At 58.4% G+C, this 56348-nt stretch carries 59 protein-coding genes (1 of these 59 running past the window's edge); 27 read left to right on the plus strand and 32 right to left on the minus strand.

Annotated features, from left to right (window positions below; all coding sequences use genetic code 11):
• Window positions 1-53: 53 nt before the first annotated feature.
• Window positions 54-1004 (minus strand): DUF3991 and TOPRIM domain-containing protein, encoded by a 951-nt coding sequence (locus CDI09_RS09700; protein ID WP_236944615.1) that lies wholly within the window; start codon window positions 1002-1004, stop codon window positions 54-56.
• A 579-nt stretch (window positions 1005-1583) separates the two neighbouring features.
• Window positions 1584-2054: a single-stranded DNA-binding protein gene (ssb, locus tag CDI09_RS09705; RefSeq protein WP_014106778.1), complete on the minus strand. Its 471-nt coding sequence runs from the start codon at window positions 2052-2054 to the stop codon at window positions 1584-1586.
• 364 nt (window positions 2055-2418) lie between these two features.
• Here ssb and CDI09_RS09710 point away from each other — a divergent pair, with 364 nt between their 5' ends.
• On the plus strand, window positions 2419-2931 hold the full coding sequence (locus tag CDI09_RS09710) for a hypothetical protein (protein ID WP_078524647.1): 513 nt from the start codon (window positions 2419-2421) through the stop codon (window positions 2929-2931).
• Here CDI09_RS09710 and CDI09_RS09715 read toward each other — a convergent pair.
• The 16 genes from CDI09_RS09715 to CDI09_RS09790 all read right to left on the minus strand — a co-directional run bounded on the left by CDI09_RS09715 (window position 2928) and on the right by CDI09_RS09790 (window position 21681).
• Window positions 2928-3452 (minus strand): hypothetical protein, encoded by a 525-nt coding sequence (locus CDI09_RS09715; protein ID WP_249034013.1) that lies wholly within the window; start codon window positions 3450-3452, stop codon window positions 2928-2930. The two genes, CDI09_RS09710 and CDI09_RS09715, sit on opposite strands and share 4 nt — an antisense overlap.
• On the minus strand, window positions 3431-3820 hold the full coding sequence (locus CDI09_RS09720; protein ID WP_078524649.1) for a hypothetical protein: 390 nt from the start codon (window positions 3818-3820) through the stop codon (window positions 3431-3433). The genes CDI09_RS09715 and CDI09_RS09720 overlap by 22 nt, the downstream gene beginning before the upstream one ends.
• On the minus strand, window positions 3817-4200 hold the full coding sequence (locus tag CDI09_RS09725; RefSeq protein WP_235450677.1) for a hypothetical protein: 384 nt from the start codon (window positions 4198-4200) through the stop codon (window positions 3817-3819). The genes CDI09_RS09720 and CDI09_RS09725 overlap by 4 nt, the downstream gene beginning before the upstream one ends.
• Window positions 4201-4257: 57 nt before the next feature.
• Window positions 4258-5157: an ArdC family protein gene (locus tag CDI09_RS09730; RefSeq protein WP_078524650.1), complete on the minus strand. Its 900-nt coding sequence runs from the start codon at window positions 5155-5157 to the stop codon at window positions 4258-4260.
• A gap of 72 nt (window positions 5158-5229) precedes the next feature.
• Complete coding sequence (locus tag CDI09_RS18160; RefSeq protein ID WP_167370174.1) at window positions 5230-5385, minus strand: hypothetical protein; 156 nt, start codon at window positions 5383-5385, stop codon at window positions 5230-5232.
• A gap of 218 nt (window positions 5386-5603) precedes the next feature.
• Window positions 5604-6119: a DUF3085 domain-containing protein gene (locus CDI09_RS09735; RefSeq protein WP_010515655.1), complete on the minus strand. Its 516-nt coding sequence runs from the start codon at window positions 6117-6119 to the stop codon at window positions 5604-5606.
• A 122-nt stretch (window positions 6120-6241) separates the two neighbouring features.
• Window positions 6242-6550, minus strand: a complete 309-nt coding sequence (locus CDI09_RS09740; protein ID WP_010515656.1) for a DUF5983 family protein — start codon at window positions 6548-6550, stop codon at window positions 6242-6244.
• 31 nt (window positions 6551-6581) lie between these two features.
• The gene (locus tag CDI09_RS09745; protein WP_078524651.1) at window positions 6582-7613 is read right to left on the minus strand and encodes a phosphoadenosine phosphosulfate reductase domain-containing protein; all 1032 of its coding nucleotides are present in this window, start codon (window positions 7611-7613) and stop codon (window positions 6582-6584) included.
• A 157-nt stretch (window positions 7614-7770) separates the two neighbouring features.
• Window positions 7771-8184, minus strand: coding sequence for a hypothetical protein (locus CDI09_RS09750; RefSeq protein WP_078524652.1), 414 nt, complete (start codon window positions 8182-8184; stop codon window positions 7771-7773).
• Window positions 8177-8515, minus strand: a complete 339-nt coding sequence (locus CDI09_RS09755; RefSeq protein WP_078524653.1) for a hypothetical protein — start codon at window positions 8513-8515, stop codon at window positions 8177-8179. Before CDI09_RS09755 ends, CDI09_RS09750 begins: the two co-directional genes overlap by 8 nt.
• Window positions 8516-8698: 183 nt before the next feature.
• Entirely contained in the window at window positions 8699-10624 is a 1926-nt protein-coding gene (locus CDI09_RS09760) for a ParB/RepB/Spo0J family partition protein (RefSeq protein ID WP_078524654.1), read from the minus strand.
• A 177-nt stretch (window positions 10625-10801) separates the two neighbouring features.
• On the minus strand, window positions 10802-15901 hold the full coding sequence (locus tag CDI09_RS09765) for a lactate dehydrogenase (protein WP_078524655.1): 5100 nt from the start codon (window positions 15899-15901) through the stop codon (window positions 10802-10804).
• 1141 nt (window positions 15902-17042) lie between these two features.
• Window positions 17043-17861 (minus strand): replication initiator protein A, encoded by an 819-nt coding sequence (locus CDI09_RS09775; RefSeq protein ID WP_010511482.1) that lies wholly within the window; start codon window positions 17859-17861, stop codon window positions 17043-17045.
• A gap of 90 nt (window positions 17862-17951) precedes the next feature.
• Window positions 17952-18833 carry a ParB/RepB/Spo0J family partition protein gene (locus CDI09_RS09780; protein WP_110571281.1) on the minus strand — a complete coding sequence of 294 codons (882 nt, stop codon included), beginning with the start codon at window positions 18831-18833 and terminating at the stop codon, window positions 17952-17954.
• On the minus strand, window positions 18833-19855 hold the full coding sequence (locus tag CDI09_RS09785) for a ParA family protein (RefSeq protein ID WP_014106763.1): 1023 nt from the start codon (window positions 19853-19855) through the stop codon (window positions 18833-18835). Before CDI09_RS09785 ends, CDI09_RS09780 begins: the two co-directional genes overlap by 1 nt.
• A gap of 860 nt (window positions 19856-20715) precedes the next feature.
• Entirely contained in the window at window positions 20716-21681 is a 966-nt protein-coding gene (locus tag CDI09_RS09790) for a helix-turn-helix domain-containing protein (RefSeq protein WP_110571282.1), read from the minus strand.
• 153 nt (window positions 21682-21834) lie between these two features.
• On the opposite strand from CDI09_RS09790, the gene CDI09_RS09795 reads away from it, so the two are divergent.
• A complete protein-coding gene (locus CDI09_RS09795) occupies window positions 21835-22581 on the plus strand; it encodes an SDR family oxidoreductase (RefSeq protein ID WP_170120492.1) in 747 nt (248 codons plus the stop codon).
• 49 nt (window positions 22582-22630) lie between these two features.
• Here CDI09_RS09795 and CDI09_RS09800 read toward each other — a convergent pair whose 3' ends face one another.
• Both CDI09_RS09800 and CDI09_RS09805 read right to left on the minus strand, forming a co-directional pair.
• Complete coding sequence (locus tag CDI09_RS09800) at window positions 22631-23095, minus strand: nuclear transport factor 2 family protein (RefSeq protein ID WP_110571284.1); 465 nt, start codon at window positions 23093-23095, stop codon at window positions 22631-22633.
• Between the two features lie 268 nt (window positions 23096-23363).
• Complete coding sequence (locus CDI09_RS09805; RefSeq protein WP_110571285.1) at window positions 23364-24572, minus strand: MFS transporter; 1209 nt, start codon at window positions 24570-24572, stop codon at window positions 23364-23366.
• A gap of 105 nt (window positions 24573-24677) precedes the next feature.
• On the opposite strand from CDI09_RS09805, the gene CDI09_RS09810 reads away from it, so the two are divergent.
• From CDI09_RS09810 to CDI09_RS09835, 6 genes are all read left to right on the plus strand, one after another.
• On the plus strand, window positions 24678-25316 hold the full coding sequence (locus tag CDI09_RS09810; RefSeq protein ID WP_110571286.1) for a TetR/AcrR family transcriptional regulator: 639 nt from the start codon (window positions 24678-24680) through the stop codon (window positions 25314-25316).
• Window positions 25317-25473: 157 nt separating this feature from the next.
• Complete coding sequence (locus tag CDI09_RS09815; protein WP_110571287.1) at window positions 25474-26235, plus strand: SDR family NAD(P)-dependent oxidoreductase; 762 nt, start codon at window positions 25474-25476, stop codon at window positions 26233-26235.
• A gap of 31 nt (window positions 26236-26266) precedes the next feature.
• Complete coding sequence (locus CDI09_RS09820) at window positions 26267-26719, plus strand: SRPBCC family protein (protein WP_039733290.1); 453 nt, start codon at window positions 26267-26269, stop codon at window positions 26717-26719.
• Window positions 26716-27429 (plus strand): SDR family oxidoreductase, encoded by a 714-nt coding sequence (gene bdcA / locus CDI09_RS09825; RefSeq protein WP_110571288.1) that lies wholly within the window; start codon window positions 26716-26718, stop codon window positions 27427-27429. Before CDI09_RS09820 ends, bdcA begins: the two co-directional genes overlap by 4 nt.
• A gap of 48 nt (window positions 27430-27477) precedes the next feature.
• Window positions 27478-28368, plus strand: a complete 891-nt coding sequence (locus CDI09_RS09830; RefSeq protein ID WP_110571289.1) for an aldo/keto reductase — start codon at window positions 27478-27480, stop codon at window positions 28366-28368.
• 102 nt (window positions 28369-28470) lie between these two features.
• A complete protein-coding gene (locus CDI09_RS09835; RefSeq protein ID WP_110571290.1) occupies window positions 28471-29118 on the plus strand; it encodes a glutathione S-transferase in 648 nt (215 codons plus the stop codon).
• A gap of 101 nt (window positions 29119-29219) precedes the next feature.
• On the opposite strand, the gene CDI09_RS09840 is transcribed toward CDI09_RS09835, so the two are convergent.
• Window positions 29220-30392 carry an MFS transporter gene (locus CDI09_RS09840; RefSeq protein ID WP_110571291.1) on the minus strand — a complete coding sequence of 391 codons (1173 nt, stop codon included), beginning with the start codon at window positions 30390-30392 and terminating at the stop codon, window positions 29220-29222.
• Window positions 30393-30557: 165 nt separating this feature from the next.
• Here CDI09_RS09840 and CDI09_RS09845 point away from each other — a divergent pair, with 165 nt between their 5' ends.
• A complete protein-coding gene (locus CDI09_RS09845; protein ID WP_110571292.1) occupies window positions 30558-31286 on the plus strand; it encodes an AraC family transcriptional regulator in 729 nt (242 codons plus the stop codon).
• A gap of 153 nt (window positions 31287-31439) precedes the next feature.
• Here CDI09_RS09845 and CDI09_RS09850 read toward each other — a convergent pair whose 3' ends face one another.
• Complete coding sequence (locus tag CDI09_RS09850) at window positions 31440-31871, minus strand: GFA family protein (RefSeq protein WP_110571309.1); 432 nt, start codon at window positions 31869-31871, stop codon at window positions 31440-31442.
• Window positions 31872-32004: 133 nt separating this feature from the next.
• Entirely contained in the window at window positions 32005-32130 is a 126-nt protein-coding gene (locus CDI09_RS18835) for a hypothetical protein (RefSeq protein ID WP_265001120.1), read from the minus strand.
• A gap of 180 nt (window positions 32131-32310) precedes the next feature.
• Between CDI09_RS18835 and CDI09_RS09860 the strand changes: the two genes are divergently transcribed.
• The 11 genes from CDI09_RS09860 to CDI09_RS09915 all read left to right on the plus strand — a co-directional run bounded on the left by CDI09_RS09860 (window position 32311) and on the right by CDI09_RS09915 (window position 44178).
• Window positions 32311-33201 (plus strand): alpha/beta fold hydrolase, encoded by an 891-nt coding sequence (locus CDI09_RS09860; protein ID WP_110571293.1) that lies wholly within the window; start codon window positions 32311-32313, stop codon window positions 33199-33201.
• A 612-nt stretch (window positions 33202-33813) separates the two neighbouring features.
• Window positions 33814-35217 carry an aminotransferase-like domain-containing protein gene (locus CDI09_RS09870; protein WP_110571294.1) on the plus strand — a complete coding sequence of 468 codons (1404 nt, stop codon included), beginning with the start codon at window positions 33814-33816 and terminating at the stop codon, window positions 35215-35217.
• A gap of 340 nt (window positions 35218-35557) precedes the next feature.
• Window positions 35558-36040: an MSMEG_0572/Sll0783 family nitrogen starvation response protein gene (locus CDI09_RS09875; protein ID WP_110571295.1), complete on the plus strand. Its 483-nt coding sequence runs from the start codon at window positions 35558-35560 to the stop codon at window positions 36038-36040.
• 24 nt (window positions 36041-36064) lie between these two features.
• A complete protein-coding gene (locus CDI09_RS09880; RefSeq protein ID WP_110571296.1) occupies window positions 36065-37039 on the plus strand; it encodes a Nit6803 family nitrilase in 975 nt (324 codons plus the stop codon).
• Complete coding sequence (locus tag CDI09_RS09885; protein WP_110571297.1) at window positions 37036-38145, plus strand: MSMEG_0568 family radical SAM protein; 1110 nt, start codon at window positions 37036-37038, stop codon at window positions 38143-38145. Before CDI09_RS09880 ends, CDI09_RS09885 begins: the two co-directional genes overlap by 4 nt.
• Window positions 38142-38705 carry an MSMEG_0567/Sll0786 family nitrogen starvation N-acetyltransferase gene (locus CDI09_RS09890; protein ID WP_110571298.1) on the plus strand — a complete coding sequence of 188 codons (564 nt, stop codon included), beginning with the start codon at window positions 38142-38144 and terminating at the stop codon, window positions 38703-38705. The genes CDI09_RS09885 and CDI09_RS09890 overlap by 4 nt, the downstream gene beginning before the upstream one ends.
• Complete coding sequence (locus CDI09_RS09895) at window positions 38702-39676, plus strand: sll0787 family AIR synthase-like protein (protein ID WP_211308938.1); 975 nt, start codon at window positions 38702-38704, stop codon at window positions 39674-39676. The genes CDI09_RS09890 and CDI09_RS09895 overlap by 4 nt, the downstream gene beginning before the upstream one ends.
• A complete protein-coding gene (locus CDI09_RS09900; protein WP_110571300.1) occupies window positions 39673-40851 on the plus strand; it encodes an MSMEG_0565 family glycosyltransferase in 1179 nt (392 codons plus the stop codon). The genes CDI09_RS09895 and CDI09_RS09900 overlap by 4 nt, the downstream gene beginning before the upstream one ends.
• A complete protein-coding gene (locus CDI09_RS09905) occupies window positions 40839-41126 on the plus strand; it encodes an MSMEG_0570 family nitrogen starvation response protein (RefSeq protein WP_110571311.1) in 288 nt (95 codons plus the stop codon). The genes CDI09_RS09900 and CDI09_RS09905 overlap by 13 nt, the downstream gene beginning before the upstream one ends.
• A 16-nt stretch (window positions 41127-41142) precedes the next feature.
• Complete coding sequence (locus CDI09_RS09910) at window positions 41143-42390, plus strand: MSMEG_0569 family flavin-dependent oxidoreductase (protein WP_110571310.1); 1248 nt, start codon at window positions 41143-41145, stop codon at window positions 42388-42390.
• 15 nt (window positions 42391-42405) lie between these two features.
• Window positions 42406-44178, plus strand: a complete 1773-nt coding sequence (locus tag CDI09_RS09915) for an AMP-binding protein (RefSeq protein WP_110571301.1) — start codon at window positions 42406-42408, stop codon at window positions 44176-44178.
• A gap of 38 nt (window positions 44179-44216) precedes the next feature.
• Here the strand turns inward: CDI09_RS09915 and CDI09_RS09920 are convergent, their stop codons facing one another.
• Window positions 44217-44828, minus strand: a complete 612-nt coding sequence (locus CDI09_RS09920; protein ID WP_211308939.1) for an SDR family NAD(P)-dependent oxidoreductase — start codon at window positions 44826-44828, stop codon at window positions 44217-44219.
• On the opposite strand from CDI09_RS09920, the gene CDI09_RS18165 reads away from it, so the two are divergent.
• Complete coding sequence (locus CDI09_RS18165; RefSeq protein ID WP_170120491.1) at window positions 44828-45025, plus strand: hypothetical protein; 198 nt, start codon at window positions 44828-44830, stop codon at window positions 45023-45025. The two genes, CDI09_RS09920 and CDI09_RS18165, sit on opposite strands and share 1 nt — an antisense overlap.
• A 52-nt stretch (window positions 45026-45077) precedes the next feature.
• On the opposite strand, the gene CDI09_RS09925 is transcribed toward CDI09_RS18165, so the two are convergent.
• A complete protein-coding gene (locus tag CDI09_RS09925) occupies window positions 45078-46139 on the minus strand; it encodes an aldo/keto reductase (RefSeq protein ID WP_110571302.1) in 1062 nt (353 codons plus the stop codon).
• Window positions 46140-46221: 82 nt separating this feature from the next.
• Here CDI09_RS09925 and CDI09_RS09930 point away from each other — a divergent pair, with 82 nt between their 5' ends.
• Together CDI09_RS09930 and CDI09_RS09935 are read left to right on the plus strand one after the other, a co-directional pair.
• Entirely contained in the window at window positions 46222-46794 is a 573-nt protein-coding gene (locus CDI09_RS09930) for a TetR/AcrR family transcriptional regulator (protein ID WP_170120493.1), read from the plus strand.
• Between the two features lie 142 nt (window positions 46795-46936).
• A complete protein-coding gene (locus CDI09_RS09935) occupies window positions 46937-47671 on the plus strand; it encodes an SDR family oxidoreductase (protein WP_110571303.1) in 735 nt (244 codons plus the stop codon).
• Between the two features lie 27 nt (window positions 47672-47698).
• On the opposite strand, the gene CDI09_RS09940 is transcribed toward CDI09_RS09935, so the two are convergent.
• The 3 genes from CDI09_RS09940 to CDI09_RS09950 all read right to left on the minus strand — a co-directional run bounded on the left by CDI09_RS09940 (window position 47699) and on the right by CDI09_RS09950 (window position 49962).
• Window positions 47699-48694, minus strand: a complete 996-nt coding sequence (locus tag CDI09_RS09940; RefSeq protein ID WP_110571313.1) for an IS481 family transposase — start codon at window positions 48692-48694, stop codon at window positions 47699-47701.
• The gene (locus CDI09_RS18970; RefSeq protein WP_110571304.1) at window positions 48694-48969 is read right to left on the minus strand and encodes a TetR/AcrR family transcriptional regulator; all 276 of its coding nucleotides are present in this window, start codon (window positions 48967-48969) and stop codon (window positions 48694-48696) included. Before CDI09_RS18970 ends, CDI09_RS09940 begins: the two co-directional genes overlap by 1 nt.
• A 138-nt stretch (window positions 48970-49107) precedes the next feature.
• Window positions 49108-49962, minus strand: coding sequence for an oxidoreductase (locus CDI09_RS09950; protein WP_249034014.1), 855 nt, complete (start codon window positions 49960-49962; stop codon window positions 49108-49110).
• Between the two features lie 56 nt (window positions 49963-50018).
• Here CDI09_RS09950 and CDI09_RS09955 point away from each other — a divergent pair, with 56 nt between their 5' ends.
• A complete protein-coding gene (locus CDI09_RS09955; protein ID WP_249034015.1) occupies window positions 50019-50942 on the plus strand; it encodes an AraC family transcriptional regulator in 924 nt (307 codons plus the stop codon).
• Between the two features lie 295 nt (window positions 50943-51237).
• On the opposite strand, the gene CDI09_RS09960 is transcribed toward CDI09_RS09955, so the two are convergent.
• The 3 genes from CDI09_RS09960 to CDI09_RS09970 are packed head-to-tail and all read right to left on the minus strand — an operon-like array spanning window position 51238 to window position 53780.
• Complete coding sequence (locus tag CDI09_RS09960) at window positions 51238-51705, minus strand: nuclear transport factor 2 family protein (protein ID WP_078524660.1); 468 nt, start codon at window positions 51703-51705, stop codon at window positions 51238-51240.
• A gap of 57 nt (window positions 51706-51762) precedes the next feature.
• A complete protein-coding gene (locus CDI09_RS09965; RefSeq protein WP_078524659.1) occupies window positions 51763-53151 on the minus strand; it encodes a DHA2 family efflux MFS transporter permease subunit in 1389 nt (462 codons plus the stop codon).
• Between the two features lie 59 nt (window positions 53152-53210).
• A complete protein-coding gene (locus CDI09_RS09970) occupies window positions 53211-53780 on the minus strand; it encodes a hydrolase (protein ID WP_078524658.1) in 570 nt (189 codons plus the stop codon).
• A gap of 104 nt (window positions 53781-53884) precedes the next feature.
• On the opposite strand from CDI09_RS09970, the gene CDI09_RS09975 reads away from it, so the two are divergent.
• The gene (locus CDI09_RS09975) at window positions 53885-54544 is read left to right on the plus strand and encodes a TetR/AcrR family transcriptional regulator (protein WP_078524657.1); all 660 of its coding nucleotides are present in this window, start codon (window positions 53885-53887) and stop codon (window positions 54542-54544) included.
• Between the two features lie 4 nt (window positions 54545-54548).
• Here the strand turns inward: CDI09_RS09975 and CDI09_RS09980 are convergent, their stop codons facing one another.
• Window positions 54549-55436 carry an AraC family transcriptional regulator gene (locus CDI09_RS09980; RefSeq protein WP_078524656.1) on the minus strand — a complete coding sequence of 296 codons (888 nt, stop codon included), beginning with the start codon at window positions 55434-55436 and terminating at the stop codon, window positions 54549-54551.
• A 69-nt stretch (window positions 55437-55505) separates the two neighbouring features.
• Here CDI09_RS09980 and CDI09_RS09985 point away from each other — a divergent pair, with 69 nt between their 5' ends.
• Window positions 55506-56201, plus strand: a complete 696-nt coding sequence (locus CDI09_RS09985; protein ID WP_010512209.1) for an O-methyltransferase — start codon at window positions 55506-55508, stop codon at window positions 56199-56201.
• Between the two features lie 106 nt (window positions 56202-56307).
• Window positions 56308-56348 carry the beginning of a hypothetical protein gene (locus CDI09_RS18170; RefSeq protein WP_167370175.1) on the plus strand. Its footprint extends 97 nt past the window's final position, so only the first 41 of its 138 coding nucleotides appear in the window; its start codon is at window positions 56308-56310; its stop codon lies beyond the right edge, outside the window.

A 56348-nucleotide genomic window follows, 5' to 3' on the forward strand; every position in this document is an offset into this window, starting at 1 on the left:
GCCACATCAACAGGCCTTACAGAAGACCGCACACGATCACACGTCAATATGGGTCAGAAAACTCTTGCATAACGGACGGTAACCACAGAAGATATCCGTCCTGACCAGAGACCGACGTCCCGTGCCATCGCAGCGAATTTCCCGGCATAACGATCCCCCTGCAGGTCATTATCAACGGCAACAACCAGTCGCGCTTCAGGCTGGGCGGCGACCTGCATCATGACCCGTTTCAGGTTCGCTTCGCTCTCTGGGCTCATGCCGCCACCCGTCGAGGTATAGAGCGTTCCTTTCTGGAAGCGATCGAGTGCTGCAAAGGATAATGCATCAATGGCCGCCTCGGTGACGACAAGGCGCGTCACGGGCGCTTCTCCCCCGTCAGCCCGGAAACCGAAGAGACGCTTGCCAACCCCGCCCGTCGAAAACCCCTTGTAATCCGGCCCCCGCATTTCCATGCCGGTGAACTGCCCGTCCACATCCCGGTGGCCAAACCAGGCGGTTCCGTGCGGGCCTTCCTTCAGCGCGCCCTGCTGTCCGGCAATCGCGACAATATGGTCGGGCAACCCACGGATCTCCGTCAGATAGCGCCATGCAGCCGTGCCCTGCCCGGGTGCGGTGCGACGGTTCCACAGTTCAGCGGGATCGCGCCGCGGTCTGTCACCCGCTCCCTTCGTACGCTCGACAACTTCGAGCGTCGGGCTCCTGCCGATCAGGGCGCGAAGTTCCTGCCTGACATGACCGAGGTTCTTCGAGGGATCGAGATACTGGACAAGCTTGAATACATCGCCCTTACCGTCGCCCTTGGGATCCCACCAGCCCTTGCCATCGTGATTGACAATAATGGCCTCACTGTCACGGCGAAATTTCAAGTTACGGGCGGAACGCTGCGCGGTGGCCTGCCGATCCAGCCGGAACCCGGCTTTTTCCAGCACAACGGCGCAGTTTACAGCATTGCGAAGCTCATCAAGTTCTCTTTTCTGTGCTTCTGGGGAAGACGTGTAAGCCATGAAAGACACTCCTTCACGAACAGCATAGGTTGTGTTTCAGACCGCTCCCGTATTTACAGTGAGTATTTGAGATGATCGTGCGGAAACACACGACGACCTCTGTATGGTTCGTCGAGATATTGCGTCCTGATGATCCGCGTTGAGGGTTTTATTCTGCGTGAACTGCAAAAGAATATAGGACGCACGAATGGCCGCAGTTTACGCGCGGCAGCAAACGGCATATGCCCGCGCCACTGCGCACGCATTACCGGAACCATGGATGAGCGGGCACTCACGACGCCAGATACTCCCTGTGGAGGATCCCGTCTGCGCCCACATCATGCGACTGACGAAAAAATAAGGTTCACGAGCCCGTATAAAGGTCGATGGAGAAACAGGAGAGACACAGTTCATCCCCGATGTGGACGGACGACCGGCGTTCCGGTGTCGGCCGACAGGCTTTCCCGATCGCCCGCGCCATCAGGTCTGACAGTCCTCACAAGTATTCATGACGAGAACTGGCGCGGCAGAAACCGCATTTTCTTCTCCCTGAACAGGCACAATGCTCCGGGTCGCTGACGACCCGGAACACCGAACGACCTAAAACGGGATTTCATCATCCACGTCCTGCGCGTTGGAAGTTGCGGCAGGAACGGGGCGCTGTGCAGCGCTCCGCGAGGGACGCTCTTCATCAAAACGTCCATCGCCCGTGCTTCGACCATTGGCCAGCACCTTCAGGTTTCCATCAAACCGATCAATGATGATCTCGGTCACATAACGGTCCTGTCCCTGCTGGTCGGTCCACTTGCGTGTCTCGAGATGGCCTTCGACATAGACCAGCGTTCCCTTCTGGCACCGACGTTCGATCACGGCTGAAAGGTGATCGTTGAAAGAGACGACACGGTGCCACTGGGTTTTTTCCCGGCGCTCACCGCTGGCGCGATCGGTCCAGGTTTCGCTTGTCGCCACGCCGAAGGATGCGATTTTGCCCTCCCCTTCCCTGCGTGCGGCAAGATCCGGATCCCTGCCCAGGTGACCGATGATGATGGCGCGATTGACTGACTGGCTCATGGTCTTGTTCCTTTTTTCCTTCCTGGTCGTCTCCGGCCCCTGCCGGATCTCTGACCTGGTGCGGTCGCGCGGAAGCGGGCCACAGGCGGCGGGCGCAACCCCTCGGGGCGGCAGTGGTGCGGAAGCCGCGCATGCGGCTTCACGGTGCCGTCCCGACCGCAGGCCCGGGGGTTGCGCCCGACGACGGCCGCTTCAGACCGCAAAAACCAGGTCAGAAACCCGGCAGGGGCCGAGGTCATGCTTTTTCCATCTGTATTTTTATTTCTGCTTTATTTTCTTATTTCGCTCATAATCGTATCATTTCTTCTTGTACAATTATGATAATCATCCTAGAATTTCCCTGTCGCTACATTGGGAGTTCATCATGGCCGTGATTACTGCGTCGGAAGGCCGCATCACCCTGAAGGCCGACTTTCATCCTGAACTGGCAATCCAGGCCCGACGTTACAGGGGACGTTTTCTCGGCAAGGAAATCGGCTGGTCCTTCCTCCCCGAACATGAGCCGGCGATCCGCCAGCTCTGCCAGACCCTGTATGGCGTGGATGGCACGCCAGATGCGTGGCATGACTGCTGCACCGTGCAGGTCGAAGTCGACGAGCAGGATATCCGGGCCCCCCTGTGGCGCCAGTTCAACGCCGATATTTACCTCGGTGGCCGTCACGTTGTGGGCGTTTTTGGTCCCCGTCAGGCAGTTCGCACCGGCAGGGGCATAAAATTCCTGCGCGGCCAGCCGCATTGCGCCATCCGGATCGGTGCTTACCACATGGAGGTACCCACTGGCAGCCTTCTGGAAATCCGTAAATATCCGCGTGCCGCACTGGCGTTCCTGGGCCGGTGCCTCGACGGGCATGGCTCCTGGCACATGGCCCAGGGCTAGAGCAGCCCGAGCTGCACGGTGGGCACGGGTGCATCCGCTGCCGTCACTGTTCCGCCATGCTTTGCCTGCAGACGGGCCAACTCCGCTTTCTCGCGCGCAACCTGTACCTCGCGGGCACGGGTCGTCCATGCCTCGACCAGCAGGTTTTCCCGGACGCGCTGCCCGATTTCCTTCTCTACATCCGACCAGACAAAAGTCGGGTCGCCCCAGCAGGGATATCGCGCAACCTGATCGAGGAAATCGCGCCGTGTGGCTGCATTGTCGAACCATGTCTGCGCGAAGCCGGTCCGATTATAATGCGCGATAAATCCGAACATATTGCTCAGCCGGTTATACAGGGCCGGGGTAAATTTTTCTGCAGGCATTCCGAGTGCGATGAACCGCAGGATCGCATTACCAAGCTTTGCCTTTTGCTGGGCCGTCGCCCATTGGGTGGGTTTCAGGACAACCGGGTCGAAAGGCGGGATCCGAAGCCGCTCGCACAGGATCGGCCCCGCCGTCATGACACTTGGCTCCGGCATCGATAGCCGTTATGAAAGCGGTTCACATCCGGCAGATCCGGATAATACCCCTCGCCCAGGCTCTCTTCACTCATCCTTTCCAGATAGCGCACTGCCACGGTCACGCAGCGCGCATTGGCGAGGCTGCGCAATACGACCAGATCCGAGCGGCCCCGCATATAACGGTCTTCCCAGAGACCGGTGACGGGGTTCTGCGCAGCCGCCCCCATCGTGCCGTTCAGAAAGCATTCCACGATCCACGGCCGGGTCCGATAGGGACGTCCTGAAACAGGGGCCGGAAGATCGAAGATGGTTCCACTGGCAATGGTCCCGACCCGGAGCGGGTTATTACCGCCCTGAAATGGAGACGTATAATACTGGCGGATCATGCCACGTCTCCTTTGCAGGACGCCATGTTTCCGGTTTCGGCTGCGGATCGTCCATGCAGGATCCGCGCGCCATCAGCGTCGTTATCGACCATGAGAACCCATCTGTCGGTCCCCAGGGCGCCAGTGCGGTAAGCCGCATCAAAGCCACGTGGCTTACGATCGCCCCGACGGATATGCACACTGATGGAAAACGAGCGCCCGGGATGCGCGCCGGCGGTCCTCTCACCGTAAAGCGTTACGGCAGTCGAGATTTCCGCGAGCGTCCGGGCTTCTGTCATCCCCCGTGCACCAAGGTGTTCCATCGGCAGCGCCTTAAGGATGGTGCAGCCGTCGGAACGGATGCGCACGGCGGGAGTGGCAATCAGGGCAAAGACTGGCATGATGAACTCCATCACTCAGCGCGCCCTTGCGGGCGCATATATTTTCAGGGTTGGGTTTCAGGCGGCAGAAGCCACGTCCTCGACGGACAGCCGACGTGTCGATGAGCTGAAAATGTATTGGGCCGCGGCTGAAGCAGCACTCGCTGCGGTGAAAATGGCGCGCTTGTCAGCCTTCAGCAGTGCCAGCCAGTTCCCGATGTAATCCGCATGGCGGACCGTCGGCTCGATCTGCAGTTCCGCGCACACGAAAGCTGATGTCATCTCTGCAACCAGTTCCTCGGCCGCGTAGGCATGGTCCCCAAACCGCCTGCCAAAGGTGCGCGCCAGTCGGCTTTCGGCCCCGGTCCAATGCCCGATCTCGTGAAAGACGGTTCGGTACCAGTCGATCTGGTTGAAATAGGACTGCTGGGGCGGAACCCGGATGAAGTCCGCATCCGGGGCATAAAATGCCTTGTCACCACCGATGCGAATGTCCGCCCCGGTTTCGGTCATCAGCGCTTCCGCGTGCGGCACGATTTCGCGTTCCGGCAACGGCGCGGTCGGCGCGACCATGCTCTCCGGCAGGTTCTCGCACTGGTCAACATTGAACACCGTAAACCGCTTTAGAAACGGGATCTGGCGTGGCTCGTCGGAACCCGCTTCCGATTTTGGCGTGAAACGGTCAGCATAAAACACCGTCGTTCCCTTCTCGCCTTTCCTGACATTGCCGCCCTGCGCATGCGCCTGACGGAACGTCAGCCATTTCTGGGTAGAAAACCCCTGCATCTCTACCGAACCCCACAGCATCAGGATGTTGATCCCGGAATAGGCCCGATCGGTCGCGGCATTACGCGGCAGGGCAATGCCGCATTTCGCGCGGCTCCACGGGCAGACCCACGGCACGGTTCCCGCTTCAAGTTCGCGGATGATGCGGTCAGTGACGGACTGGTGAATATCGGTACGTTCGGTTCTGGCCATGATCAGTCTCCAGAAAATGCAGACGCCGCCCCGAAGGGCGGTGCGGATGGGCAGCGGATGGCGAGAGTGGTGTCACCTGAGATCGATGATGCCCGTGCACGGATCGAGGAAGACGTCGGGCAGCAGGAGGAAAGTGACCATGGAGGCCGTCCAGAGGAGCACGATGGCGACGAATTTGGCGATTTCGACGACGGGGCGGGACGGCGGCGCGATGCGGTTCTGTGCCATTTCCAGATCCTTTTTTCGAGGGTTTCGACCCCTTCCGGCGACCGCAGGGCAGACTGGCGGGCAAGGGCGCCGCACAGCGGCGGCACCGGAGCCGCGCACAGATGGCGCAGCCATCGCGCACGGCGAGGAGCCACCCCTTGCGCGGCAGGCTGGACTGTGGTGCACGCCTCCTACCTTTACTGTTTCATTTATTTATATATTTTGTTTTTATTGTATTTTTATTCAGAGCAGGCCTTTCCAGATCCGCCATCCGGTCGTCCGGATCGGTTTTTTTGCGGGGATGCCAGATAGGGGCAACTGATCCGCGCAGGCGTGACATCAATCCACAAACGACTGCCCACAGTCGCCTCCAGTGCCTTGCGGATGGTGTCGGCAGAAAGAAATTCCGCGCCATCGTCACCGCCAAACGACGCGCGTTTGACATCGTACCAGTCGTCAGGACGTGTGCGCGGGTCCGCTTCGACAGCATAGGCGACAAGGTTCGCCTGACCCTCAGCGTCACTGAAGCCCGGATAACCATTCGACATCAGGTACACCCCATGATCGCCAACCAGCATGAGACCTGCCGGTATCTTCGCACGGTCGACATCCGCACCGGTCGGATGGCGCGACGACACGCCAGCCTTGAGAAAGGCCGGGTCAACAAGCTGATCATAGGTAGGGGAATGTTCGCTCGCGGCTTGCGCATGAGCAAGAAGACGCGCCACCAGGGCGTGGTCAAAATGAAGTTTCATTGCAGTATTCCTTCGTGTGATCCCCTTGCGAGGACACAAAAAAGGCGGAACACCGAAGTATCCCGCCTTAAGAAATAAGAACTGGCGCCTCTGGCCCGAGGGACGCCCGATGCCGTTGCCGGTCATTCATCTTCATCGTCATCAAAGAAACGAAGCGAGGCATCGACCGGGCCGTCCGCATCAAACAGGACGTAATCACAGTCGTGATTCCGGGCCAGGGCAAGAATGGCCCGCAGTGACCGCGACCCCGGCCAATCATGGGAGTATGGATCCAGCGGGACATGGACAAACCATCCGTGCGGGCCGGACAGGCAGGTCAGCCCAAAGGAGCCACCTGACCTTGCATATCTCTCAAGGTGTCCACGGTCCGACAGGGGGAGGTGGCCGGTGCTCAGGTCGAGGAATTTCCGGATCTGGAAAGGCGCTAACATCGGGTTTCTCCCTGCTGGAAGATGAGGCGGGTCAGACCGGCCCGGCGCTCTCGCCGAATGCACCAGCGGGCAGGACCCATTGTTCGGGGGATGTGAGGACACGGCCACGCCAGCGGCGGCAGAGCGCGCGGCGCACCCGATCCGGGTGCCGGCGCACGGGGCCGTAGACCGTGCCGCCACTGGCCAGCGTGCCGAGGTCCCGGTCGCGTCGGATGGTGCAGCCAAATGCGCGTTCCCACTCACACAGCCGGGCGAACCGATCCGGGTCCATGTGACGCAGCGTTGCAGCCTGATCGGCAGACATGAATACACATGCCAGGCAGGACAGACGGCCAAACCCGAGCTGATAGGGAAGCGGCGGAATCACGCCATGCCGACGCAGGATCTGCCAGACAGCCGCTTCACTCCAGGCATGTACCGGCCGCCAGTGATCGATATGCCGTCGGGCCCGACCATCACGACAGTCTGCCCGGTGCCGCTCAAAGACAGCGTAACGGGCACGGTTCGCGGATTCCGCCGCGCGTTCTCCGGTTACAAACAGGGTCCGGGCATGACTGAAGCGCGCCTGGTTCCGCAGGGCACCATCCGCAACCATGATCTTGGCGTATGGGGAACACCAGCGGACCGACAGGTTCGCCGAAACCTGCGGGAAGCGGCGTCGCGTATTGGGCGGCCCCTTGCCACCGACAGTGACCCGCCCTGTCGGGGTATCGAACCAGACCGGTGCGGTCGGCGCATTATCGCGCAGCATTTCCCGCACGATCCCACCCTGGCGCGCGGAGAAATACAGCCTGACGCCAAGGGCCGCAGCCAGATGCCGCCCGTAATCGGGCACATGCGGCCAGTCAAAAACGTCCCCGTCATCGTCCACAAGATGGTGCCACCACTCGATGCGCTGGGGCGCCACGCCCTTTTCGAGCAGGTGCAGCGTACTGGCGAGGGAATCCTTGCCAAAGGAACAGGCGACGATGACGTGATCATAACGCGCCAGATCAGGCATCTCTCCCTGCCCCGACACGACAGTTCCCTGGCGGGATGACAGGCTTGCGGTCGCCATGGACATTCTCCTTGTCTGAATGTCTTCTGGCGGTCCGACGGGGTATCGCGGGTCAAACGCGGCGCGTGCGCCGGCATCGCAGGCCCGCGGAGCGGGACAAGAGCCACCGTTTGAGGCGCGATGGCCCTTCGGGCATATTTTTTTCTGTTTCTTCCTGCTTTTCCTACGCGTCCGCGTTCAGGTATTCGTGCAGATACCGGCGTAGCACCATGCAGGCTGCATGGGTGTCCCGCTCACCGTCATCCGCAAGGACACGATCCATCACTCTGGCGAGAACGGCGGCTGCCTCTCGGCCCGGGCTGAAAACAAGGGAAAAACCAAACTGTCCCTGCAGCACGCCGGTCCCGGCATCGTGGACCATGGCCACGATCTCGCCATGGACGACTTCCTCGACCTCAAGGTCCACTTCCTGACCGTCAGGCAGAATGGTGGTCCGGATCCCGTCAGAGTCCACACTGTCGGGGACCGCATCGAGGACGATCCGCGCAGCCGCCTCGGCGTCCGTCGCCGTGACCCTGAAATCGCCGGCATCCGCTTCAAACAGGCGCTCAACCAGCGTGACACGAAAATCAGGCATTGCCGTCCTCCCTTACCAGGACAAATTCGCTCAGTGTCTTGGCTTCCCGCCATGGGCAGTGCCACACCATCACGTCCTTTCCGCAGATTTCGGCGACAGAGCCACGCTCTCTCAGCCGGGTCAGCTCGGCCGATGTGACTCTGGGAACCGCCGTGAAAGCGGAAAATTCGACCACTGCCGCCTCCACGCTCTCATAGGGTCCCCGCCATCGGCGGGCCGCTGGCGGATAGATTTCAGGCGTCCGGATCAGAACCCCACCATCCGGGTGGAAGCCCAGTTCAACCACATACCTGCCGATCAGACGCTTTTCCGTCATGTATTCATGGGTCATCACGGTTCTCCTTCGCCGACGCAAGTGAACGCGTAACCTGACGTTCCGGATAAGCCCGGTTGGGGCGCATCGCAGAATTTCGCGGTCGACGTCCTGCCAGAGGCCGTTGCTGGCTCACCGCCCGACGTCACCACTGGGGGCGACGGGCCGTGAGCCAGAGCCGTACGGCGGCAACAGCCTCGCTCAGCTGAAGCCTACAAACTCAACATGCGTCCTGAGGAATTCTTCAGGTGTCTGCGATGGCGGAGCCAGACTTTCGGCCCTGCCGTGCGGCACCTCATCCCCCTGATCTGCCGCCAGGTCTGTGGGCGTGTCAGTCACTTCATCGAGCTCAATGCCCGTCGCGGCAGGATCATCGGTTCCCGGGCCACCAGTCCGCGCATCGGCATCCGCGTCGTCTTCCAACTCGGTCTCGTCGTCATGCGCCAGGTCCCCATCATCGTCATCCGCTTCGGATGGCGGGGCGAGCGCTTCCGCGAAGGTGGCGTTCAGCGCTGCGACATCGACCTGGAAACGCGCGGCAGGATGCACCCAGATCCCCTGCCCGACATGGTCCATCAGGGCGCGGCGCATTTCCTTGCCGGTATTGCGCGGCAGGATGCCTTCGGCCTTTATGGCCTTCGTGATGCCGGACTTGCTGAGCGTTTTCAGGAAATCTTCATCCGCCATGGCAGGCAGATGGTCGTCCGCTTTCACGATATGGCCGACCAGGACACCCCAGTCGCCGCTATTCGTCGCGTTCTTTTCGCAGGACAGCACGGCTTTCAGCACGTCGACAGCAGCGCCACGCAGGACCGCCTCGTCCAGCGCCATCTCGCCATCCTGGAACAGTCCGGCGGCAGCCACGAGCCGCCGTGACGGACGGCGCTGCGGGTAGTGCGCGTTGGAATCCCCATCCACCCGGACATTCTGCGCGTTGAGGGCCGCGATCATCAGTCCGAGCAGGATCCATGGATCGGCAGAGCCCCGCATGCCATCCAATGCGGCATGCAGCGCCTGGGTGCGGAAACTGCCGATCATGTCAAAACCGCGCCCCGAGATATCGGGCCGTTCCCGTGGCCCTTCGGGCAGGGCTTCAATGACGGCGGACGGCGTCACGCGGCCTGCCGCCTCGCTGCCCGGCAGGACACACCAGCCCTCGCGAACCTTCAGGCGATGATCGAGCCAGAAGAATTTCGTGGCGCCCTCGCGCTGCCAGTAGATCCGCACCATGCCGGGTTCGAAAACCGGCTCGCCGTTCTCGTCGCTCTGGAGGATCAGTGCGTCTTCAGGCGTGTTCTGACCCAGCCACTGGCGCTGCGCCTTCTCGTAGGCGAAGCCGTCATCGGTATAACGGCCGTCCTTCCCGGCTTCACCGAACAGATCTTCCTGCCAGGCGATCCGGCAACTTTTTGCAATGGCGTCATCAAACGAGGCCTCGATTGCATAAAAACGGTCCTGCCGCAGGGCTGATGCAATCCGGTCCCAATCGGGGATGGCAGCGCCGGGTTCCCAATTTCCGTCGGGTAGTTGCTCGCCCTCATCTTCACAGGCTTCGACATCCTCGGGCGGCGACGAGCCAACCGGAAACCCGAAATGGCCCCAGACCTGTTCCTGCAGCGCGGTTGACGCAAGGGCGATGCTCGCCAGTTCACGATTGCCAGGACCTTTGCCCGCCTCGATCCACGCCAGAATCTCGGGCAGGATGGCAGACAGGCGACCGATCTGCTTCAGCTGCACCGGTGTGAGCATCAACGCCTTGCAGATCGCGGTGTCATTCCACTTTTTTTCCTCCCGGAGCCTGGCGACAACCCGCCACTGTTCAACCTGGGTCATGGGCTGACGGATCATGTTCTCCGATGCGGCACGCATCCGGTCCAGTTCCGCATCATCGCCTGCCACCGTCACCTGAATGGTTTTCAGGCCGGCCTTGACTGCGGCACGCCGGCGGCGATGCCCTGCAACGATCATCAGGCCGTCAGGAGTTTCGCGGACCAGAGGCGGGTGGATGATCCCGACGGCCTTGACGTTCAGCGCCAGCTGGCGCTCTTCCGCCTCGTTGGGCGCGGATTTCCGCGGGTTTTCGGGGTTATCGAGCAGGGTTTTCGGATCGACTTCGCGCAGTTCCATGGTTTTTACTCCGTGTTCTCAGGACGCCTTTCCTGATGCACTCCGGCGGCCAGCACCGGGCTGGCGGGGCAAGGGCGCCGCGCAGCGGCGGCACCGGACCCGCGCGCAGGCGGCGCAGACGCCGAGCACGGGGAGGCGCCACCCCTTGCGGCGCCTGGCCGGAGATGGCAGCCCTTCTCAGGCTGCCGCCTCTTCTTCCTTCTCCCTGTCCTCGGTGTCGTCATGCGCCGGGTCTTCATCGGTCGCGGTCGCCGCCAGATCGTCTTCCAGCGCTTTCAGCTCCGCGCGCTTTTCATCAAGCATCGCCTGTTCCGCGAACGGCAGGCCCAGACGGGCGCGGTATGATGGCAGGCGACGCTGCGCTTCCTCCCGCATCCGGATTGCGTCACGGAGCGCGTCATCGATCCGAAGCAGCGCATGTTCAAGGCGCGAGGTCAGCCCAAGGCCCTTCGTGTCGTCCTCGATGGCGATCTCAATGCGACCCGAGCGTGCTTCCACAAACAGCGTCACGTCGACCGCGCGCTTTTCGTAGTACACGCGACGGCCAGGCCCAGCTTCGCACATGACGGCGAACCCACCGATGCGTCCAAGGTTCCAGACCCCTGCCTCACCGTTCTTTGCCGCCAGGCGGACCTGGGACAGGAGCCATGATCCGGCCTTCTCGCGCTCGCTGACGTCTCCCTTGTCCCTGCGCAATACGAACGCATCCCCCTTCGTGGGCTGACGGCTGGCAATATCCGCCTCGATAAGCGGGATCTGGCGCTCCGCGCCCGCAATCTCACGCTCGGCCCGGTCGATGGCACGTTTTACGGCGAACTGGTCGTCATAATGGGCGGCCGCCAGTCTCTCGAGCCGCGCAAGATCGGCCTCCAGCCCGGCTTTGTGCATCAGCCGGGCATCGCCCGAGGCAAGCGCCTTGGCCATGGCGAACTGGTTTCCCCCTTCCCCGCCAATGTCCTCGATCCGCCGGATGGAACGGTCACCTGACATCGCAAGTCCAATAAAGCGCTGCTTGCGTTCGAGGAGCTGCCAGTTGGTCGCGTCAACGGAACCCTGCTGGGCGTAGGCGTAGAGTTCGATTTCCGCGTGCTGGTTGCCCTGCCGCTCGATGCGTCCCTCGCGCTGGATGATGTCGGAGACCAGCCACGGCACGTCGAGATGGTGCAGGGCCTTGAGGCGCTGCTGGGCGTTGACGCCGGTGCCCATGGTCGCCGTCGAGCCGATCAGGATCCGCTTGCGGCCGGCATTGAGATCACCGAACAGCTTCTGCTTCGCCGCACTCTTCCTGTAGTGCTGCATGAACGCGATTTCCGCGCGCGGCACGCCCAGGCGGATCAGTTCATCGCGGATCCACGTATAGGCGGAAAAACCGCGTGTCTCCATCGCGCTCTCGGTGCCCAGATCCGAAAAGATCATCTGCACCGCCCCCGGCAGGTCGTACGGCCGACCGGTTTCAGGATCGCTGTAACGGCTTTCCGATGTCTCCTGCCAGATCCGGAACACGTTCCCGATCATCAGGTTCAGCTTCGATGTATCGTCATTCGCGGCGAGAGGGGCGACGAAGCGCAGGTCGATCGCGGCATGACGGGCATCCGTGATGACGGACAGGAGGATGTCGTCGCCCTTCTGGGGACGCCCCTGGCGCGCTTCGATGGCGTTGATGCGGGCCGCCAGCGTCTTCTGGTAGGCCCTGAAGTTATCGTTTGTCGGCGCGACAATAATCTCGCGACGTCCGCCTCGGATCGCTGGCAGAGTCACGTACTGGCGCAGGTCATCGTGCTGCACGACGTCCGCGAAGTCGCGATACATCGCCATGAGGTCGGCGACGTTGACGAACTCGGTGAAGCGCGTGACCGGCTTGTAAAGCCCGCTTGGCTGCAGTTCCAGTTCGGTACGGGTCTCGCCGAAATTGGCTGCCCAGGCATCGAATTCATGCAGGTAGCGCTTCTGCAGCGCCTCAAGATCCATATAGCGGCTGACCGTCCACATCTCGGCGAGCGTATTGGTGATCGGGGAACCGGACGCCATGATCAGCGGACGTTCCGGATTTTTTGCCGCCAGATAGCGCGTCTTCACGAAGAGATCCCAGGCCCGCTGCGAGCCGTTCGGATCGACCCCCTTGAGGTCGGACTGGTTGGTTGCAAAACTCAGCTTCCGGAACTGCTGCGCTTCATCGACGAGGATCTGGTCGATACCGATCTCGCCCAGATGCACGAGATCGTCCTTGCGAGCGGAAAGGCCTTCCAGCTTCGCCTGCATCTTCTCCTTCATGCTCTCGACCCGCTTGCGCGACAGACGGTCTGACGCGTCGACGCTTTCCAGCACTTCCTCGTAAGACGCGATCTGCGCCTCGATCATCTGGCGCTCGAAATTCCCCTCCACCGGGATGAACCGGAACGCATCATGCGTGATGATGATCGCATCCCAGTTTCCGGTCGCGGCCCGCGCGAGGAACCGCTGGCGCTTTGCCTTCACGAAGTTCGTCTCGTCGGCGACGAGGATCCGTGCGGTCGGGTAGAGCATGAGGAATTCGCGAGCCATCTGGGCGAGGCAGTGACCGGGGACGGCGATCATCGCCTTGCTGATCAGGCCAAGCCGCTTCTGCTCCATGACAGCCGCAACCATCGAGAACGTCTTTCCGGAGCCGACCGCGTGCGCGATATACGTGCCGCCCGCGGCGATGATCCGCCAGATGACCCGTTTCTGGTGGGGGCGCAGGCTGATCGTGGTGCTTGCACCGGGCAGGCGCAGATGGGAGCCATCAAACGCGCGTGCAACCAGGTTGTTGTAAGTATCATTGTACAGCCGGACCAGCCGCTCGGCCCGATCGCCATCCTGCCAGACCCATGTCTCGAACGCACGCCTGATCGCTGCCAGTTTTTCCTTTGCGGCTTCCGTCTCCTGTGTGTTCAGTTCGCGGTGCTCATTGCCATCGCCATCACGCCAGACATCCCATATTTTTGGCGATGCCTGCGTCAGGGCATCTTCCAGCAGTTCGCCGGCATGTCGCCGTTCCGTCCCCCAGACTGACGTAGCCTCGGCCTTGCCCATGAACGCCCGTTTCTCCACGGTCCAGCAGGCGACCGCGGGCGCGTGATAGATGATCGTCTCGACCCCGAGCACCTCGGCGGTAAAGGCAATAATGTCACTGACCGGCAACCACGGAGCCCCGAGGCGCGCGGTGATTTCCGAAGGACGCAGATCGGCTGGCTGGACGGCTTCCAGCGCCGTGACGCTCCGGGCGTAGCGTCCATCGATCCGGGCTGCATCGCGTGCCTCTTCCAGCTTGGTACGCACTGGGCCGGAGAGCATTTCGTCAGCCGTGACCCAGACATCGCGACCGTCCACGCTCCGTACCGGATCGAGATACACCGCATCCCCCAGTGCGGCTGCGACCTCAGCTTCGGACTGTCCCATGAGTTCCGCGATCCGCGGCATTTCCACGCCGCCTGTTTCATGCAGGCAGACAGCCAGGGCGTCGTGGGCGGAATGGATCTCGGGTTCGACAGGCGCATGAATGACCCGTTCCGAGAAAATCGGTCCCATCCGGCCCTTCTGTGTCGCCTCGTCATATTCCTCGACGGACGAAACCAGCCAGACATCGGGATCATCGTAAAATGGCATCAGGTTTGGCCGCCGCTGGGTTTCGTTCTCGACCCCGGTTTCCGGGTCGATCCTGACCGTCACGTTCATCAGGTTGATCGGTCCGAACTGTCGGACAAAGCTGAAATAGGCACGCTTCAGGTCGCCCTGCAGGCGTCCATGGGGCAGGTTCTCCATCTGCGCCCGCAGAACCGCGCGTGCTGCATCCCGGACGGGTATCAGTGCGGTAATGATCCGGGCATGCTTCTGGAAAAGGCCGTCCTTCTGATCCCCCTTCCTGATGGCGACCGTAGCGGCCTGGCCGTCGCATATCTGTTGCAGGACACCTTTCGTGACGAAGTAGGATCCCTCTTTCAGCTGGGCGCCATCGGCAGCCGTGCCGATCAGGATACCGGATCCCGTCGGCCGGACGATGCGCTGGTCCAGGGGTTCCGGAAACCGCACGTCCTGCCCGATCCGGTCCAAAGCGTCGGGCAACATCACATCGAGCCTGAGGCCGACAGGCGCGTCGCATGTGTAATCGGGACCGAACTGGGTAGTGGTCCAGCCGTGACGGCCAAGCACCTGCTCCGGATGGTCGAGGAAATAGCGGTTAACAAGGAGAGGGCCGTTGCCCTGGTCGCTGTTCACAAGAGCGCTGGTTTCCAGCCAGGCCTTATCATCGGCCATGTCGCCGATCATGCGCTTTCGAAACACCAGCACGTCCACCACGACGTCCGTGCCGGCGTCATCGCGCATGGCTCCGGCCGGAAGACGGACCGCCCCCACGAGGTCAGCCATTTTAGCGATGGTCCGACGCGCGGTGCTGTCCGTCTTGTCCAGCGTATGGCGGGATGTCACGAAGATTGCAATGCCGCCCGGGCGGAGTGCTTCGATGGATCGGGCGATGAAAAAGTCATGCAGGCTCAGGCCAAGCCGCCCCAGACCTTCGGGGGCCCGCACGGTGCGATTGGAAAAGGGTGGATTACCGATTGCAAGGTCGTACCCGGTTGCGAGCTTCGCTGTCGTGAAATCCTCGCTGCGGATCCACTGGTTCGGATAGAGCCTGCGCGCAATCCTTGCTGTGATCGGATCATTCTCGATCCCGGTAAAGGCGATGCGTCCCTCGAGCTTTTCCGGTCGGGCCGCGATAAAAAGACCGGTGCCACACCCGGGTTCGAGCACGGAACCGCCTCTGAATCCCATCCGCAACACTTTACTCCAGAGTGCGTGCACGATCAGTTCAGGGGTGAAGTGCGCATATTGTGTTGCGCGCTTCAGTCCTGCCCTCTCAATGTCTGTTGTGGAGGCATGGATCGCCTCGCCAATTTCTTCCCAGCCTGGACGGGCACTATCGCTTCCAGATGGGAACAGGTTGTTCGCCAGTTCTCCTGCTCCAAAGCCGATGAAGCGTGACAGGACGATCTGTTCGGGGGACGATGCGTTTCGGTCAGCTTCTTCGATCTCCTTGAGCAGTGCGATTGCCAGCGCATTGTCACGGGCTCGCTGTTTCCAGGTGGCTGCGAGGCTTCGGTCGGTAACCATATGAAAGTCGATCTGGGGAAGGGCCATCGCGGCCGGTGTGGCGGGCGAGGCAAGGGATGAACCGTCTTCACCTTCAAGTTCGCCCCAGAAAAGGTCGTTCTGGGTATCTGCGAGAGCGGTTGTACCGAAGAGGTTGAGCTGGAACGACATGGCCGTGCTCCGTACAAACGCCGGCACCCGGCACTGCTTCTGCAGGCCGGGATGGTTCCGGGGTCAGGTTTTCGGGATGTCAGGAACGGGCGTGCTAACCAGGTTGTGCTGCCTGATTACTCTTTCCTTCAGCTCTCGTTGCCAGCGGGTCGGGCGGTGCGGGGCAAGGGTGCCGCGTAGCGGCAGCACCGGACCCGCGCGCAGGCGACGCAGACGCCGAGCACGGGGAGGAGCAGCCCCTTGCGGCGTGCTGACCGATCTGGTGTTTTACATACTGGTTTATATTTCTATTATGATATTTTTATTTCTTTTATTCTTGTTCCAGCAGCTTTGGAATTCTCGGATCTAAATCGTATCCCTAAATGGGTGTTTCTCGATTGTAGCAGATGCAGACATTGCGACGTTAATTCAATGTCTAATAAGCTGCTTCTGCAAGGGGGGGAATGTTGCTGCTTAGATACCGAAAGGTAACGCGTCTTAGCGCGAACTGAAGATGGAATGCAAGGAAGGCAGACTTATCCCCAACGGTCAAGTTAGAAGGTTATTTTTAAACTGTTAAAAAGTTAAAGGCTGAAATGTGCGTTTAATATCATTTGGTTAGGGGCTATTTCTGTGCGCGATGTTCCGATAAGACGTGCGCGATATTCCGAATGAGAATCGCGTTCCTGTGAATAACGGGAGTAATCATCGTCGACAGGGCAGAAGGCATACTTTGCGACCGTCAAGAACAACTGCAACAGGCCTCCAATTCTTGGGAATGGATATAGGGAAGAGAAAACTTCGGAATATCGCGCACGCCGGAAAAGGCATTAGGCCAGACATTCGGAATATCGCGCACATTAACGATCTTCACCTTGCTAATTCGGTTATCAAGTTCATGCCGATAGTTGTCCAAGGTGTTTATGAGGCTCAGTCTTTGCCCAAACGCCATGAATTCGGAACATCGCGCACGTTTAAGGTAGGTCCCTAGCGTTCGGACGTCTATGCGTTTGATTCCTTGGGCGATGACAAGTTATGGCATCCGATAACCAGCAGGCTTGGTATCTTGGGTATTTTGCGCTTTACAGCCGCCTAGGAAAACAAACGCGACAGCGTCTCATGGTTCGGAACATCGCGCACATGTCCTGCTCATGTTTTATCGCTAAGATTGTGATTCTCGATGTTCAAAAATCACTACGGGACGCCCTCCCCTTGGACCTACTTCGAGAGATAGTTGATAATCGGGGATAACGTCATCGCCTATAATTTTGAGAAGATCTCTTTTGAAAAATCGTAATTCGCGTGTAGTACCGATTTTCTTGGCAAGTTTATCTAGACTAATTTTCCATATTTCTTGGTTACCAAGATGCTTTCGTCCGATCTCATAAATACGGCGACCCAAGCCACTATCGAGACTAAAATAAGTGGGGTTAATTGTCAGCACCCTGCGTTCCTTGACGAGGGCACGAAACATCCAGTCATTGAGCGTAATTTCAATGGCTGCCATAATTTTACGGCCGGTCGATGTTTTCCGCTCGACTACGCGCCATGTCTCTATCCAGCCAAACCCGCGCCGGTCGCGTTCGTCTGCGGATTCGATTGTTGTCATGATGTTCGTAGATCTCAGACGATGAAGCGCATCGAGCAAAAGGTCATAGCTGCGCTTACCTGTTCCTCGACCCGTGACGCGCAGGAGATCATGCGCAGCGAAGCGGACTGTATGGTCGACAGTCATTCCGCGCTCAATGCGTTCATTGATAAGGGAGACTACATAAAGAAGTATGTCCTTATCCCAAATCGTCGCAAGCCCTTTTGGGCCAGGTTCTATGGTAATTTGTATTTTCCCGTCGTCATATACCAGAGGCTCCATGCGCGGTTGCTTCTGGATGCTGAAGAACGGATATTCCATAAGGGCTCTGTCATCCTTTAACGGAGCCCCTATTAGGGAGTCGACAAACAGGTCAGCTTCGTTGCTAGCCATTATCTACCCCAGCCTTGCCTTTTGTGCGCGATGTTCCGAATGCAAACAAACCGGTTAATACAGCCAGGGTCAATGATTCTCTCGTCAGTGTTACGTATTTTCATCACCCAGCACCTGATCAATCTCGGCCCGGAGTCTTCGCAAGCGTTCACGGTCTTCCGAATTAAGCGGGAGTTGTTGGGCACGGACTTCACTTAGACGCTGGGCCATCCTGTCTACGGATGTAAACGTAAATCCGGAAGGTTTGCGGGTCGGTGCGGATTCCGGCCGTTCGAGGTCAGCTCGACCCAGTCGAATAGCTTTTACTGTGAGTTGTCCGGTTCTGGCTTGTTCAATGAGCTCTTGTCGTCTCACAGGATCCGGGACTCGTGCGAGTTCCACAAGGGTATTTCGTGCCACACCTCGTTCTGACGTCAACTCCTCAAGGATATCGGTTGGGAGCGTCAGGATCTTCAGGATAGAGCTAATTTCGCCGCGACTTTTTCCAAGAACTTCACCTGCCTGGCTCTGGTTCCAGCCTCTTTTTTCAATCAGTCGTTGGATACCGGTTGCTTCTTCCAGAGGGTTTAGGTCCACTCTCTGAAGGTTCTCAATGAGCGCTGCGACTTCAGCATCACCATCGTGTTCAATTGCGAGCATGCTGGACCAGCCAGCATGTTGCGCTGCTCGCCAACGGCGTTCGCCCGCGACTATGACCCACCGTTTGTCGGATTGTGAGTTCGTGACACGACGTACAAGAATGGGCTGAAGCTGTCCTTCAGCGACCATTGTTTCTGCCAGTGCGGCGATACTCTCGTCGTCGAAACTTTTTCGTGGTTGGTCCGGATCTGGCGCGACTTCCGTCAAAGGAACTTCGAATGTATGTCGAAATTTGCCGTCCTGGCGAACGAAACTGTTGCTGGCGTCGTCAATGAGACCAGCGGCTACGCCGAGAATAGGAGACGGGGCTTTTGTTTTGCGTCGGGTTGCCATCACGCATTACCTTCGGGCTGTTCGATATCTGCAAGCGGAAAATCTGTCTTCGTTTGGAGTGCTTGTGCCAGCCGAAGGTATGGTGCCGTTGCGGCCGCTGAAGAAGAGGACTCCAACGCAATCCTGCCTGCGCGTGCAGCATGACCGTACACAGCGCTTGATGGCACGGGTTCCAGAACTGGGGCGCGATCCTTCATCATGGAACATAAGTGTTGAAGGACTTCACGGTCCACAGATTTGCGTGCGTTATATTGGGTCGGTAAAATACCAAGGAGTCGAAGCCCCGGATTCAGACGACGCTGGATCTTGCCGATTGTGCCGATAATCAGGCCAACGCCCATTGTGTCGTAAGGCTCGGTTCTTACAGGGACAATTGCATCGTCGGCAGCAGCAAGGCTCATCCATGTAAGCATGCCGAGATTGGGAGGTGCATCGATTACGATCCAGTCGTAGTCCTCACGGACAGGATCAATGGCTTCCCGTAACGCGGCGTCAAAACCGGGCTCTCTCCGGCCGTCCGTTTCGGCTAGGTCAATATGGCTGGCGATGAAATCGAAGGGCAGTTCGCGTCCGTCTGGTAGTGTACCTGCCGCAACCACGATTTCAGAGAGAGGTTTCCCACCGAGAATGAGGTGGGCTGTCGTTTTGCCCTGATGATAAAGTTCAACACTGGCGCCGGCGAGTATTCCGGCGGTAGCTGTTGCTTGGGGATCCATATCAATGAGAAGAACGCGTCCTCCCAGTGATGACAACGCGTATGCAAGATTGAGCGAAGAAGTTGTTTTCCCAACGCCGCCTTTTTGGTTTGCCAGCACGAGTATTCTTGCAGAATCTTGAACTGCGCCAGCCATATTACGTATCACCTCGGCCACATCATCCGGGATCGGTTCTTTATCGTTTTCCCAGCGGCTAATCTTGGGTTTATCATAGCTTCGGCCAAGTCTGCGGTTGAGTTCATCTTTGATGTCGGCCTGACTTAATCGCAAAGTCAGTCGGCTATTTCGAAATGTCTGACCGTTCATTATGGCTTCCCCAAACAGACTTTTGATGCGTAAAATAGCATCAACATCAACGATGATGGTTGATGTTGATTGTTATCAGTCTTTCTTGTCAAGGAAAAAATCGACGGCATATGGGCTGATATGAAGCCCTAAGTTGGTCTTCGAGAGATACGATCAATGTGTGTCTGCTCTCGTCGAAGATCTAATCCGACCCAGGAGCGGCATGACTGAAGCGGCAACTTAGGACTATGTTATAGATTACTTGTGTCTTGAATGAGGCTTTGTCAAAGCAGACGAATCACTAAAAACGGGGCATAAATCAGCCCAGGAGATAGCGATCAAACATATCATGGAGGATGATATTCTGCTGTGCGACGTGTTGCGACAGTCTTCTGGTTCTAGTTTATCCTCATGCCCAATGTTCGGACGTCAGAACATTCTCAAAGGAAATTTGTGAGGTCATTGTTGGATGGGAATAATACATCCTATTGCAAAATGCGGGAACTTCAGGGCATTTGAGCATATGCTGATGTTCGGACGTCAGAACATTAGAAGGTGCGTACCGGATTTTTATGAGCAATGGTTCTGGACGTCGTTGGTCATCGAGATCGTAGTCGCCTCCTTGATCGCACTCCCACCAAGTTCAGGAAACCTATCGAACATGAATTCACCCTGACTGGGGACTTGCATAATGCACCGTTTTTCCTCATCGTCTACTGTGAGCGATCGCAAGGCGTGCTATGTCGATGAGGGGGCTGCAACCAATTCCACTGTCTTCATGTGGTCGGCGTTTCATCTGAAAGATCGCCATGGAATGCAACTGCTGCGGCGATACGTTCGCTGGACATGGTAAGACTGAGCACTTCCGCACCTTGGCGGGACTAGCCTATGACAGCAAGATGGATCGCAGCATCGGGATTGACCAGGATGCTGCATAGCTTCCTGTAGTCGCGTGGGCTCATGCCGGTTTCCCTGCGAAACATATGTGCAAAATGGCTCGCACTCTCATAGCCACTGGTCAGGGCGATTTCGATGATGGACCTGTTGGTCTGTGATAAAAGGTCCTTTGCATGTTCCACGCGCCGCCAGATAAACCAGCGTGATGGGCTTTGCCCCATGGTGTTGTGAAATGACCGACTGAAATGAAACCGGCTCATCCCGCACAATCCGGCCAGAAAATCGAGGTCGAACGGTTCGGCGAGATGGGCCTCCATATGATCCAGTGCCTTGCGCAGCTTCCACGCTGGCAGTTGTGCGGGTTTGGGCGTAGGCGAAGGCTGTGTCTGTGCATAATGACGCAGAAGATGGACGGTCAGACTTTCCAGAAGTCCGTTCACAAATAGAGAACTTGCCGAATGAGACGTCTGGATCTCAGCCGTCAGGCCTGCCAGAACGCCAGATATGAATGCATCCTGAACACCGGAAATGTCGCGCATAGAGAGCCGTGATGGATTGAGCCCTAACGATCGGGCAGCGCGGTTCACCAGAGTGAGTCCCAGATAAAGATGAAGGACCTCAAACGGATGGTCCGGATCAGCCTGCCAGCGCATGAGGTAAGGCGCATTGGTCTGTGTCAGGAAAAATGATCCGGACCCGGCCTGACTTTTCGTCCATTCACCGGTCAGTTCGCATTCCTCGATCTGCGCTTCTCCTGAGATGATCCAGACCAGCAAAGGTTCGGCCACGGCCGGGACCAGCACTTCATCTTCGTGTTGCGGTCGGCGGAATAGCTGCGCCTCGGCCTCTTTCCATGCCCCTCCCTGGCTTTGCCCGATTTTCTGGCCCGGAATACGGCCCTCCAGGGCATAACTGGCGGCATGCAGCGAAGAACGATGCGGGTGAAGCATCCGGGTTACCTTTCAGTCGTGCCGTGAATTGTCCCGATCAACTCACAAAATCGCAAAATCACAATGATTTAAGCAAGAGGACGACAGAAACCATCTGCCCTGATCTTTACCTGTTTTCTTGACCTTTTTTAAACGGGATAGGTGAAGATTATCATGAGTATCAGAGGTAAGATCGCCCTTGTTACTGGAGCCTCCAGCGGGATAGGAGCTGCAACAGCACGCAAACTTGCGACAGAGGGTGCAATAGTCGGTCTGGCAGCACGGCGCAAGGACCGTCTGGACGCGCTGGCGACGGAAATCAACGGGACAGGGGGCAAAGCCGTTGCCCTTCCAACCGACGTTACGGATCTGAAGTCATGTAAGGCTGCAGCAGATGCCCTCATCGCCCGTTTCGGCAGGATTGATGTGCTGGTGAACAATGCGGGCCTGATGCCTCTGTCTGATGTTGACAGCCTGAAAGTGGACGAATGGCAGCGTATGGTGGACGTAAACGTGTCCGGTGTTCTCAATGCAACGGCGGCGGTTCTTCCACAAATGATCGCACAGCATTCGGGCCATATCTTCAACATGTCCTCGATTGCGGGCCGCAAAGTCTTTACCGGCCTGGCCGTCTATTGCGCCACCAAGGCCGCCGTTGCGGCGTTTTCCGATGGGTTCAGGATGGAGATCGGGCCAAAGCACAATATCCGCGTCACCTGCATTCAACCGGGTGCCGTGAAGTCGGAACTGTACGAGCAGATTACCGATCCCACTTACCGCAGGCAGATGGATGACCTGGCGGCTTCCATGACCTATCTGGAAGGCGAGGACATTGCTGACACGATCCTGTTTGCGCTGAACGCACCATCCCGAATGGATGTCGCAGAACTCTTCCTTCTGCCCACCGAACAGGGATGGTGAGGATCGAAATCATGAAAGAACTCTGGCGAGAGCAATTTCTTTCAGAACATTAAAGTTCAAGATCGGACAGCCCCGGGTGATCGTCCGGTCGTCTTCCCGCGGGCCAATGGAACAGTCGCTCTCCAGCCTCTATCGGCAGGTCATTGATTGATGCGACCCGGCAGCGCATAAGCCCGGCGGTATCGAATTCCCACAGTTCATTGCCGTAAGACCGAAACCATTGGCCCGCATCATCATGCCATTCATAGGCAAAACGGACAGCCATGCGGTTATTGCGGAAACCCCAGAGCTCCTTGATCAGGCGGTATTCGTGCTCCACGTTCCATTTGCGTGTCAGGAACGCCACGATCTCATCGCGCCCACGGATGAATTCCACCCGGTTGCGCCACTGGCTATCCATTGTATAGGCCTGCGTTACCTGTTCCGGATTCCGGGAATTCCAGGCATCTTCAGCAAGCCGGACCTTGCGTGTCGCACTTTCAATATCAAAAGGCGGGAATGGCGGTCGTGACATGGATAAGCTCCGTGTGGTGTAGCAGTCATGGTTGTCGCAGCATTGTGTTTCCTTCACGACACTGACGAACTGACAGTCATCCCTCGTTTCAGGGCATGACCAGATCCATTGCCTTTGTCCTTTATCCGGATTTTCAGATGCCTGATGCGGCAGGTTCCGCCACAGGCTTCAGAATTGCAGGACGTGTGCTTGAGCAGGGTTAAAAGTGATGGTGAACATGATAGCCCTGCACAGGGTAGAAGATGCCTGTGACATCCCCATCGTATCCTTAGCTCTCATGCCCGAGCCGGTGGCCAGGTCGAAACCCATGGGACCGGGCCTGCCATGCGATCAGGAAGCCGACCGCGACAAGCCCCATCACCGCCCAGGGGAACGATGCCGGCCCCCATGTGTCGAGCAGCACGCCGCCCAGAAGGCCCCCACCGGCTATGGCGCTGTTCCACGCCACCACATTCATCGACAGCGCGACATCCGCGCCATCGCCGGCCGCATCGGCGAGCGCGGTCTGGAGCAATGTTGCGGCGCCACCGAATGTCAGCCCCCATATCGTGACACCGATCATAATCACCGCAGGCGACGCTGATCCGATGGCGAAAGCCGCTGCCACGACTGCGAATATGGCCAGACTGAGCAGGACGGACAGGCGCAGGGCATGGTCGACCATGCGGCTGGTCAGCCAGATGCCAACCAGGGCGGCGACCCCGAACAGCAGCAGGATACGATCCGCCTGCCCCGCCAGTCCGGCTGGTGTCACGAACGGCACGATGTAGGTATAGAGCACATTGTGCGCGAGCATCCACGCCATCACCACGCCCAGAACCGACCGCACGCCGGGCGTGTACAAAACATGACGGAACGGCAAACGCTCGTCATGCGCGGCACCCGGAAAATCAGGAACCTTCGCCAGCACCCATGCGATCAGCAGTATGGTCAGGCCCGACATGATCCAGAAGGCCAGACGCCAGCCGACGGCAGCGCCCAGCCATGTCCCGGCGGGCACCCCCAGCGACAGTGCAATCGGCGTGCCGACCATGGCAATCGCCAGGGCACGGCCCTGCTGGGCGCGCGTCACCATCCGGCGTGCGTAACCAGCCAGCAACGCCCAGGCGAGACCCGCCGCCGCACCCGCTCCGTACCGGGCCACGAGGGTCGCGCCATAATGCGCCGAAAACGCAGTGATGGAATTGAACACCACGAAGCCGATGATCGCCAGCAGCAGGACCCTTCTGCGCCGCCATCGCTGCGTGGCGAGTGTCAGCGGGATCGCCGCACTCAGTGAGCCTATGGCATAAGCCGTCACCATCTGCCCTGCCAGCGCAGGGGAAATATGCAGACCCGCGCCGATCTGAGGCAACAGACCGGCGGGCAGGGTTTCGGTCATGATGCAGATGAAGCCGGTCATGGCCAGCGCGAGCAGGCCTGCGACAGGCAGGCGCTCATCGGGTTTTGTCGTGGGTACTGTGATGGTCGGGGTCATGGGTCGCTCATATGTGGATCGGACGATACACATATAGAGACATAGCAGCCTTGGCAATTACTTCTGGATCACTTAATATGGAAGTCTTTCGGAAGGAACGATGACATGGCGCGGACTGGACGTCCTCGTGAGTTTGACCGCGACAGGGCGATTGACGCCGCCACAGCGCTCTTCTGGGCGCAGGGCTATGAACCGACCTCCCTGACCCAGCTCAAGTCCTGCATGGGTAATATCTCGCCTGCGAGCTTCTATGCCGCGTTCGGCTCGAAGGAAGCCCTGTTCCGCGAAGTTGTGCAACGATACCTGGAGACCTACGGACAGGTTATGGCGCCCTTATGGGACGAGAGCCTGTCCCCGCGTGAGGCCATTGAACAGACGTTGCGCGGTTCGGCGCGCATGCAGGCCGCCCGCACACATCCGGCCGGGTGTCTGGTCGTCTGTGGCGCCAGTAACTGCTCACCTGAAAACGAACCCGTCCAGGCGCTCCTCGCGGCGGAACGACAGCGCACGCGCACCGGCATCAGAGCCTGCGTGGAACGCGCCATCGCTAATGGCGAATTGAAAGCGTCCCCGGCGACAGATGTCCTGCCCGACATTTTCGCGACTTTTTTCCACGGCATGACATGCGAAGCCCGGGACGGGGTAACCTCCGACACTCTGGATGCGGCCGTCACGTCGTTGCTGACGTTATGGGATATCAACGCGGTGAAACGGGGAACAGCAAAGCGGTCCAAAAAACGCTGACGGGTTGACGGTGGCGAGACGATCCGGACCCGGCACAAAATTCCATATCGGTCGATCCACAAATCCTTGACCCTGCTTCGTGTCTCTATTATGGATCGGTCGATATGGAAATGGTATCTTCGGAACCTGACGCCATGCCTCTTCAGGGAAGCTGATCATGAGCACATCAAAAATCGCCCTCGTCACGGGCGCCAATCGTGGCATCGGCTACAGTATTGCGAAGCATCTGACAGCCTCCGGCATCAGCGTGATCGGCACTTATCACGCCAACGAAGATGAGGCGAAGGCTGCCGAAACCGCCCTCAGTCAGGAGGGCGCAAAGCTGCGCATGCTGCAACTGGACATCGCGAACCATGCGTCGTTCACGGATTTTGCTCAGCAGGTCAAAGCCCTTCTCGCAAGCGAGTTCGGGCAGGGGGGATTGAATTATGTTGTTCAGAACGCCGGCAACATCATCCACACGCGCTTCGACGCCGCAACGTCCGAACAGCTCGACAATCAGTACAACATCCACTTCAAGGGCCCCTACCTGCTGACGGTAGCGCTCCTTCCGCTGATCCGTGATGGTGGCCGCATTCTCAACATCACCTCTGCCGCGACGCGCTTCTACCTGCCGGATCATGGGCCCTACGCAGCCATGAAAGCCGCGACCGAAGTCATCTCGCTCTATATGGCAAAAGAACTGGGCGCGCGGGGCATTACCGTCAATGCCATAGCCCCCGGGGCGGTCGCATCAGACTTTGGCGGCGGTCTGGTCCGTGATGATGCCACGGTCAACAAAAACCTCGCGGAGATTACGCCGCTGGGGCGCGTCGGCCAACCCGACGACATCGGGGCCGCGGTCCGTGCCCTCCTGTCTGACGACATGCACTGGGTGAATGGCCAGCGCATTGAGGTGACGGGAGGCCAGTCGCTTTGATCCCACACAGAAAAAAGCCAGGGGACTCCACATGATTCACGTTATGGCCAGCAGCGTCATCAATGCACCCGTTTCGTCCGTCTGGGGGCTGATCCGCGATTTTGGCGCTCTTGGTCGCTGGTTGCCGGGTGTGAAAAGCTGCGTGATCGAAGGCGATGATCCCGGCGACCGTGTTGGCGCGATCCGTCGTGTTGAAATGGGCGATGTCGGCGTCATCCGTGAACAGCTTCTGGCGCTGTCCGATGTGGATCATGCGGTGACCTTCTCGATCATTGAATCGGCTTTACCGATCCGGAACTACCGGTCGACCATCACGCTTTTGCCCGTAACGGATGGCGATCGCACATTTATCCGCTGGCGCGGTCAGTTCGAAGCGGCTGCCGAACACGCAGCCAGCATGGAGGCCAGAATGCCGACACATATCTACCAGCCAGCGTTCGACAGGCTGGCGGAAATTCTGGCGCAGGGAGAAACACGAGCATGAGCAGCTTTAATGGCAAATCCGTCCTCGTGCTTGGCGGTAGCCGCGGGATTGGGGCCGCCATTGTCCGCCGCTTCGCAACGGATGGCGCGAAAGTCGTTTTCACGTATCTGTCCTCCCCTGAGGATGCTCAGGCCCTGGCGGCCGAGACCGGAAGCAGGGCCATGCGCGCCGACAGTGGCGACCGGGACTCCCTCATCGCGCTGATCGCCTCGCTTGGTCCTCTCGACGTGCTGGTCGTCAACTCCGGAATTCTTGGCGCGGGTGATCCACTGGACATGCCGCCGGACGCCATCGACCGGCTTTTCCGCATCAATACCCTCGCGCCCTATCACGCGGCAGTTGCTGCCGCACGGACCATGCCCGACGGCGGCCGCATCATCTTCATCGGCTCAGCCAATGCCGACCGTATGCCGATGACTGGCCTTGCAGCCTACAGCGCCAGCAAGGCCGCACTGAAAGGCATGGTCAAAGGACTGGCGCGCGATTTCGGGACGCGCGGCATCACCGTCAACGTTGTCCAGCCCGGCCCCACCGATACCGACATGAACCCTGCCGATGGACCGCTGAAAGACGTTATGCACGACTTCATGGCGATCAAACGCCATGCCACGGGCGCGGAGATCGCAGGGCTGGTCGCGTATCTTGCCGGGCCAGAGGCAGGCATCATCACCGGTGCTGCATACAACATTGATGGTGGCTTCGCGGCCTGATGGAATGACTGATCCCCAATCACCCGTTGGAAAAAAGGAACGAAGGCCATGACCAGTTTATCCGCTAACGCCACCGACGCCGGCACCTTCAGCATCGGCGGCGACCTTGCCGTTCATCGTCTTGGCTTCGGCGCGATGCGCATCACCGGTCCGGGCATATGGGGACCGCCCGCCGACCACGACGAGGCCATCCGCACGCTGAGGCGCCTTCCCGAAATCGGCGTCAACTTCATCGACACTGCCGATTCCTACGGCCCCGATGTTTCGGAATGGCTGATTAAAGAGGCGCTGCACCCATACCCCAAGGGACTGGTGATCGCCACGAAGGGTGGTCTGACCCGTTCGGGGCCGGATATCTGGAAGCCGGTTGGACGGCCGGAATACCTGCTCCAGCAGGTACACAAGAGCCTGCGCAATCTCGGCGTCGAACAGATCGATCTGTGGCAATTGCACCGGATCGATCCCAAGGTTCCGGCGGACGAGCAGTTTGACGCGATCAGGTCCTTCATCGACCAGAAACTGATCCGGCATGCAGGACTGAGCGAAGTCTCCGTCGAAGACATCAAGGCCGCCTCGAAGTTCTTTGACGTGGCAACCGTCCAGAACCGCTATAATCTCGTTGACCGCACCAGCGAGGACGTACTCGACTACTGCACGGCGCAGAACATCGGGTTCATCCCCTGGTTTCCGCTTGCCGCTGGCGACCTCGCGAAGCCAGGCTCAATCCTGGATACCATGGCAGGGAAATACGGTGCGCACCCGAGCCAGATCGCCTTGGCATGGATCCTGAAACGCAGTCCGGTGATGCTGCCAATCCCTGGCACCTCGAAGGTCGCGCATCTGGAGCAGAATGTCGCCGCTGCCAGCATAACGCTATCTGACGAAGATTTCGCAGCACTGGATTCAGAAGGACGCAAGGCGTTTCAGTCAACGCTGTAGGGGAGGGCTCCCGGGCAGTCACAGCCCCGGTGCCGAAAGGTCAGGGGAAATGTCCGGACGACGCCTGATATTTTCGCGTTCGATGCCAATAAGGCTGCTCCAATGAAAATTTACGACTGGCCCACAGGGCCCTATCCAGCCCGTGTCCGGATTGCTCTGGCAGAAAAGAATCTCCTGTCCGACGTCGAATTCGTGCCGATCAACTTGTGGAAGGGCGAACACAAGACACCTGGTTTTCTGACCAAAAATTATTCCGGAACATTGCCAGTTCTTGAACTGGACGGTGGACTCTTTCTCGCCGAATGTACGGCGATCACGGTCTATCTTGATGCGCTTGCCGGGGAACCGACACTGACTGGTCGAACCCCGCTTGAAAAAGGCGTGATCCAGATGATGACAAAACGCGCCGAGATTGAGATGCTGGACGCCATCAGCGTCTATTTTCATCATGCCACACCGGGTCTTGGTCCCGATGTGGAAGTCTACCAGAACCGGGAATGGGGCCTGCGCCAGCGCGATAAGGCTCTGTGCGGGATGCATTACTTTGATGCAGAGTTGCGGAAACAGCCCTTTATAGCCGGTGAGGCTTTCTCGATGGCGGATATTGCAGTCATCGGCGGTTTTATATTCGCCAAAGCCGTAGAATTACCGATCCCACAGGAATGCGAGGCGCTTTTAGCCTGGTTCGCGCGGATGCAGGAGCGTCCGAGTGTCCGGGCGCAACTGGCAATTGTTCCGCCAAAGCATTGACGCGCAAAGTAATCCCGAACGGACGGATAGCCTGCGTCTTCACCGGGATACCCGGATCTTTCCAGAAGGGAGCTGAAAGCAGACATTCATGGCGGGCTGTATCATTTCTGATAAGTGCGCTGGATCAGCACCGTAACCACAGTAAGCAGGCCAGCACTACCAACCAGCAACGTCAGGAGTGCTGTGTCAACGCCGAGCTGATCGATCAGCAGACCTGCAATCCACGGTAGGATACCGCCAAGCAGATAGCCGCCCGTCTGGGTTAACCCAGACAGCCGTGTCGCCTCTGATCTGTCATGTGCGAAATCCAGAGGCTGGAGGAGCGCTATTGGAAACAGGCCTCCCGTCGCAATCCCGATCATCAAAGGCGCCAGCCATGGCAGCGGCTTTGCAAGCAGCAGGCAGAGCGTACCCAAAATGGCGAGGCCGGAAAAAGCCAGAGCTGCCTTGATGGTTGTAAGTTTCAGGGCGCGCATGATGACGTTCATGCCAAAGCTGACGCCCGTCTGGAACAGCATCATGATGGCGACAAGAAGCCCTGCCGTATGGTCAGAATAGCCCAGGGTACCATACAGGGACGGCAGCCACGCAATTGCTGCGTAATTGATCCCGGCCTGAAGACCGAAGAACAGCGTCAGTCCCAGAATGCCGCTCCGGCTGATCGTGAGAGAAGGCTGTGCCGCGGAACGCGCAGACGCAGCAATATCCTCACGCCATAGTATCCAGCAGAACCCGGCGAGTGCCGTGGGAAGCGCCCAGAAAGCCAGACCCAGCGGCCAGCTCCCGGTGGCGTCACTGATGCGGGGCGTTGCGAAAGCGGCCACGGCTGAGCCTACTCCCATGCTGGCGGCATAGACGCTCATGGCCTCAGGCGCGCGGGAGGCAAACTCACCCTTGATGAAACCCGACAGCAGTGGCCGGATGATCGCGTCGCCTACGCCTACCCCTACCCCTACCCCGACAGCCGTGAAAAGCAGCACTCCATAGCTGCCGCCATCGAGGCGAAGGAGCAGGACGATGGTCAGAAGCGCCAATGCCATTATCATGGAGCGTTTCAGGCCAAGTCGCCGTTCCAGCATATGCCCGAGCGGGGAGAGGCCGCCCATGCACAGGACTGGAAGCGTGGTCAGCAGGCCCAGTTCGGCGTTGGTGATGGCAAGAGTTCGTTTGATCTGGTCGAGGATGGGAGAGAGGGAAGCAATTCCGGTGCGTAGGCAGATACCGGCACCGAAGATCATCAGCCAGGGCAGAAGCGTTTTCGCGGAACGTGTCATGCCCCCTGCTATACAGGCTGGATTTTTACCCCGCGCTCGACAGGATGCCATAAACTGTCGAAAATATGCCAGATGAAGCAATCCCGATCCCTGCAGGCCAGCAGTCTTGCTGATCGCACACCGCCCACAGAGCTACGTCCAGTGCGCGTGCATGCGGAGCATCATGTGGAAGCTGCGGATGTCGAACCTCATTGTCACGCTGATCTTGGACAGCTTCTGGCGACCACGCATGGCGTGATCCGCGTCACGACCGAAGATAACCAGTGGCTGGTACCGCCCGGACGGGCACTCCTGGTGCCACCGGGTGTTGTGCATGCCGTTCACAGCCCCAAGGAAAGCAGGCTGCGTGCCGTGCTGATTGCGCCGGAGATGTGCCGGGATTTTCTGCCAGCCTGTCGTATCATCGCCCTTACAACGCTGTTGCAGGAACTGATTGATGCGGTTGCCAGATGCCCGTCAGATTATCCCGTTCCTTCACCGGCGTCGCGCATGGTGGCGGTGCTGCTGGACCAGATCGCATCGGCACGTTCCGAACCTCTGGGTGTGCCGCGTCCTTCGGATGCACGGCTGCGGCGTGTCACTGATGCGCTGATGGTCTCTCCGGCGGATGGCCGGTCACTGTTCGAATGGCAGGATGTGGCTGGGGCCAGCAGTCGGACGCTGGCCCGGTTGTTTGAAGCTGAGGTTGGCATGAGCTTCAGTCACTATCGCCGGCAGGTGCAGATGCAGGCCGCCGTTGGCATGCTCGCATCCGGCCTGCCAGTTGGAGAGGTCGCGCATGCTCTTGGTTATTCCACGGCATCCGCGTTTGCGTTTGCATTCCGCAAGACACTCGGCAGTCCGCCCAGTCGATTTCGTGATCAGGTTGAATGGTCTGATTGCCGGACTGTTTAAGAACAAAAGATTTCGTTCTTCGTCGAGGACATTTGGCCGCGAGGCGATAAGTCCGACCGGCTGCTCTCGCCTCATAGCAGTCACTTCAAGGCCTATGATATCGTTCCAAAAGCAGACCTCAAATCTCAATGCTTCATCCTATCCTGGAACATTTCAGTGCTCTGCTACACTTTCAAAACGCAGGATACCGGCCAGTCGCGCCGGTTTTCCTGTGTCGTTCGGATGGTTGATCCCGTCCGTTACCGGCACTTCCGAAAAATCAAAAGGACTGACCGCGTCAAGACAGGCCACGTTTACGGCATGTCTTGACGGGTCGGACCGACGCTGATGATGCGTGTGGATGCCACAGCGGGAACAGAAGAAATGTTGGGCTGTTCCCGTATTGAACCGGTAGCTCGTCAGGATGTCCCCACCCTGGAGAATTTTTATCCCATACAGCGCTACCGCGGCAACGACCGATCCCCGCATGCGGCAATAAGAGCAGTTGCAGCGACGGACGGATTGAAGGCCGTCGCTGAGCGTCACTTCAAAGCGTACCGCACCACAGTGGTAGCCGCCTGTCCGACTGTTCGTACTACCTGTCATGATCTCTTCCTCCTGAGCACAAATAGTCCACGTCTCCGGCATCGGTTGTCGTCTGCTCTGGGCGGCCTCACGCGGCCTTCATGGAAGAACCCATTCGAAGTACCATTGGTACGATAAGCAGGGCTGTCGCAAGTTAACCTGTGGTCCGACCGACATGATCGGCGAGAAGGCCATAGGCAATCGGCACCAGTCCGCCTGCGCCGATCACGCCGGTATAGAATACGGCAAAGGCCCGGCCCATATCTCCGTCAGGCGCCAACTCAGGCACCGTTCCGTATAGGAGAGAGGATGTCCCGTTCAGGACAATCCCGAGCAGGGGAAGTAACACCAGTGTCCCCGAAAGTATGATTATTTTTATCGTGAAATGCGATATGATATAATCGTATGTTCGTTTCTGAATTGAGAGGGAAACGCGCATGGCGGGAGTGGAGATGCTCTCATGCAGAACGTAACAATTACGACATCCCAGCTCGACATCGCTTGCCGGATCTCGGGGCCAGAAGACGGTCCTCCTGTTATCCTGCTTCATGGGTGGCCGGACGATGCGCTGACATGGAACCGGCTCCTGCCGGATCTGCACGACGCCGGTTTTCGGACTTATGTGCCCTGGTTGCGCGGCTGCGGCGCAACGCGCTTTCGGGAAGTAGGCATTCCCCGAAACGGGCAGCTTGTGGCTCTCGCTCATGATATGCTTGAAATGATGGACGTTCTGGGGCTTTCCCGTTTCAGCGTCATCGGACATGACTGGGGCGCACGAGCTGCTTATATTGCTTCCGTTCTGGCGCCAGAACGGATAGCGGGATGTGTGGCCCTGTCCGTAGGATGGGGAACAAATGATGCTGGACAGGCCATGTCTTACCAGCAGATGCAGAATTACTGGTATCACTGGCTCATGGCGCTTGATCGCGGTGCCGAACTCATCCGGAACGACCGCCAGAAATTCATGCGGTATATCTGGTCGATCTGGAACCCGGGATGGCAAATCCCGGAAGACGAATTTGCAGCGACGGCCCTGGCATTCGAAAATCCCGACTGGGCAGATATCACACTACATTCCTATCGCGTGCGCTGGGGACTGGCACCGCGTTCACCAACATTCGAATACCTTGAGAAACGTGTTGTTGCCGCCCCGATCATCCATGTGCCCTCACTCGTAATCCATGGAGGTGATGATCCATGCAACGACCCGGAAACATCAGCAGGTAAGGACCATCTGTTCAGGGGGTATTTCAGGCGGCATGTTCTGTCCGGGACCGGTCATTTCCCTCAACGCCAGAGCGCGGATGCTGTGACAGAGCTTGCCGTTCCTTTTCTCCTGCAGAGCCGTTGATGAATTAGATCGGCAATGAGTGATGAGGTCATCGACAAGATGGACATAGTGCGCGGAACTACGCTGCCCCCGAAGATTGAGGTGGCCAACCGTGTCCGGAATGAGCACCGCATAGTCCTGCCTGTTCCATGCCTCGCGCGTTCGCACGACGAAATTGTCGGCATGCCGGATGCGCTCGTCCTGTCCGAGGCGGATGTCACCTGTTCCGCCAGGGCACATGATGATGGTTGCCCGTGTCCGGTCCGGAGAACTGAAGATGGCCTGGACAGACCCGCCCGCCCGGAGAGGTATAGTCATGACACGTTCATCGATACCCGGATCTACGATATTGGCAGTGGTCCCTGGGGCAGGGCGATCGCTGGCATAAGCCACTACTGACAGGAGTGCGCAGCAGATAGCCAGCGCGACTATTGTGCAGTGCCTGTATTCCGACATGGTCCGGCCTTCCTGCCACCTTGTATAGCACCTCCATCTTCCCGCGGGAATACATTCCCGCTCGAGCCTGGTAGGCTCCCCTACGCCGAATATCCAGTCTTACCAGTATCGTGATTGCGTTGATTGTATGGCACATGGTCAAATGGAATTTCATCGAATGTATGGAAATTCTATCCCATGTCTGCATACCCTTATCTGGCCCACTGGAAAGAAGAGATCAGCCGCAGTCCGAATGCGATTTACATGACGCTGGCTGATGCCCTGGCACTTTCCATCCGCAAGGGCGATCTGCGGGAAGGGGACAGGCTGCCACCACAGCGAACAATCGCGGAGCATCTTGGCACCAATCTGACGACCGTAACCCGGGCGTTTACCGAGGCACGGCGGCGTGGCCTGATTGATGCGACGGTCGGCCGGGGTACCTTTGTCCGTGTTGGCGCAGGGGAAAGCCACTGGCGCCATACCGGTCCCGCCGTGGTTGACCTGACCATGAACCTGCCGCCCATCCCGCAGGACCCGCCCCTTCAACGCATTATCCAGAGCGATATTACGGCCATCCTGAAGCAGCAGGATCTGAACAGCCTGATGTCCTATCGGGTAACGGGCGGCACACAGGAAGAACGCCAGCTGGGCGCGAAATGGATCGCGCCCGTCATCGGGCAGCGGCGCACGGATGAAATTCTTGTCTCACCCGGCGCGCAGAGCGCGCTTGCGGCAATTGTCAGCACGCATACGCAGCCCGGCGATGTCATTGTCACCGACCGTATCGCCTATCCCGGCATCCGGACCATAGCGGCGCAGTTCGACCTTATTCTGGTCGGTGTAGATAGCGACATGGAAGGGATGATGCCGGACCAGCTCGACCGGGTCTGCGCCGAACATCATCCCCGGCTGCTCTACTGCATCCCGACCATCCACAATCCCACCACGGCGACGATGTCCCTGCAACGACGCAAGGACATCCTGAAGGTCGCCCAGCGCCATCATCTGCATATTGCGGAAGATGATCCTTACAGCCTGCTGATGGACAATCCGTTACCGGCGCTGGCAGCCCTTGACCATAGCCGTGTCAGCTACGTGGCCACCCTCGCCAAGACGCTCAGTCCCGGCCTGCGCATGGCTTATGTTGCCCTGCCCAATGCGGATATGACCCGGCGGGTTACGGCGGCCATCCGGGCCATAGCCCTGACCAATGCCGGCCTGCTGAGTGCGTTGACGGCACGATGGATGCAGACGGAGCAGGCCCATACAATCCTGCATGCCATCCGCAAGGAACTGCGCCTGCGCCAGTCCATTGCCCGCAAGGTGCTGGGGGACGGGCACTGTATGCATCCCGACGGACCGCATGTCTGGCTGAAACTGCCGGACTGGTGGGGCAGTGCGGATTTTGTGGCCTATGCCCGCAGGCGGGGCCTGGCGCTGGTGCCCAGTACCGTTTTTACCATCAGTGGCGAGCCCCCGCAGCGGGCGCGGATCGCATTGGGCAGCGCACCGGATGCCGCGAGCCTTGAGGAATCCCTGCATGGAGTGCTGTCTGTCCTGCAGCACAAACGCTCCCCCGGTTTTGCCGATATTGTGTGACCGGATGGTAGAACCCGGAATCGACGAAATCTTCTGATTTCATGAGATGGAAGGCGGATATTCCGGAAAACAAAAAGGCACTTTATTCACGAATGCGTGATTGTAAAATCGCGTTAAAACAGGCACTTACGGTAACTTCTTACGATTGTATGGTTTCTGTATATTTTTTGTATGCCTCTGTCTTGGCGTGAGGGCTGTGTCTGATTTTATTTGATCTGTTTGTACGTCTGTAAGAAGGCATACAATATTTTGGCTCTCCGCCATCCCGTGCCACGTTCGCTTCGGCAACGTGGTCAGTCCCGGCTTCCCGCCGGAGACCGCAGCACACGGGAGACATACCATGCCGAAAGTCGAATACGCTCCGCATAAAGATGGCGATTGCTTCGTCAATTATGAAAACAAGGTTTTCGAGGACATCAAAGCCAAGCCCGGCGAAAAAGCCCTTATCACTTTTCATACCGTTGCCAATGAAGGTTCGGTCGGGTTTGTAAACCTTCTGCAGGCCACCCGTCTGATCCGCAAGGGTTTCGAGACGTCGGTGCTGCTGTACGGTCCGGGTGTGACCCTTGGTGTGCAGCGCGGTTTTCCCCGTCTGGGTGACGAGGCCTTTCCGGGGCACATGAACTGCAATAAGCAGATCGCGAAAATCCTTGAAGAAGGCGGCAAAGTCTATGCCTGCCGCTTCGCGCTTCAGGCCCTTTATGGCTACGGCGAGCAGAACCTGATCCCCGGCATCACGCCGATCAATCCGCAGGACGTGCTCGACATCATCCTGCTGGCCCGCCGCGATAACGCTTTCATCCTGAACACCTGGACTCTCTGAAGGCCGAAGGGAGGACCGCACGCCATGCCCCGTATCGTTCGCGCCGCAGCCATCCAGATCAGCCCCGTCCTTGGTGATGATGGTCTGGGGACTGCCCGGAAAGTCTGCCAGGCCATCCGCGATGCCGCCGAAAAAGGCGTTGCGCTGGCGGTCTTTCCCGAAACCTTCGTGCCCTATTATCCCTATTTCTCATTTATCCAGCCTGCTTTCCGCTTCGGCGGCGAGCATCTGGCGCTCTACGAACGCGCTGTCGTCATCCCCGGCCCGGTAACCGACATGGTGGCTGAAGCCGCCCGCGACACTGGCATGGTCGTGGTGCTGGGCGTGAACGAGCGGGATTTCGGTACGCTTTACAACACGCAGATCATCTTCGACGCCACAGGTGAAATCCTGCTCAAGCGCCGCAAGATCACGCCCACTTACCATGAGCGCATGGTCTGGGGGCAGGGGGATGGTTCGGGGCTGAAAGTGGTGGAAAGTGCGGCCGGGCGCATCGGGGCGCTGGCGTGCTGGGAGCATTACAACCCGCTCGCCCGCTACGCGCTGATGACCCAGCACGAGGAAATCCACTGCGCGCAGTTCCCCGGTTCGCTGGTGGGCCAGATCTTCGCCGACCAGATGGAAGTCACCATCCGCCACCACGCGCTGGAATCAGGCTGCTTTGTGGTGAACGCCACGGGTTGGCTGACGGAAGAGCAGATCAAGGAAATAGCCGACGACCCTGCATTGGAAGGGCCGTTGCGAGGCGGATGCTTCACCGCGATCGTCTCACCTGAAGGCAAGCTGCTGGGCACGCCGCTGACGGAAGGCGAGGGGATGGTGATTGCCGATCTCGACTTCGGCCTAATCACCAAGCGCAAGCGGATGATGGATTCCGTGGGGCACTACGCACGGCCCGAACTGCTCAGCCTGCTGCAGGACCGGCGGCCTGCCCTTACCGTTCATTACGCTGGTGAAGCCGACCCGGTTTCCACATGTACAGATGAGGTTGCGCCATGACCGTTCCAACACTCGGTACGCTTTCCGGCCGCAGACTTGTCACCGATCTGCAATCCTTCGGGCTTCAGATCGGCGAGCAGACCGGGGGTATCGCCCGCAAAGGCGGCGCCGGTCCTTCGGATCACAAGACAATCATCATCGCGGGTCAGACCGTCATGGTTCCGGTTTATACGTCCGGTGCGCGGCGGTCTCCGTTTCAGGCCAGTCCGCCTGACCAGAGTGGGACAAGCACTCTGCTGCGTGATGGTCAGATACTGGCCACGATCCATTTTTCGGCTACCCCGCGCTTTTATGGCCTGAGCACGGCGGACGGTATTCCTTACTGGAAGATTGCCCTGCTGCATGGCCGCGACACGCTGGCGACCACGGTGCACCAGACCTGCATCCGCTATGCCGACCGGCGCACGTCGTGCCAGTTCTGCGCCATTGGCCAGTCGCTCGAAGCCGACCGCACCATTGCCTACAAGACGCCCGCGCAACTGGCCGAAGTTGCAAAAGCCGCCGTGGAGCTGGACGGCGTGCGCGACATGGTGCTGACAACCGGCACGCCCAATGTGATTGATCGGGGTGCTGCCGTACTGGCGGAATCAGCCCGTGCCATCAAGGCGGCGGTGGATCTGCCGCTTCAGGTGCAGTGCGAGCCGCCGCGCGATCACGGCTGGTTCCAGCGCCTGCGCGGGGCGGGTGCCGACAGTCTGGGCATGCACCTCGAAGCCGCAACACAGGCCGTGCGCGAGAAGATCATGCCCGGTAAGGCCACGGTCAGCGTCGATCGCTATATGGACGCTTTTGCCAGCGCCGTGCCGGTCTTCGGGCGTGGGCAGGTCAATACCTACATTCTCGCAGGTCTTGGCGACAGTGCCGAAGACATTCTGGCTCTGGCCGAACGCCTGATTGCGCTCGGGGTCTATCCCTTCGTGGTGCCGTTTGTGCCCATTTCCGGCACCCCGCTGGAAAATCACGCGCCACCTTCAGCCGAGTTCATGAAATCCGTGCTGGCGCCACTGGGCCGGATGCTGCGCGAGGCAAACATGAAATCCACCGATATCCGGGCCGGGTGTGGCCGGTGTGGCGCCTGTTCCTCGCTCTCGGCGTACGAACAATGAGCACGATCCTCGAAGGCATGGAAGACCGGCCGTTCATCCCCACGGAATATGTTGTGCGTCTTGCCCGCACGCCATGGGAAAGGGCTGGCTATCACGCGCTGCGCCGCGAAGTGTTCTGCACCGAACAGCAGGTGTTTGCAGACGACGATCGGGATGCAACTGACGCAGTTGCCATTTCCATCATCGCGGCGTGCTGCATGGCGGGCATGCCGGACCGGGTGGTAGGAGCAGTGCGCATCCATGAAGCCGAGCCCGGTGTGTGGCGCGGTTCCCGTCTGGCCGTGCATGAAGGTCACCGCAAACTGGGCCGGATCGGGGCGGAACTCATCCGCATGGCGGTCAGCACGGCGCACGGATTTGGGGCCACGCAGTTTCTGGCGCAGGTGCAGGAGCAGAACGTGCTGTTTTTCCGCCGCCTGCACTGGAAAAGCCTTGGCACCATAACCCTGCACGGCCTGCCACATCACGACATGCAGGCCAACCTTGCGCGCTATCCGGCACACGGTCAGGATCAGACTTGGCTGCTACGTCCGCAGCCGCGCAACCGGCAGGTGGCGTGATGGCACATCAACTTGCCACACTGCTGCGCACGCTCCGCCATGGTCGCGCCCTTGCGGGCAAACAGGATATTGCTGAAGCTGCAGCGATCCTGAAACCGGCAGATCCCGACGCCATCCGTCTTGGCGATGACTGTGCCGCGCTTCCGGACGGTGACGGCTATCTCCTGCTGGCCAGCGAGGGATTTCAGGACAGCTTTGTCCGCTCAATGCCGTGGTTTGCCGGGTATTGCGGCGTGATGGTCAATGTCAGCGATATCGCGGCCATGGGAGGCCGTCCCGTGGCCGTGGTGGATGCGTTGTGGAGCGATACGTCCGAGACGGCCGCGTCCATTCTGAACGGTCTGCATGATGGAGCACGCACCTATGACGTGCCGGTTGTCGGCGGTCATACCAACTTGCGCAGCACCCATAACTCGCTGTCGGTGGCGATCCTTGGCCGTGCCCGTCATCTGCTGAGCAGCTTCGATGCTCGTCCGGGCGAGGTTCTGATCGCCGCCATCGACCTGCGTGGCCGCTGGCACGATCCGCACCCGTTCTGGGATGCAAGCTCCGCCCTGTGCGGCACCGACGGAGCGGCACGTCTGCGGGGGGATCTCGAACTTCTTCCGTGCATAGCCGAAGATGGGCTGAGCCGTGCCGCCAAGGACATCAGCATGGCCGGACTGCTGGGCACCGCCCTTATGCTGGCTGAATGTTCAGGCGTCGGCATGACGATCACGCTTGATGACATTCCGCGCCCCGATGCCGCGCCTATGGAGCGCTGGCTCTCCGCATTCCCCAGCTATGGCTACCTGCTCACGGCGCGCTCCGAAGATGCCGAAGCGATCATGGCCCGGTTTCGTGGACGTGACATTGCGGCTTCTGTCATCGGTCAGTGTGACAGCACGCAGCGGCTGGATGTCACATGGGGGGACGAGAAGGAAACCTTCTGGGATCTCGTCCGGACGCCACTCATGGGGTTTGTGCCATGAGTCTGTCCATTGGCATCCTGACCCATTCGACCAATCCGCGCGGCGGTGTGGTGCACGGCATGGCGCTGGCGGAAGCCCTGTGTGACGCGCGCCATGACGCAACGCTCATCGCGCCGGACGTAACAGGAGCCGGTTTCTTCCGCACGCCCCGCTGCGCCACATACTGTATTCCGGCTGTGCCGGAGAGCGATCTGCCAACGCTGGTGGAGCGCCGCATTGGTGAAATCAGGGACGCACTGCATGAGCAGCATTTTGACGTGCTGCATGCGCAGGACCCCATCAGCGCCAATGCGCTGGCCGATCTGGTGGAAAAGGGGCGGATACCGGGCTTTGCCCGCACGGTCCACCATCTCGACCGTTTCTCCCACCCCATCCTTGCCGCGCGACAGGAGCGGGGCTTCATGGCGGCGACCGAACTCTTTACCGTCAGTACCCTGTGGGAAGGCATCCTGCGTAACGAACATAGTCGCAAGGCCTCCGTCGTCGGCAACGGGGTCGATCCCATGCGCTTTTCGCCCGCACCAACCACGCACGATGCCTCGCTGCGGGCACGGTATCGTCTGCCGGCTGGCCGTCACCTGATCCTGTCCGTGGGCGGGATCGAGCGGCGCAAGAACATGCTGCAATTGCTGGAGGCATTTCTGGCCCTTCGCCGCGAACAGCCTGATGTGCATCTGGTTGTGGCGGGCGGGGCCTCGCTGCTGGATCATTCTGCCTACCGGACGCTGTTCGCGGCACGTCTGCACGAAAGCGGTGCAGCGGATCACGTGACCATAACCGGACCGGTTGCGGATGAAGACATGCCTTCATTCTACCGGCAGGCGGATGTGCTGGCCTATCCGTCCATAACAGAAGGGTTCGGCCTGTGCCCGCTGGAGGCGCTGGCCTGCGGCACCCCTGCCATTGTGCCAGAAATCGCGCCCTTTACCGGGCACCTCTCGCAAGCGGATGCACTGTGGTGTGACCTGGCGCGCCCCGAAACCCTGTTGGTGGCCTTGCGTGACGCGCTGAGCATCAAAAGTCGTGACCATTTTCTGGTCAGCGGTCCCGCAACCGCCCGTCGTTTCGACTGGCGCAACGTCGCTGGCCGGCACATCCCCGCATACCGGCGTCTCGCGGCGCTGCAGCACGCTGGCGTCCCTGCTTCAGGAGTTTCGTCACCATGCCTGAAATGACCTTTCGCGTGCGCTGGCCCGATGGGAAGGAGACCGACTGTTACTCCCCATCGCTGGTCATAAGAGACCATTTCACGCCCGGTCAGGACTATCCGGTCCGAGAGTTTCTTGAAAAGGCGGATACGGCCCTGACAGAAGCCAGCGAGCGGGTTCGCGCCCGCTACGGCTTCCCATGCAGCCGCGCCCTTGGCCAACTGCACGCCATTCGACAGGTCAGTACGCCCTTCCTCAATCGACCCGATGCGCAGGTGCGTGTCCTGTCTTTCAGTTATTGAGACGAAAAGAATGACCATGCCACAGAACGAAAAAAGCATCCCCGTCATCATCGTGGGTGGCGGACAGGCCGGGCTCTCGATGAGCTGGTATCTCTGCCGCGAGAAGGTGGAGCACATTGTCTTTGAGGCAAAGACGGCCTGCCATTCGTGGGATGACGAACGCTGGGACAATTTTTGCCTGGTCACGCCAAACTGGCAGTGCGCACTCCCAGGGCATCCCTACAAAGGGAGCGATCCTCACGGCTTCATGGTGAAGCAGGAAATTATCGACTACGTCAAAGGCTTTGTTGAGTCCTTCAATCCGCCGCTGCGTGAACACACGGCCGTTACCTCCATCACGCGCCATGAAGGTGGGGGCTACCGCGTGATAGCAGATGGTGAGGCGTGGCACGCAAAACATGTTGTCATCGCGTCAGGTGCCTATCAGGACGCGGTCATCCCCGGCTATGCCAGCGCGATCGACCCCGCCATCCATCAGGTCCACTCGCAGGATTACCGCAATGCGGCCCAGTTGTCGGAAGGGGCCGTTCTGGTCGTGGGCAGCGGGCAGTCCGGCGCGCAGATTGTCGAGGACCTGTTCCTTGAAAAACGCAAGGTTCATCTGTGTGTCGGTTCCGCCCCGCGTGTCTCGCGCTTCTATCGTGGCCGCGACGTTGTGGACTGGCTTGCGGACATGCACTTCTATGACCTGACGGTAGATAATCACCCCTTGCGTGACGGCGCACGCGACAAGACCAATCATTATGTCACGGGCCGGAATGGTGGCCATGATCTTGACCTGCGCCTCTTTGCCAGGGAGGGCGTGGGCCTGCATGGCACGCTTGAGACCATCCGTGACGAAATCGCACACTTCGCGCCGGATCTTGCGGAAAACCTTGATGATGCGGACAGGACCAATGCCGATATCAAGCAGTCCATTGACGCCTATATCGCCCGCGAAGGGATCACGGCCCCAACCGAAGCCCCTTATGCACCTGTGTGGGATCCCGATGGCAGCAACACCCCGCTGGACCTGAAAGCCGCAGGCATCACCTCGATCGTCTGGTGCATTGGCTTCCGTCCGAATTATCGCTGGATCGACGTTCCGGTCTTCAACGGGGCCAACAAGCCGGTCTGGCATCGCGGCGTAACCGACGCGCCGGGATTCTACTTCCTCGGCCTGCCGTGGCTGCACACATGGGGATCAGGACGGTTCTCCGGTGTCTCGCGTGACGCCGCGTGGCTGGCCAGCCAGATCATCGGCAAAGACGTGCCCGTAGCCTGAACGGAGTAAAATACTATGCTTCCATGGACGACATACGAGGCGATGTATGATGCGGCGCTGAATCGGCCAGAGCAGTTCTGGCTGGCTGCAGCACAGCGCGTGACATGGAAGCAGCCGCCAGTGACCGCATGCAGGACACGGGCGGATGGCTGGCATGACTGGTTTCCTGACGCCACGCTCAACACCTGCTACAATGCTGTGGACCGGCATGTTGAAAATGGTCGCGGCGCGCAGGCAGCATTGATCTGGCATTCCTGCGCCACCAGGGAACGACAGGTGGTCACCTACCGGGAACTGCAGGGCAGGGTGACGGGGTTTTCCGGTGGTCTACGCTCGCTCGGCGTGGAAAAAGGTGACCGTGTCCTGATCGTAATGCCCACCATGATCGAAACAGCCATCGCCATGCTGGCCTGTGCGCGGATCGGGGCGGTGCATGTGGTGGTTTTTGCCGGTTATGCGGGGCCGGAACTGGCGCGCCGGATTGATGATGTGGCCCCCAAAGTCATCATCACCGCCAGTTGCAGCTTTCAGGGGCAGACAGCAATCCCATCTGCACCTGCCCTCAATGAGGCGCTGGCTGAGGCCGCGCATAGACCACAGGCCTGCGTGATCGTGCAGCGCAAAGCCTGTCCGGCCTCACTTCTGCCGGTGCGGGATCATGATTTCCACATGCTGGAACACTTCGCTCCAGCAGAGCCGGTCACGCTGCGTTCCGAAGATCCTCTCTATATTCTTCACACATCTGGCACGACGGGTCATGCGAAGGGTATTGTGCGCGACAACGGTGGTCATGCCGTAGCGCTCGCGCTGTCCATGGAACTGATCTATGGCTGCAAACCCGGAGATACCTTCTTCACCACATCGGATCTCGGCTGGGTCGTCGGCCATTCCTATGGCGTCTATGCGCCGCTGATCAGCGGTTGCACCAGCGTAATCGTGGAAGGGGGCGCATCTGCTTCCGCCGTTCACGCTCTCTGTCATGAGCACGAGGTGAAATGCCTGTTCACGACGCCAACACAGATGCGACTCATGCGACAGGAAAGCCGCCATCTGTCGGGAGCGATACTGCCTGCGCTGGCCCGTATCTTCGTTGCCGGGGAATATGCGGATCCAACCTTGCTGGACTGGGCGCGGTCTTATTTTCGCAAACCCGTGGTCAATCACTGGTGGCAGACCGAAACCGGGTGGAGCATCACCGCCCATTTCTTTGGCCTGCCCGAGCGCGAGCCGGTCGCGCTCATGAATGACATCGGGCGGCCTGCGCCGGGATTCCGTCCGGCCATAGTGCCGTCCATGCCGGGGGAACGGTGCGGCGAGATTGTTCTCTCCCTGCCGTTGCCCCCTGGCTGTCTGGCGGGTGTCTGGAAGGACAGGACGATCCGTGCTCCTGCAGCGTATCTTGATGAAACACGCAGGTATTATCGTACCTTCGACGAAGGCATGATCGAGGCCAACCGCGCCGTTCATATGCTCGGGCGTTCTGACGACGTCATCAAGGTCGCAGGCCGGCGGATTTCGGGCGTACAGATCGAAAAGATCATTGCTTCTCACCCTGCCGTTCATGCCTGCGCCGTGGTTGCAACCCCGGATGAACTGCGGGGGCAGCGACCTGTCGCCTACGTGGTTCCTGATCCCGAGGTGGAATGCGCACCTTCTGCCGAGGAAATCGTAGCACGGGTCAATGAAGTCCTCGGGCGCTGGATTGGTCTGAAAGAAGTCCACTTCGTCAGTCACCTGCCGACCACCGTATCTGGTAAGATTACACGCAAACGTCTGCTGGTATCCTGATGGTAGCAGTACGGCATGCCATTTGTGGAACGGCCCGTTCAGATGGCCTGACCACCGGAGACTTCGATCCGCTGCGCGTTCACCCAGCGATTGTCTTCGGACAGCAGGGAGGCGATCATCGGACCGATGTCATCAGGAAGGCCGGGACGTCCGAGTGCGGTTACTTCTGCAATATGCCGGGCAATGTCCGGATTGTCCCGCACCATACCTCCCGAGAAATCCGTCTGGATCGCACCCGGCGCCACTGTGTTGACGGCAATGCGACGGGCCCCAAGTTCCTTGGCCATGTAGTGCGTCATGACTTCTACCGCGCCCTTCATGGCGGCGTAGGCAATCCGGCCGGGATAAGCAAAGCGCGTCAGACCGGATGAGATGTTCACGATCCGGCCACCATCCGCGACCAGTGGCAGCAGCGTCTGCGTCAGGAAAAACGGACCTTTGGCGTGCACGCGATAGGCGGCATCAAAATCCTCTTCCGTTACCTCGCCAAACAGCCCGCTATGGGACGTACCGGCCATGTTGACCAGATAATTGAAGCGCTCCGCACCCCATTCGCGCAGCACGCGCCGGATTTCGTCGGCGAAGGCAGGAAAGGCGTGCGTGTCGCCGGTGTCGAGTTGCAGGGCCACTGCGCGACCTGGCCGCGACAGTGGAAGCCGGACTGGTGGCGCGCGGCCGCCAGAAGGGGATCGGCCTCTATCCGGTATCGCCGCTTTATGATCCCGCACGGCCGGAAGACGCCCCGGCCTGTGTGGGGCTGGTCATGGGATATGCAGCGCTGGATGTCCACCAGATCAGGCTGGGTGTCGGGATGTTGGCCGAGGTAGTCCGGGGCATGGCGGCGTAGTGCCGTCAACGATGCGTCATCAGTGGACTTACCCGATATCGGAATCCGAGAGTTACTTTCTTTCGATGAGATCAGGCACGTCCTTTTTGAACCCGGTCACCACTTCGAGGATTCGCGCAAGCGCGGCCGGGTCGGATGCACCCTGGCCATCGCGACGCGGCGTATACGGAGCTTCCAGTCGCCTTGCTTCATCGTCGGTGAGGGTGATCGAGAGCGCCGCGATTGCATCGTCAATGTGTTTCGACTTGAGCGCTCCGACGATGGGTGCCGCAACGACGGGCTGGCGGTGCAGCCAGGCAAGCGAGATCTGTGCCGGGCTGACGCCGCGTTCGGTTGCGATGGCGTTCACCGCATCGATGATCTGACGGTCGGCGCCAGCGGTGGCCTCATTCTGCCCAGCGCCTGCGGGCTCGGTTTCGCTTCGTTTGGTGATCGTTCCCCAGGGACGCGCCAGACGGCCGCGCGCCAGTGGGCTGTAAACGACGGTCTGCACACCCTCATCGGCGCAAAGCGGTATCATCTCGCGCTCTTCCTCGCGGGCGAGCAGATTATAATTGTCCTGCATTGAGATGAAGCGCGTCCAGCCGTTCGTCTTCTGGAGATGCAGCGCTTTGGCAAATTCCCATGCCATCATCGAGGACGCGCCGAGATAGCGCACCTTGCCAGCCTTCACGAGATCGTGGAGCGCTTCCAGCGTCTCCTCCCACGGGGTGGTCTGATCGCGGCGGTGAATCTGGTAGAGGTCGATGTAATCGGTGCCAAGCCGCCGCAGGCTGTGGTCCACCTCGGTCATGATCGTCTTGCGCGACAGGCCGAACGCATTGGGACCATTGTGCATGGGCGCGCACAGCTTGGTGGCGATCACCACGCTGTCCCGGCTCACGAAATCCCCGAACGCCCTGCCGACGATCTCCTCGCTGTTTCCGTTCGAGTAGAGATTCGCGGTGTCGAAGAAGTTGATGCCAGCTTCGAGCGCGTGACGGATCAGCGAGCGACTGGCTTCTTCATCAAGCGACCAGCGGGGATGGCCGAGAGCGGGGTTTCCGAAGCCCATGCAACCGATGCAGACGGGCGACACTTCAAGGCCGGAGTGGCCGAGCTTCACATATTGCATAGGGTGTCCTTGCAGGGTATTTAAACGGAAAGTTCTCCGCTTAGTTATTAACGGAGAACTCTCCGTTTGGTCAAGGGATGTGATGGCTGATCCTCACGTAAGACTGCGCGCAGACGCGCAAGCAAACCGCGAGCGCATTCTTGACATCGCGCGCGATGCGTTCGCCGCTGATCCGGCAGTGTCTCTCAATGCCATAGCAAAGGCGGCCGGGGTCGGCGCGGGCACGCTCTACCGCCACTTTCCAAGCCGGGAGGCATTATTGGTGGGGGTATACCGGAAGGAAATTGACGCGCTGGTGGGTCTGGCCCCAGACCTGCTCGCCCGACATGCGCCGCTGCACGCTTTGCGACTATGGTGCGATCGCTTTGTCCGGTTTGGCGAGGTGAAGCATGGCGTTGCCGATACGCTCAGTTCGGCAATCTCCGAAGATGATTTGCGGGAAACCTATCGGCCCATGGTCGGCGCAGTCCGCCAGTTATTGGAAGCATGCGAAGAACGGGGGGAAATACATTCAGGCGTTCATCCTGAAGATGTTTTGACGCTACTGGCGTTACTACTCCGAATTTCACCCACTTCGGACGGCAAAGCGCAGGTAAGGCGGATCCTGGCACTTCTCTTTCGCGGCCTCGGTGTTGATTCCCTGTCGCCACCATAGAACTGCCGTCCGCTCCGGCGCAGCGCCGCTGGCACAAAACCGTTACAAGTCCAAGATTTAGACGATTGCGCTAGTTTCATAGATGTTATTTTATAGATAATCTTTTGGTTCGTAGATATTTCTTTTTTAAAGGAGATTATCAATGACCGTAGAAGGAAAAGTTGTCGCGATTACAGGCGCAAGCAGCGGAATTGGCGAAGCGACCGCGAAACTGCTTGCGGAGCGTGGCGCATTCGTTGTGCTGGGAGCTCGTAATGAAGACGCGCTTCAAGGCATTGTGGACAAGATTATCGAGGCAGGTGGGAAAGCCGCTTTCAAAAAAACAGATGTGCGTCATCGTCGCGACGTTGAAGAGTTTGTTGCGTTCGCAGTCGAGAAGGCGGGAGGGCTCGACGTGATCGTCAACAATGCTGGAATTGGTCCGATATCCCGTTTCGATGCGTTACGTGTCGATGATTGGGATGCCATGATTGACGTGAATTTTCGTGGCACGCTTTACGGGATTGCTGCGGCCCTTCCGGTATTTGAACGCCAAGGAAAAGGGCATGTGGTCAATATCATTTCAACAGCCGGCATTCAGATCTTGCCCACAATGGGTGTCTATGCTGCGACTAAAAATGCAGTCCGTACTGCAACCGAAGTGTTAAGACAGGAAGCGGGACCACACCTTCGCGTAACCGAAGTGTCACCAGGTATCATAGCCACTAATTTCGGTGACACGATCACTGATCAGGCGACAAAGAGAAAGATTGAGGAGCGGTTGGGAGGAATCGCGATTTCTCCCGATGCCATTGCACGTGGTGTCCTTTATGCGCTTGAACAGCCCCCTGAAGTAGATGTTGGCAGTATTGTCATTCGTCCAACGGCTCAGAGCTAACGCTGTTCAAAATATTGTTTGTTTTTACTAGCTGTCAGGTTGTGAGACGTCATTGGCATAATCGAGGATTTCGTCGACCGGCTTCATGATGTCACGACTAGCCGGTTTGATATGATCAGGATTACGGAACGCGGAATGGTTTTCAAGCCATGAGGAGATACACTTGGCAGGGGATATGCCGCCCAGAACACGCTGCGGGCGATGATTGTAAGCGAAACAGAAGCCTCTGAGTAGAATTTCCAGATCCTTATGGCTTGAGACACAGACCGGCAACACCTCTGTCGCGACACGGCCATTGAAGCGTTCGACCATTCCATTGGTCTGAGGGGAGTAAGCTTTGGTCCGGCGTCGGTCGATTCCCATATCATGACAGGCTTTTTCGAAGGCATCCGCCGTAAAGCATGAGCCACGATCGGTCAGAATATGGGTGATTCGGAAAGGAAAGGCGGTTTTGACAGCTTTGAGGAAATCGACGGAATGATCGGTATTCTCCGCGTCATAGACGGCCAGATGGACCGAACGGGAGCATCTATCAATGGCGACATAGAGAAAACGTTTCCGCCGTTCTCCATCTGCTGTCTGCGATTTTGGCAGATGTTTCACATCGATATGGACATAACCGGGATCGTAATCCCGGAATGTTCCCTGTCCCCGAACTGGTCCGGTCTTTGGAGCAGGAGGCAGCCTGTTCAATCCAGCATCTTTCAGAATACGCCAAATGTTGTCCCGATTCATATGTGGCAGGAAATGCCGCATGACAAAGGTCAGGTCATCCAGGCCAAAACCGGTAGAACGCCGAAGCTGACAAACAATGGCGCGCTCTTCCTCCGAGGCTTTCCAGGCCAGTTTCCAGGGACGGCTGCTGCGGTCCTGGCAGGCGTCTGAGCCACGCCTGCGCCACTTGCGGACAGTTTCATCGCTGATCCCGTAGCGTCTGGCGAGCACGGATGTCGGTTCTGACGAACGCGCTATGGCAGCCCGGACGGCCGGTGTCGTGCGTGCCTGTGGATGGATCTGAAGCATCATTCGCTCTCCCTGCAAACGGAAGAAAACCATAGAACGTAACGCGGTATTGCCCACGCTACATCATCCCAATGACGTCTCACAACCTGACAGCTAGGCCATCGGCGATAGAGCGTCTGTCTGCCAACCCCTGCTTTTTTAGCAATCATCTGGATGCCGACAGCAGAACAACCGTGTTGCAGAACGCGTTTGTGGGGCGCCGCCAACACGATCGGTCTAACTTTATGATTGCGAGGGCGGCCCGGAGAGCGAGCAAAGTTCGTTATTTTCGACATTGCTGCACTCTGGTCTCGTATTTGTATGCATCAAATCATGAAATGTGCATGCAGAAGCGAAGGGGTGTATTTTCTCTATTGGTAAAAATGATGCACATGAAGATGCGATCAATTAACCGATGCTGTTCTCTGAAAACGTTAGTCGTCCGTTGATCGGGTTAATTCCTCCCAATCCGCAATTTCCCTTTCCAGGCGTGAGATCCGCTCACGAACCAAACGGAGAGCATCACTTCCAAGAAGGAGTTGCGGCGGGGGGGAAGCGGACGCAACAAGCTGGAGCACTGCGGCAGCAAGTTTCGCCGGATCACCCAACTGCTTTCCGTCTTTCTCCTGCCGCGCTGCGCGGATCGGATCGAACAGAGCGTCATAGTCCGCAATCGAGCGCTCGGTCCTTACCATCGAACGACCGGCCCAGTCTGTGCGAAATGATCCGGGGCACAGCGCCGTGACATGAACGCCGAAAGGTGCCATTTCGGCGCGCATGACCTCTGAAATACCCTGCAAGGCGAATTTACTACCACAGTAATACGCTATGCCGGGCATTGTGATGAGACCACCCATTGATGTCACGTTCACAATAAACCCGCTGCGACGTTCGCGAAAACGCGGCAGGAAGGCTTTGGCGATCGCAACCGCACCAAAGACATTAACGTCGAACTGGTGACGCATTTCCTCAAGGGGTGATTCCTCCAGCACGCCCTCGTGTCCATAACCTGCATTGTTGATGAGCACATCGACCGGGCCGTGATCTTCTTCTGTCTGTGCGACGATGGCGGGAATGCGGTCGAATTCGGTGACGTCACAAAGGACTGCACAGATATCCGGCAGTTGCTCCAGCAAGGATGCCCTTGCGGTTTGCGATCGGATCGTACCAATCACCCGATGACCTGCTTCAAGAGCAGCCTTGGCGATGGCCAACCCAAACCCAGAATTGGCACCGGTTATGAAAAAAGTCTGCTCTGGCATGGTTTTGCTCTGTTTGATAACATTCATGCCTTGACCAATAATATCATATTGATACGTTCTCTATCGCAATTCCTCTGAATTTCTTGCTCAATCCTATGAATTCTCAACCAAAATTCACTCCGCTCCTCGCGTTGGCCGCCGCACTCGCACCGCGACCTGGTTACAACGCCACGCCCTTGCCGGGTATCCGCATCCTGCGTTCCGAGACCATTCTCGAAGATGTGCCGGTCCTTTATCGCCCTGGTGCGGTCTTCGTTTTGCAAGGGGCCAAGCAGGGCTTTCTCAATGGCGAGATCTACCGATATGACGCCGACCATTATCTTTCCGTTTCGGTCCCGGTGCATTTTCGAATGGCCTCTCAGGCTAGTCCTGGTCAGCCTCTGCTCGCCATCTACTTCGATTTTGACCTGCATCTTGCTGCTGAAATCGTGACCACCCTAGAAGGACAAGTCGGTTATGAGGAGAAAACGCGGGCACGGAGTTTGGTTTCAAGTCGGATGGTATCTTCCATTGCTGATGTGCTCCAGCGTCTGCTTCATGCTCTCCACCATCCGCAGGAACTCGCCATTCTTGGCCCGGGTCTGCTGCGCGAGTTGCATTACCGCGTCCTGACAGGCCCTCAAGGTGGGGCGCTGATGGCGGCGCTGCGTCGCAATGACACGACCAACAGGATCGTGCAGAGTCTGGCAATGATCCGCGAAAACTACAATGAGGGCCTGTCAGTACCGGCACTCGCTACGATGGCCGGTATGAGTGTTCCTTCCTATCACGTCGGCTTCAAAGCCCTTACCGGAAGCACTCCGATCCAGTACATCAAAGCTGTACGACTGCATGAAGCCAGACTGATGATCACACGGCGCAAGGGATCGATTGCCGCTATTGCTGCTGAAGTCGGTTACGCCAGCGTTGCCCAGTTCAGCCGGGATTTCAAGCGCCATTTCCGCCGCAGCGCAAGTGAAGAGGCTAAATGGATGCAAGAGCATCTCGGAGAATCATTACAGGATTGAAGAAAAAGTTTTACGCCCATAGCTCCTTTGTCTATTTTATAAATACTTATATTATAAAACCGTGGTTTTGAGTGATATTATAATATCCTATCACTCAAAAGCGCTTGATGCTTCCAGCATCAAGATTAATTACGATATACCTCTTTCAAACCACTGCGCAGCAGTTCCTGCTGTTCAACCGATCCATCGACGGGCAGCAGGGTATGCCTAGAGCATGTCCACCAAAATCCGGTTCGGTGGACATGCTCTAATTTATTGTTTTTACGAGCATCTTCACCTGTCTGAATGCACGCATTCAAACAGGATCTGCTCTAGCAATCATCCAGCGGCCGTTGTGCCGTTCAAGTTCCCAACGATTCACGACCACGCGGTGAATTCGGTATCCCGTCGAGGCACCATGATTTGGCAGTTCACGCCGACGACCTTCATGGTCAAGATGAATAATCATGAGATAAGATGTGACAATTGCGACATCACCTCGCAAATCAATGAGCGGCAGACCGGTAAAATGAGCAAGGCCGCCTAGAATGGCCTCGTGATGCTCTGGTCTTTGAATAAATGCTGCGATCTCTTTGGCACCTTTAGCGCCGTCAAGGGTAGCCCCCCGGTCGAAGATGCCATCCTCGCGATACACTGAAAAAGTATAGTCCGCATCACCCGTATCGGAACTTGGCGGATGAGAGGCGATAAGCTCGTATATCGCGAGCTTATCTTCAATTACGCGCAGTCTATTCTCGATATCCGATGTACTAGATGGATTCATGGTTAATTGTTTCTTTCAACAGAGGCGTTAAGCCTGACGTGCTGATTATGATGCCGATTATTTCTTGGGAAGCCACGATGGAAGCCAAAGCGTGGCAATTAACAGAAGACCATGAATCGCGCAGAGCAGGCCGAATGTCTCAGTGAATATCGTCGAAACGGGGTGGGAAACGACAGCAGCAGAGAGTCGCCATCCAAGGAAGGTGGCGCAGAGCGTTGTTATGGTTGGCCCACCCATCCGCTGTACGATGTTCAGCGCGGTCGTTGCCATAGGAATGTCCGGCCGTGCAACGGACGCATAACCCGCGCTCATTGCAGGAATCCCGACTGTGCCGATGCCGGCACCACGCAGGAACAGAGCAATGGCCAATATGCCGACATTCAGACCGGTATAAGCAAGGACAGCGAGCAGCAGCGAGCCGACACAGGCGCATAGTGCGCCACAACTGGTCAGCCTGCGGATACCAAAGCGGTCCGTGAGATGTCCCATCAGGGGATAGGTACACATCATCCCCAGCCCCAGCGGCAGCATGAACAGGCCGGTACGGTCGGATGAAACGCCACAGGCATGAATGAGCCACACCGGCAGCAGCATCTGTCCGGCAAACGTCACCCCATTCAACAGGAACATGGTCATCGCGGCCGCTGAAAACGCAGGCGTGTGAAACAACCTGAGATCGATCAGCGCACTGTCACCTTTCCGTTGCGCCCAACGGAAGTACGCAACAAACAGCAGCAGAGCACCGCACAGGGATATTGGCCCGAGAAGCTGGCCCGCATGATCGGTTCCATAAAGAAGGAAAATCAGCGCAGGTGCCAGCAGGGCTAGCCCCGTCATATCAAGCGAGCGAGGCCGCACCTCAGCCCGATCGTCAGGCAGAAACAGGACGGCAAGAACGAGCGCCAGCAAACCGAATGGCAGGTTGAGAAGAAAAATCCACCGCCAGGACGCAACCGACAGGATCGCGCCTGCAACGACCGGACCGAGAAGCGGGGCAAGCAGGACCGGCATGGTGACCGCACTGGCCACTTTAGGCAAATGGCTGCCCGCTGCGCGGGCAACCATCATCTGCGCCATAGGTGCAAGCAGTCCACCCGCCATCCCCTGTAAGAGGCGGAATGTGATGAGTGACGAAGCGGACCACGCCAGGGCGCAAAGACCTGAAGTAATCGTAAAAGCTCCAAAACACCCCAGATAAACCGCCCTGCCGCCGATACGACCAACAAGCCATCCACTCAACGGCAGTGTCAGGGCAAGTGCCAGCAGATAGCCGCTCACTACCCATTGGATGACCGAAAATGGTGCATGCAGTGTCGTGACGAGATCCGGCAGCGAGACATTCACGATCGTCGCATCCAGTTGCGACATGAAAGACCCGATCGCTGCGACGCTGACGATTTTCCAGATGCCCGCCGGAAGTCGGGCGGGCTCTTGCGATTGCGGCAAAGCTGTTGCTTTCAGATTTGTGTCACGGCATTGAAAAACCGCGAACTACTACTTTTTTCTCAGGATTCTAGAGTGATGGAGTCACTGGTCGTAACGCGGCCAAGCATCGGGAAAACGTGGTCACAGGCAAAGCGCTGCATTTCTTCAGCGAAAGTGGATGTCAGATCTTCTGCGATCACCACGCCGTAACCGTGCTCATGTGCGGCGCGGGCTGTGGACTCGACACCCATATTTGTTGCGATACCACCCAGTACGATCGTCGTGATTCCGCGCCGCCGAAGCTGAAGATCCAGATCGGTTCCATAGAAGGCACCCCACTGTTTCTTTGTGACAAGCAGGTCTGTCGGCTCGGCCAGCCCCTCGACCAGTTCGGTCCAGTCAGGGGCAAATCCGCCCGGGGGCGGCGCAAAAGGGCGATCGACCTCGGTATGCACGGCATCCGCGAAATCGGGCGCAAAGGCGACATTAACCAGAATGACGGGCGAACCTGCAGTCCGAAAACGGGATGCAAGCTTTTTGGAGCGCTCGACAACCGCCTCTCCTGTAAAGGGAGCCAGCGTGCGATCGACAATACCTTTCTGGAGATCAATCAGGATCAGGGCAGTCCGGGGCGCTGAAAGAGAAATCATGACGGTTCTTCCCTGTTTGCTCATATGTTTTACGGACTCGTTGTCCGCTGAGCGCGGAGTTGATAGAAATTGAGGAAGCACTCAAACTGGGGTAATATTTGAGCATGGACTCAACTTCGTCAAGCAAAAAGCGGACGGCGCTTCAGCCGCGCCGTGCAGTCGGCCGGCAGAGAGTGGCGGAACTGCTGGCGGCTGCGTCCGATCTCATGGCGGAGCATGGCTATGAAGCCACCACAATGGCGGAGATCGCCAGCAGGGCCGGCGCAAAGATCGGTTCGCTCTACCGTTTCTTCCCCAACAAGGAGGCCGTCGGGGAAGCACTTTTGCAGCACCACATGGCGATCGTGCATGACGAATATGAAGCGCTGGCAAAGCGGGCAGCAGATCTTTCACCGGAAGATTTGGCTGATATCCTGATTGACCTGCTCGCGGTGCTTTATCCGCGTGTAAAATCCCTTCCGGCGCTGATGGAAGCGCATACTGACCGGACGGAAATCCGAGACCGGTCACGCCAGCAGGCTCTGGCCGGTATTTCGGCCGCCCTGCGGGTGTGCGCGCCCGGACTGCACGAGCAGACGGCCGGCGATATTGCGGCGGTTGTCCTGAACAATATGAAGGTCATGCTGGGTATGACCCTGAAGGACGCTCCGACAACACCTGGTGCTCCGGATGAACTGCGCCGCATGAATCGGCTCTATCTTTCCGCCCGACTTGGTCCCTGCCAGAGAAAACAAATGGCCGGAAATTCAACAAAGACACGCTGATCCATTATCCAGAATATCGCTCGGCCATATAACGTCCCGGAGACATACCCAGCACTTTGCGGAACATCGTCACGAAACTCGGTACACTCTCATAGCCTAGATGCCCCGCAACCTGCTGGATCGTCGCACCATCTGCCAGCCATTGAACAGCAAGCATGACGTTCAACTGCTGCCGCCAGCGTCCGAAACTCATGCCGGTCTCCTGGCTGATCAGGCGCGACAGGGTGCGCTCGCTGACTCCGGCCTGTCTGGCCCAGGTATCGAGCGTTTTCCGCTCACCTGGCGCCCCGGTCATCATGCTGACAATCCCTCGAAGACGCCTGTCGACAGGCATGGGAAGATGGAGATCCTCGATCCTGGCCCGTGCAAGTTCATCAAGAAGCACGTCCAGCAGGCGTGAGTTTACGCCGTTTTCTTCATAGTAGAGTGGCAGTTCGGATGCCCGAACCAGCAACTCGCGAAGCAGCGGCGTTACGGCGACCGCACAGCAGGTTTCAGGCAAGGGAGGACCAAGCGCGGGATCAATGAATGCATTATACCCCTCAAGCGCACCGCTTATCCTGATGGCATGGCGTGCCCCGCCTGGTATCCAGATGGCACTACGCGGCGGAACAACCCATAATCCGCTATCCCCTTCGCAGGTAAGCGCGCCGCGTTGCACCAGCATAATCTGGCTTTTGGCATGACTGTGAAAGTCCAGTTCCATGCTCTCAGCCTGCCCGGCCGCATAACCGTAGGTTACGATCGCCCGGGGAACGTCATCCGGTTCGATCCAGTCTTCCGTCTTCGACAATTCGTTCAGCATGGGCATAGACGTATTTTTGACGGCAAGGATCAGTTTGGCAAGATTGAATAATAATCTGACCTGATATCTGAATGACGCCATATCCATGCAGGACTATTCCTGAGCAGACAATCAATCAAAATTTTCAAGATCCTGACATCTGCGAAAGGACGCCCCATGAACACATTGACCACTAGCCCAGTCATTACCCTCCTGGAAACGCTGCACAGGAATGCAGAAACGTCCGACCGCGAACTCATGGAAACCATGATGGCGCGCTTTAACGCACCGGAAACATCGGCTGAACAGGTGATGGCAGAACTACTTGCCCAAGAAAGAGCCGACTATCGGAGCGTCTATCACGACTATGCCGACAATTTTCTCGCCGTCTCGCCGCGCTACGGTCAGTTTCTCTACATGATGACACGAGCCTGCAAAGCCCGTCGGGTCGTAGAATTCGGCACGTCTATGGGAATCTCGACCATTTATCTGGCCACGGCCCTTCGTGACAATGGTGGCGGGCAGTTGATCGGTAGCGAAATGGAACGCACCAAGGTGGCACAGGCGCGGGCAAATCTTGATGCAGCAGGCTTAGCTGATCTTGTGGATATTCGTGAAGGCGATGCGCTTGAAACGCTCCGCGATATTGATGGACCGGTTGATCTTCTCCTACTCGACGGTGCGTTCTCGCTCTATCTGCCAGTTCTGAAACTGATCGAACCCCGGCTGGCACCCGGCGCAGCGATCTTCGGCGAAAATGCGTTTGATCCGGACTACATCGCTTACCTGAACAACCCGGCGAATGGATATTTGTCCCAGACGCTGCCGCTGGACGAAGGCCGAGGCAATGGGTTCGCTGTCAGGGTCGGGTGATGTCACACGGAGAGCAGCCAGATTAAATCTTAAAACCTAGATATTGACATATCTCGATGTATAGCTATGTTTGGCAGTGTCACTCACCCACAGAAGGAGACGCCCGGTGAAGTTTGCCAATCAGCTCGATACCGACGCCGAGCGCTT

The sequence above is a fragment of the Komagataeibacter nataicola genome (assembly GCF_003207795.1).
GTDB lineage: Bacteria > Pseudomonadota > Alphaproteobacteria > Acetobacterales > Acetobacteraceae > Komagataeibacter > Komagataeibacter nataicola.

Coding starts and splice junctions, on each gene's coding strand:
- CDI09_RS09700 (WP_236944615.1), bottom strand. CDS start 1,004: ATGGCTTACACGTCTTCCCCAGAAGCACAGAAAAGAGAACTTGATGAG.
- ssb (WP_014106778.1), bottom strand. CDS start 2,054: ATGAGCCAGTCAGTCAATCGCGCCATCATCATCGGTCACCTGGGCAGG.
- CDI09_RS09710 (WP_078524647.1), top strand. CDS start 2,419: ATGGCCGTGATTACTGCGTCGGAAGGCCGCATCACCCTGAAGGCCGAC.
- CDI09_RS09715 (WP_249034013.1), bottom strand. CDS start 3,452: ATGCCGGAGCCAAGTGTCATGACGGCGGGGCCGATCCTGTGCGAGCGG.
- CDI09_RS09720 (WP_078524649.1), bottom strand. CDS start 3,820: ATGATCCGCCAGTATTATACGTCTCCATTTCAGGGCGGTAATAACCCG.
- CDI09_RS09725 (WP_235450677.1), bottom strand. CDS start 4,200: ATGCCAGTCTTTGCCCTGATTGCCACTCCCGCCGTGCGCATCCGTTCC.
- CDI09_RS09730 (WP_078524650.1), bottom strand. CDS start 5,157: ATGGCCAGAACCGAACGTACCGATATTCACCAGTCCGTCACTGACCGC.
- CDI09_RS18160 (WP_167370174.1), bottom strand. CDS start 5,385: ATGGCACAGAACCGCATCGCGCCGCCGTCCCGCCCCGTCGTCGAAATC.
- CDI09_RS09735 (WP_010515655.1), bottom strand. CDS start 6,119: ATGAAACTTCATTTTGACCACGCCCTGGTGGCGCGTCTTCTTGCTCAT.
- CDI09_RS09740 (WP_010515656.1), bottom strand. CDS start 6,550: ATGTTAGCGCCTTTCCAGATCCGGAAATTCCTCGACCTGAGCACCGGC.
- CDI09_RS09745 (WP_078524651.1), bottom strand. CDS start 7,613: ATGTCCATGGCGACCGCAAGCCTGTCATCCCGCCAGGGAACTGTCGTG.
- CDI09_RS09750 (WP_078524652.1), bottom strand. CDS start 8,184: ATGCCTGATTTTCGTGTCACGCTGGTTGAGCGCCTGTTTGAAGCGGAT.
- CDI09_RS09755 (WP_078524653.1), bottom strand. CDS start 8,515: ATGACCCATGAATACATGACGGAAAAGCGTCTGATCGGCAGGTATGTG.
- CDI09_RS09760 (WP_078524654.1), bottom strand. CDS start 10,624: ATGGAACTGCGCGAAGTCGATCCGAAAACCCTGCTCGATAACCCCGAA.
- CDI09_RS09765 (WP_078524655.1), bottom strand. CDS start 15,901: ATGTCGTTCCAGCTCAACCTCTTCGGTACAACCGCTCTCGCAGATACC.
- CDI09_RS09775 (WP_010511482.1), bottom strand. CDS start 17,861: ATGGCTAGCAACGAAGCTGACCTGTTTGTCGACTCCCTAATAGGGGCT.
- CDI09_RS09780 (WP_110571281.1), bottom strand. CDS start 18,833: ATGGCAACCCGACGCAAAACAAAAGCCCCGTCTCCTATTCTCGGCGTA.
- CDI09_RS09785 (WP_014106763.1), bottom strand. CDS start 19,855: ATGAACGGTCAGACATTTCGAAATAGCCGACTGACTTTGCGATTAAGT.
- CDI09_RS09790 (WP_110571282.1), bottom strand. CDS start 21,681: ATGCTTCACCCGCATCGTTCTTCGCTGCATGCCGCCAGTTATGCCCTG.
- CDI09_RS09795 (WP_170120492.1), top strand. CDS start 21,835: ATGAGTATCAGAGGTAAGATCGCCCTTGTTACTGGAGCCTCCAGCGGG.
- CDI09_RS09800 (WP_110571284.1), bottom strand. CDS start 23,095: ATGTCACGACCGCCATTCCCGCCTTTTGATATTGAAAGTGCGACACGC.
- CDI09_RS09805 (WP_110571285.1), bottom strand. CDS start 24,572: ATGACCCCGACCATCACAGTACCCACGACAAAACCCGATGAGCGCCTG.
- CDI09_RS09810 (WP_110571286.1), top strand. CDS start 24,678: ATGGCGCGGACTGGACGTCCTCGTGAGTTTGACCGCGACAGGGCGATT.
- CDI09_RS09815 (WP_110571287.1), top strand. CDS start 25,474: ATGAGCACATCAAAAATCGCCCTCGTCACGGGCGCCAATCGTGGCATC.
- CDI09_RS09820 (WP_039733290.1), top strand. CDS start 26,267: ATGATTCACGTTATGGCCAGCAGCGTCATCAATGCACCCGTTTCGTCC.
- bdcA (WP_110571288.1), top strand. CDS start 26,716: ATGAGCAGCTTTAATGGCAAATCCGTCCTCGTGCTTGGCGGTAGCCGC.
- CDI09_RS09830 (WP_110571289.1), top strand. CDS start 27,478: ATGACCAGTTTATCCGCTAACGCCACCGACGCCGGCACCTTCAGCATC.
- CDI09_RS09835 (WP_110571290.1), top strand. CDS start 28,471: ATGAAAATTTACGACTGGCCCACAGGGCCCTATCCAGCCCGTGTCCGG.
- CDI09_RS09840 (WP_110571291.1), bottom strand. CDS start 30,392: ATGACACGTTCCGCGAAAACGCTTCTGCCCTGGCTGATGATCTTCGGT.
- CDI09_RS09850 (WP_110571309.1), bottom strand. CDS start 31,871: ATGACAGGTAGTACGAACAGTCGGACAGGCGGCTACCACTGTGGTGCG.
- CDI09_RS09860 (WP_110571293.1), top strand. CDS start 32,311: ATGCAGAACGTAACAATTACGACATCCCAGCTCGACATCGCTTGCCGG.
- CDI09_RS09870 (WP_110571294.1), top strand. CDS start 33,814: ATGTCTGCATACCCTTATCTGGCCCACTGGAAAGAAGAGATCAGCCGC.
- CDI09_RS09875 (WP_110571295.1), top strand. CDS start 35,558: ATGCCGAAAGTCGAATACGCTCCGCATAAAGATGGCGATTGCTTCGTC.
- CDI09_RS09880 (WP_110571296.1), top strand. CDS start 36,065: ATGCCCCGTATCGTTCGCGCCGCAGCCATCCAGATCAGCCCCGTCCTT.
- CDI09_RS09885 (WP_110571297.1), top strand. CDS start 37,036: ATGACCGTTCCAACACTCGGTACGCTTTCCGGCCGCAGACTTGTCACC.
- CDI09_RS09890 (WP_110571298.1), top strand. CDS start 38,142: ATGAGCACGATCCTCGAAGGCATGGAAGACCGGCCGTTCATCCCCACG.
- CDI09_RS09900 (WP_110571300.1), top strand. CDS start 39,673: ATGAGTCTGTCCATTGGCATCCTGACCCATTCGACCAATCCGCGCGGC.
- CDI09_RS09905 (WP_110571311.1), top strand. CDS start 40,839: ATGCCTGAAATGACCTTTCGCGTGCGCTGGCCCGATGGGAAGGAGACC.
- CDI09_RS09910 (WP_110571310.1), top strand. CDS start 41,143: ATGCCACAGAACGAAAAAAGCATCCCCGTCATCATCGTGGGTGGCGGA.
- CDI09_RS09915 (WP_110571301.1), top strand. CDS start 42,406: ATGCTTCCATGGACGACATACGAGGCGATGTATGATGCGGCGCTGAAT.
- CDI09_RS09925 (WP_110571302.1), bottom strand. CDS start 46,139: ATGCAATATGTGAAGCTCGGCCACTCCGGCCTTGAAGTGTCGCCCGTC.
- CDI09_RS09930 (WP_170120493.1), top strand. CDS start 46,222: ATGGCTGATCCTCACGTAAGACTGCGCGCAGACGCGCAAGCAAACCGC.
- CDI09_RS09935 (WP_110571303.1), top strand. CDS start 46,937: ATGACCGTAGAAGGAAAAGTTGTCGCGATTACAGGCGCAAGCAGCGGA.
- CDI09_RS09940 (WP_110571313.1), bottom strand. CDS start 48,694: ATGCTTCAGATCCATCCACAGGCACGCACGACACCGGCCGTCCGGGCT.
- CDI09_RS18970 (WP_110571304.1), bottom strand. CDS start 48,969: ATGTCGAAAATAACGAACTTTGCTCGCTCTCCGGGCCGCCCTCGCAAT.
- CDI09_RS09950 (WP_249034014.1), bottom strand. CDS start 49,962: ATGAATGTTATCAAACAGAGCAAAACCATGCCAGAGCAGACTTTTTTC.
- CDI09_RS09960 (WP_078524660.1), bottom strand. CDS start 51,705: ATGAATCCATCTAGTACATCGGATATCGAGAATAGACTGCGCGTAATT.
- CDI09_RS09970 (WP_078524658.1), bottom strand. CDS start 53,780: ATGATTTCTCTTTCAGCGCCCCGGACTGCCCTGATCCTGATTGATCTC.
- CDI09_RS09975 (WP_078524657.1), top strand. CDS start 53,885: ATGGACTCAACTTCGTCAAGCAAAAAGCGGACGGCGCTTCAGCCGCGC.
- CDI09_RS09980 (WP_078524656.1), bottom strand. CDS start 55,436: ATGGATATGGCGTCATTCAGATATCAGGTCAGATTATTATTCAATCTT.
- CDI09_RS09985 (WP_010512209.1), top strand. CDS start 55,506: ATGAACACATTGACCACTAGCCCAGTCATTACCCTCCTGGAAACGCTG.